We start from the raw sequence: 56,315 nt of genomic DNA on the forward strand, positions 1-56,315 counted from the left end.
CAGAGCGAGACCAAACCCGAACCCGTCGCTTCCCCGGCGCCGGTCGTGGCGCCCGCACCGGACGACGACGATCCGGGCGCGGGTCCGTCGGGCGGTCGCCCGGCGCTCAAGCGCATCAAGTGATCGTCCAGATGAGGGGATGAGCGAGCTGTTTTCGTTCATCGGCCCTCATCGCTGCGTCTAGAATGCAGCCCGCGTCGCAGTGCTGCGACGCACCAGTTTTCCGTGTGCCGGCTTAGCTCAGTTGGTAGAGCAACCGCCTTGTAAGCGGTAGGTCATCAGTTCGAATCCGATAGCCGGCACCATCAAACACGCAGAAGCCCCCGTTCGTCGCACGACGAGCGGGGGCTTCGGTCATTTCGCGACCGTCATCGGTCCGCCGCCGGGGCGGGCGCGGCCGGTCGACCGGAGGCCGGCGAGGTGTCTTCGGCAAGCCGCGCCAGGTCGGCGCCCACGCGCTGCGCCATGTCCGAACCCGGCTCCAGCAGCCCCTGCAGCCTCGTCCAATGCCGACGCGCCAGCGCCAAGTCGCCTTGGCGCACCGCGGCCGCGCCAGCCAGGGCCAGCGCCTTCGGCTGGTCGGGATCGAGCGCGAGCGCCGCCTCGATCGCCGCCAGCGCCGGGCCGCCGAGGTCGCCTTGCTGCTGCGAGCCCAAGGTGTCGGCCAGGTCGGCCTGCAGCTTTGCCCGCAACAGGGTCTGGTCGGGCGCCGTCGCCAGGGCGATCGCGCGGCGATAGGCTGTCGCCGCCTCGGCATAACGTTCCTGCACCTCGCGCGACCGGGCCAGGACCATCCAGCCTTGCAGATCCTCGGGCGAGGCCTGCAGGCGCGCCGCCAGCCCTTCGACCATCGCCTCGACATCCACCCCCTGCGTCGCATGCGTGGCGCCGCCCTCGGTGTTCGCTTCGGCCGCCGCGCGCGGATCGCCGACCTCCAGGTACACCGCCAGCGCCGCCACGGGCAAGGTGAGGCTCAAGACCGCCGCCGTCCCCTGCCGCCACACGGCGCCACGCGCGCGGCGGGTCGACCCTGCCGGCACGGCGACCTCGATCGCGAAGGCCTCGTCCGGCGCATCGGAGGACCGCTCGTCGCCCTGCAGCAGCGGCCGCAGCAGCACCGCGAGCACCGCCAACAGCAACAGCAGCGCGCTGGCCCAGAGCGGAAACATCGCGTTCATGCGGGCCGTCCTTCCTCGAATTCATCGTTGTCGGGATCGAAGGGCGCCTCGTCCGCGAGCGCATCGAGCGCCGCGCCCTGTGCGAAAGCGCCGCGCCGGTGCAGCGCCGCGGCCAGCGCGGCCAGGCCGGCGCCCAGCAGCAGGAAGGGGCCGGTCCACAGCAGCCAGGTCGACGGCCGCCACGGCGGCAAGTAACGGACGAAGGCGCCATAACGCGCCTCGAAGAAGGCGACGACCTCGGCGTCGCTGCGACCGTCGCGCAGTTGCTCGCGGATGGCCTGGCGCATGTCGGCGGCCAGCGGCGCGTTGGATTCGGCCAGTGTCTGGTTCTGGCAGACGACGCAGCGCAGCTGGTGGGCGAGGCGCGATTCGCGCGCCTCGAGCTCCGCGATCGCGGCGGCCGGCGCCGCAGCCGAGACCGTCGCCGTGCCGGCCTCCGGCGCACCTGAGGCCGACGACGCGGTCAAGGCGATCAGCGCGCTCAGCGCCACCGGCGCCAGACGTCTCGCGGCAAGACGCAGGCGCGCGCTCATCGCGCCGCCTTCAGCGCGGGCAGCAGCTTGTCGCGCCAGACCTCGGCGGTCACCGGTCCCTGGTGGCGATAGCGCACGCGCCCGCGGGCGTCGATGACGAAGGTCTCCGGCACGCCCTGCACGCCGAAGTCCAGGCCGACCCGGCCATCGGCGTCGATCGCCGACGCCCGGTACGGGTTGCCCACGGCGCCCAGCAGCGCGCGGGCCGCGTCGTCCCGGTCCTTGTAGTTGAGGCCGTACAGCGGCACGCCGTCGCGCGCCGACAGTTGGCGCAGCGCCGGCAGCTCCTGCCGGCAGGGCTTGCACCAGGACGCCCAGACGTTGAGCATCCACGGCTGCCCGCGCAGGGCGGCGCTTCCCAGTTGCTGGCCGGGGTCCTCGAGCACCGGACGCTCGAACACCGGAACCGGGCGATCCAGCAGCGCCGAGGGCAGCGCGCGTGGATCGCGTTCCAGCCCGAGGGCCAGCATCAGCGCCAGGCCCAGGAACAGCAGCAGCGGCAACAGGTAGCGCATCAGGCGGTTTCCTCCCGGGTGAGGGCCGGACCGCCGGGCAAGGCGACGCCGGCGGGCGCCGAGCCCGGCGAGCGCGCGCGGCCGGGCGCCGTGGCCCGTGCGGGCGCCGCCGGATGGGACGACACCGGATCGCGCTCATGCCGGGGCATGCGCAGCCGTCGGTCCGCCATCGCCAGCAGCCCGCCGATCGCCATCAAGGCCACGCCGGCCCAGATCCAGGCCATGAACGGCTTGACGTGCAGCCGCACATGCCAGCGGCCGTCCCCCACCGGATCGGCCAGCACGACGAACAGGTCGCGCCGCCAGCCGACGTCGATGGCGGGCTGGCTCAGGGCCGTGCCGTCGGCGCGGAACACGCGCTTCTCCGGATGCAGCGTCGCCGCGCCAGCGCGGAAGGTCGCCCGCACGCTGTCGTGGTTGGGACCGGCCACCGGATCCAGCGACTCGAACTGGAAGCGCACGCCATCGAGCACCACGGCCTCGCCGACCGCGAGCGCCGCCTCCTGGCGCTGCTCGAAACCGGTGGCCAGCGTCGCGCCGAGCACGAACACCCCCAGGCCCGCATGCGCGGCCAGCATGCCCCACCAGCCGGCCGGCTGGCGCCGCGCGCGGCGTCCGAGTCCGCCCTCGCCGGCGGTGCGCAGCCGGTCGTGGGCGTGGGACAGCGCCGAGCCGATGCACCAGGCCGCCAGCACCACGCCGAAGCCGGCCAGCGGCGTCCAGCCGGACAAGCGGCCGCCGGTGAGCGCGAGCAGCGCCAGCGCGCAGGCGCCGCTGGCGATGAGCGCGCCGCGCAGCTGGCGGCCCAGCTCCGGCACCGGCGCCCGCTTCCAGCGCGCCAGCGGGCCGACGCCCATCAGCACCAGCGCCGGCACCAGCATCGGCATGAAGACCGCCTCGAAATAGGGCGGGCCGACGGAGATCTTCTCGCCGCGCAGCAGGTCCAGCGCCAGCGGATAGAGCGTGCCCAGCAGCACGGCCAGCGCGGCCACGCCGAGCAGCACGTTGTTGAGCAGCAGCAAGGTCTCGCGCGACAGCGCCGCGAAGCGGCCGCCCAGCCCGACCTGCGGCGCGCGCCAGGCGAAGAGCAGCAGCGAGCCGCCGACCACCGCGATCATCATCGACAGGATGTAGAGGCCGCGGCCCGGGTCGACCGCGAAGGCATGCACCGAGGTGAGCACGCCCGAGCGCACGAGGAAGGTGCCCAGCAGGCTCAGCGAGAACGCCGCGATGGCGAGCAGCACGGTCCAGCTGCGGAAGGCGCCGCGGCGGTCGGTGACGACCAGCGAGTGGATCAGCGCCGTGCCGACCAGCCAGGGCATCAGCGACGCGTTCTCGACCGGGTCCCAGAACCACCAGCCGCCCCAGCCCAGCACGCCGTAGGCCCAGGCGCTGCCCAGCAGGATGCCCAGCGTGAGGAAGCTCCAGGCGGCCAGCGTCCAGGGCCGCGACCAGCGCGCCCAGGCGGCGTCCAGGCGCCCCGACAGCAGCGCGGCCAGTCCGAAGGCGAAGGCCACCGAGAAACCGACGTAGCCCATGTAGAGGAAGGGCGGATGCGCGACCATGCCGGGGTCCTGCAGCAGCGGGTTGAGGTCGCGGCCCTCGGGCGCGGCCGGCGACAGCCGCGCGAACGGGTTGGACAGCCACAGCAGGAACACCAGCATGCCGATGCTGAGGGCGCCCAGCACCGCAAGCACGCGCGCGACGTAATCGCGCGGCAGGCGGCCGCTGAGCAGCGCCACCGCCGCCCCCCAGACGCTCAGCAGCGTCTGCCAGAGCAGCATCGAGCCCTCGTGGCCGCCCCAGACCGCGGTGAAGCGGTAGATCGCGGGCAGCGTCGAATGCGAGTTCGCCGCGACGTACAGCACCGAGAAGTCGCCCCTCAGGAAGCAGGCGGCCAGCACGCCGAAGGCCAGCAGGCACAGCGCGCATTGCAGCAGCGCGGCGGGCCGGGCCACGCGCATCCATGGCGCCACGCCGCAGTGCGCGCCGACCAGCGGCAGCACCGCCTGCACGACGGCCACCAGCAGGGCGAGCACCAGCGCGAACAGGCCGATCTCCGGGATCATGGCGCGGCTCCCGGGACCAGCGCGGGCGCGTCCGCCGCGACACCGCCGGTGTGGCCGGCGCCGCCGTTGACGCCGGCCCGCCTGGCGTGGTCGAGCGCCGCGGCCGCTTCCGGCGGCATGTAGTTCTCGTCATGCTTGGCCAGGACCTGCGTGGCGACGAAGGCGCCGTCCTCGCGCAGGCGGCCGGCCACGACGACGCCCTTGCCCTCCTTGAACAGGTCGGGCAGCACGCCGCGATAGCGCACCGGCACGCGATGGACCTGGTCGGTGACGACGAAGCGGACGGTGAGGCTGTCGCCGGCGTCGCGATGCAGCGAGGCCGGCTCCACCAGCCCGCCGAGGCGGAAGGCGGCGTCGCGCGGCGCCTGCGCCGCGGCGATCTGGGTCGGGCTGAAGAAGAACATGACGTTGTCGCCCAGCGCGCGCAGCACCAGCGCGGTCGCGAGCCCGAGGGCACCGACACCGAGCAGCACGGCCAGCAGGCGGCGTTGACGGGCTTTCAAGCGGACTCCTCCTCGCCGGCCGGTTCAGGGAGCGGAGACGATCGGCGGGCACGGCGCCACAGCGCCAGCACTTCAACCAGCAGCAGCAGGCCCGCGGCCCAGCCGATGGCGAGGTAGAACGCGTGGCTCATGGCAGTGCCTCCAGGTGGCGTTCGCGCAGCAGGCAGCGGGCGCGCGCCAGCGAGACCGCGATCGCGTAGGCCCAGCAGGCCAGCGCCATCAGCAGCATGCCGGCGAGCATCGAGCTCGCCATGGACGGGGCGGCATCGAAGCGGATCGACGCGCCTTGATGCAGCGTGTTCCACCACTTCACCGAGAAGTAGATGACCGGCACGTTGACGACACCGACCAGCAGCAGCAAGGCCCCGGCGCGGTCGGCGCGGCGGACGTCGTCGATGGCCGAGACCAGGGCCAGGTAACCGAGGTAGAGGAACAGCAGCAGCAGCTCCGAGGTCAGGCGCGCGTCCCAGACCCACCAGGTGCCCCAGGTCGGCTTGCCCCAGGCGGCGCCGGTCCACAGCGCGATGGCGGTGAAGACGGCGCCGGTGGGCGCCAGCGCGCGCGTCATCACCGGCGACAGCCGCGTGCGGTAGATCAGCCCCAGCGCCGCATGCAGCGCCGCCACCAGGTACAGGAACATCGACATCCAGGCCGCCGGGACATGGAGGTAGATCAGGCGATAGACCTCGCCTTGCTGGTGGTCGGTGGGCGCGACGACGAAGCCGATCCACAGGCCCGCGGCGCCCAGCAGCGCGGCGGCGCCGGCGAACCACGGGACGACGCGGGCGGCCCAGCGGTCGAAGACGACGGGCGAGGCGAGCGCGCGCCAGCGGCGTGGGCGAGCGAGTGGCTGATCGAGTGGGGGATCGAGTGGCTGATCGAGCGGATGAGCAAGTGGGCGAGCACCCTGGCGTGCGTGGGACGCGGGTGCGTCGGCCAGATCGCCGGAACGAGCGTGAGGCGCGTCGGTGCGCGTCATGTCGCCGGCGGCGTCGGTCGACGTCGTGGCGAGCGGGGCGATGCCGGTCATCGACATGGCGGGGACCTCCTCATTCGACGGCCAGGCGCAGCGCGGCGGCCGTGGCCCAGGGCAGGGTGACCAGCGAGACCAGCAGCGCCGCGCCGAGCAGCGACAGCTGCGGGCCGGCGGCCAGGCCCTGCTGCGCGGCGGTGGTGGCGCCGCTGCCGAAGATCAGCGTCGGCACGCACAGCGGCAGCACGATGAGCGCGAGCAGCACATGCCCCCGCAGGCCCAGCGTCAGCGCCGCGCCGAAGGCGCCGAGCAGCGACAGGGCCGGCGTGCCGATCAGCAGCGCCAGCGCCAACACGCCGGTGGCCGTGGGCGCCAGGTCGTACTGCAGGGCCAGCAGCGGCGCGGCCACCACCAGCGGCGCGCCAGTCGACAGCCAGTGCGTCAGCGTCTTCGCGGCCACGACGGCCAGCGCGCCGCCGGGCGCCAGCACCGCCTGTTCCAGGCTGCCGTCGGCCAGGTCCGCTTCGAACAGCCGGTATTGGGAGAGCAGCATCGCCAGCAGCGCCGCCACCCAGATCACGCCCGGACCGAGCACCGTCAGCAAGGCCGGATCGGGGCCGATCGCCAGCGGGAACAGGCAGGTGACAAGCGCGAAGAACACCAGAGGCCCGAGCGCGTCGGCCGGCCGGCGCGCCGCCAGCAGCAGGTCGCGATGCAGCAGCGCCAGCATCACGGCGCGGACTCCATGGCGCTGACGGCCGTCGCCGAGGCGATGTCCGGATCGGGCCGGGAGGATGCGGGCCGAGAGGATGCGGGACCCAGTGTCAGCGCGATGCAGCGGGGCAGCGGCAAGGCGAGCGGCTGATGGGTGGCGACGACGGCGAGGCCACCGGCCTCCAGGTGAGCCGTCAGCAGCCGGGCGAAGACCTGCTCGCCGTCGCCATCGAGCGCGGCGGTCGGCTCGTCGAGCAACCACAGCGGGCGTGCGCTGGCTCGCACCCGCGCCAGCGCAAGCCGGCGGCGCTGGCCTTGCGACAGCCGCCGCGCCGGCGTCGCCGCCGCCTGCCGCAGGCCGACCTCCTCGAGCGCGGTCTCAAGCGCCGCCGGCGGCAGGGCGTGGCCCCCGATGCGCGTGGCCAGCGCGAGGTTCTCGCGCGCGCTCAGGTCCAGGCTCAAGCCGTTCTGATGCGCCAGGTAGGCCAGGCTCGCCGGGGCGGCGCCCTCGACCACGCCGTGCTCCCGCGGCAGCAGGCCGGCGAGCTGCCGCAGCAGGCTGCTCTTGCCGCTGCCATTGGGACCGCGCAGCGCCAGCGCCTGCCCGGTGTGAAGCTCGAAACTCAGGTCGCGGAAGAGCCAGCGGCCGCCGCGCGCGCAGCCCAGGCGTTCGACGCGCAGCGCGCGGCGCGGCGCATCAGGCGCATCGGGGGGCTCGGTGTCGGCGCGACCGTCGAGGTCGCCGCGCTCACGATGCGCCATCGCCCGGACGGCCCTGGGGGGCCGCGCCCGTTCTGGCCGCGTCGTCGCCCTTGGGCACATGCTGGCCCGGGCTGTCGGACGGGCCCTCGCCCGGCGGGATGTGCGGCAACCGGTGCGCGATGCCCTTGTGGCAGTCGATGCAGGTCTTCTCCTTGCTCGCGAGGTAGGTCGAGTGCATCGCCTGCGCCCGCGCGCTCTGCCGCGTGAAGTCCATCGACTCGTAGTTGTGGCAGTTGCGACACTCCAGCGAGTCGTTGGCCTTGAAGCGCGCCCACTCGTGCTTGGCCAGCTCGAGCCGCTTGTCGTGGAATTTCTCCGGCGTGCTGATGGTCCCGAAGATCTTGCCCCAGACCTCCTTGGACGCCTGCATCTTGCGGGCGATCTTGTCGGTCCAGTTGTGCGGCACGTGGCAGTTGGAGCAGATCGCCCGCACGCCCGAGCGGTTGGTGTAGTGGATGGTGCTCTTGAGCTCCGCGTAGACGTTCTCGCGCATCTCGTGGCAGCCGGTGCAGAAGGCCTCGGTGTTGGTCGCTTCCATCGCGGTGTTGAACGCGCCCCAGAAGACGACGCCGCCGATGAAACCGCCCAGCGTCAGGAAGCCGAGGCTGAAATGGACGCTGGGCCGTCGCAGGACGGTCCAGTAGCGCCCCAGGAGCCGGATCGTGGCTTGCAGCATGGTCCGCTCCCGGGGCTCACTTGCGGCCCGCGGGCGCCGGGGCGGCCTTGCGGGTCTGCGGGTTCAGGGTGTCGCGCCGGATCAGCGTATCGATGTCGACGAAAGTGTTGGGCACCACCAGCGGCGCGGCGTCCTGCGGTACGTGGCATTGCACGCAGAAGTAGCGCCGCGTCGAGACCTGCCCGAGCATGTGCCCCTCGCGGTCCATGTAGTGGGTGATGCTCACCGGCACCGCCTGCGACACCGAGGTGTTGGCGCGCGCATGGCAGTCCAGACACTTGTTGAAGTTCTTGTCCAGCTGGTAGCCGTCGATCCGGTGCGGGATCGTCGGCGGCTGCATCGCGTAGTTGCGGGTGCGGCGCAGGTCGTCGTTGATCTGGTTGCCCAGCAGCGGCGGCTTGGTGGTCTCGGTGATCGGCGTGGGGCCGCGCGCCGCGTCGATGAAGGGCTGGCCTGGCTTCGGGCCGGCGGGCTGCGCCGCGGCGAGGCCTGCGGCCAGCAGCGCGGCGCCCGCCATGCCGGCTGCGTGACCGACCACATGACGGACCACACGGGCGACGATCGCCAGGAGCCGGCGTGGGAGAGTGTGCATCGGGGTCATCGCGCGTTCTCCTTCAGGCGACCTTGGTGATCTTGACCGCGCACTTCTTGTAATCCGTCTGCAGCGAGATCGGATCGGTCGCGTCCAGGGTCACCTTGTTGATCAGCTCGCTCGCGTCGAACCAGGGCACGAACACCAGGCCCTGCGGCGGCCGATTGCGGCCGCGGGTCTCGACCCGGGTCTGCATCTTCCCGCGTCGCGACGAGATCTCCACCAGCGAGCCGCGCCGCACGCCCAGCGCCTTGGCGTCGTCCGGATGCATGTAGCAGTAGGCGTTGGGCACCGCGCGATGCAGTTCCGGCACGCGGCGCGTCATCGAGCCCGAATGCCAGTGCTCGAGCACCCGTCCGGTCGAGAGCCAGAACGGATAGTCCTTGTCCGGGGACTCGGGCGGCGGCTCGTAGGGCAGGGCGAAGATGTTGGCCTTGCCATCCGGGTTGCCGTAGAACTGCCAGCCGGTGCCGGCCTTGACGTAGGGATCCTCGCCCTCGCGGTAGCGCCAGCGCGTCTCCTTGCCGTTGACCACCGGCCAGCGGATGCCGCGCGCCTTGTGGTACTCGTCGAACGGGGCCAGGTCGTGCCCATGGCCGCGGCCGAAGCTGGCGTACTCCTCGAAGAGGCCCTTCTGCAGGTAGAAGCCGAAGGCCTGCGCCTCGTCGTTGGCGTAGGCCTTGTCGACGTCCGCCAGCGGGAACTTGTCGACATGGCCGTTGCGGTAGAGCACGTCATACAGCGTCTTGCCGCGCAGGCCGGGTTTCTGGTCGATCAGTTCCTGCGGCCAGACCTCCTCGACCTTGAAGCGCTTGGAGAACTCCACCAACTGCCACAGGTCGGAACGCGCGTCGCCCGGCGCCTTCACCAGCTGGTGCCAGAAATGGGTGCGGCGCTCGGCGTTGCCGTAGGCGCCTTCCTTCTCGACCCACATCGCGCTGGGCAGGATCAGGTCGGCGGCGACGGCGGTCACCGTCGGGTAGACGTCGGAGACGACGATGAAGTTCTCTGGATTGCGGTAGCCCGGGTAGGTCTCCTGCATCAGGTTGGCGCCGGCCTGCATGTTGTTGTTGACCATCACCCAGTAGGCGTTGAGCGCGCCGTCCTTGAGTTTGCGGTTCTGCTCGACCGCGTGATAGCCGGGCTTGGCCGGGATGGTGCCCTCGGGCAGGCGCCAGATCTCCTCGGCGTGCGCGCGGTGCTTGGGATTGGTCACCACCATGTCCGCCGGCAGCCGGTGGGCGAAGGTGCCGACCTCGCGCGCGGTGCCGCAGGCCGAGGGCTGTCCCGTCAGCGAGAACGGGCTGTTGCCCGGCGTCGAGATCTTGCCGGTCAGCAGGTGGATGTTGTAGATGAGGTTGTTGGCCCAGGTGCCGCGTGTGTGCTGGTTGAAGCCCATGGTCCAGAACGAGGTGACCTTGGTCTTGGGGTCCGCGTACAGCTCGGCCAGCGCCTTGAGCCGGTTCTTCGGCACGCCGGTCAGTTCGGCGGTGTAGTCGAGGTCGTACTTGCTGACGAACTTCGCGTACTCGTCGAAGGTGATGGGCTTGGCGCCATTGGGGTCGCCGGCATTCTTCGCGGCCTTCTGCAGCGGATGCTCCGGCCGCAGGCCGTAGCCGATGTCGGGATTGCCCAGCTTGAAGTTGGCGTGCTTCTCGACGAACTCCTTGTTGACGCGGTTGGTCGAGATGATGTGATGGGCGATGTAGTTGAGGATCGCCAGGTCGGTCTGCGGCTTGAAGATCAGCTCGATGTCGGCCAGCTCGCAGGAGCGGTGCTCGAAGGTCGACAGCACCGCGACCTTCACGTCCGGGCCGCTGAGCCGCCGGTCGGTGACGCGGGTCCACAGCACCGGATGCATCTCGGCCATGTTGGAGCCCCACAGCACGAAGACGGTGGCGTTCTCGATGTCGTCGTAGCAGCCCATGGGCTCGTCCATGCCGAAGGTCCGCATGAAGCCGGTCACCGCCGAGGCCATGCAGTGGCGCGCGTTGGGATCGAGGTTGTTGCTGCGGAAGCCCGCCTTCATCAGCTTGGACGCGGCGTAGCCCTCCCAGACCGTCCACTGGCCCGAGCCGAACATGCCCACCGCCGTCGGTCCCTTGGCCTTGAGCGTCTTCTTGAACTGCTCGGCCATCACATCGAAGGCGCGGTCCCAGCTCACCGGCTGGAACTCGCCGTCCTTGGCGTACTGGCCGTCCTTCATCCGCAGCAGCGGCGTGGTGAGCCGGTCCGCGCCGTACATGATCTTGGACAGGAAGTAGCCCTTGACGCAGTTCAGGCCGCGGTTGACCTCCGCCTCGGGGTCGCCCTGGGTCGCCACGACGCGGTTGTCCTTGACCGCCACCTGCACGTGGCAGCCGGTGCCGCAGAATCGGCACGGCGCCTTGGACCAGGTCAGCTTCGAGGCCTGCGCGTAGGCGTTGCCGTCCTGGGCCAGGACCTCGATGGGAACGCCCGCCACGGCGCCGGCGGCGACGGCGGCGGAATGTCGGACGAAGTCGCGGCGAGTGCTCATGGTCGGGGTTCCTCTTGAAGGCAAGGCTCGGGTTCGATGTGCTGGTAGACCAGCGCGACGTTGACCACGCCGGGCAGGCCCTGTAGCTCGCCGACCTGGTCCAGGATCTCGCCGGCGGTATTGCCGTCCAGCGTCACGACCAGCTTGCCGCTGGCCGAGCGACCGTGGAGTCGCGCCGACGGCATCCGGTCGACCGCGGCGGCGGCGGCGTCGAGCAGGCGTGGCAACACCTGCACCACCACGCTGGCGATGTGCATCTCTGCGGGCATGGCATGCCTCGGAAGGGGTTCAGGGCCGCGATCGGCGGCGTGTGGCCGGAGGGATCGCGTGGAGACGCCGCGGCGGCGGCGGTGGGGGGCGGTTGCTACCCGCCGGGCGGGCCGGCGAACATCTGATAGACCCAGACGGTGAATCCATAACCCGCGACGGTGACGACGGCCAGCACCGGCGCCATCACGACAGCGAGGAACAGGAAGCTGCGCAGCTCTTCGGTGCGCGTCGACGGCGAGGCGTCGGTCGGAGGGAACAATGGCATGACGGCTTCTCCCTGGCGGTCGGCCCCTTGAACCTGGCGGTTTCTGTTTTGTGCGCGGGGCGACCAACCGGTTATAGCGGCGGCCTCCTCGGACTGTCAACGAGAACCCGCGTGTAACCGGCCCAAGGCCCCGATCACAGGGACATCGCGCGCAGGTCGTCCCGACGGGGGCAGGTGTTGCGGGGAACATGGGCGGCGATTCTTCGCCGTGGCCTCATGCCGCGTGTTGACGACTGTCAACGCAGGGGCCGGACGCCGTCAAAGGCCCGGCGCGTCGCTTCAGGACTGGCGCACGCGGATGCGCAGTTCGCCCTCGAGCAGCAGGCCTTCCTCGCGCAGCAGCCGCAGCAGCGTCGGCTGCAGATGCCGCAACTTGGCGGCGATGGCGGCGTTGTCGGCGACCAGGGTCCAGCCCTGCTCGTCGAGCGTGCCGGCCTGGACGAAGCGCTTCATCGCGCCCGGCAGCGCCACGCTCACCGCGGCCAGGTGCCGCTGCGACAACGCCAACTGCTGCCCCAGCCGCGCCAGCACGCCGTGCTGCGACATCGCCCGGCCGAAGTCCAGCGGATCGGGCGCTTCGGGCTTGACGCGGGGTGGCAGGTAGCGGGGCGGCATGGGTTGGCAGTGTAGTCCCGGCACTGGAAAACCCGCATCCGGACCGGGACGGCGCGCGTGCCCGCCGGCCCGGGCGCGCGAGGGGCGGGTGCTAAACTCCGCCGGTTTTTTTCCGCGCTGGCGCTTGCAGGCCGGGGTTTGCGTCCCCAACTGCACCGGTCGCGCGGAACTGCCCTCGGAGGCCGCCCACGAGGCGGTCCGGCGGGCGTCCGAGCCCGGTCGACCGGGCCCCACAAAAGAACTTCACGAAGCCGCATGTTGCCCAAGCTTTTGACCCAGATTTTCGGCAGTCGGAACGAGCGCCTGCTCAAGACCTACCGCAAGGTCGTCCAGCAGATCAACGCGCTGGAACCGCAGTTCGAAGGCCTGAGCGACGACCAGTTGCGCGCCAAGACCGAGGAGTTCAAGCAGCGCATCGCCAAGGGCGAGACCGTCGACGACATCCTGCCCGAGGCTTTCGCCGTCTGCCGCGAGGGCAGCAAGCGCGTCCTCAAGATGCGCCACTTCGACGTGCAGCTGATCGGCGGCATGGTCCTGAACGCCGGCAAGATCGCTGAAATGCGCACCGGCGAAGGCAAGACCCTGATGGCCACGCTGCCGGTCTACCTGAATGCGCTGACCGGCAAGGGCGTGCACGTCGTGACGGTCAACGACTATCTCGCGCGGCGCGACGCCGAGTGGATGGGCCGCCTGTACCGCTTCCTCGGCCTGACCGTGGGCATCAACTACTCGGGCCTGCCGCGCGACGAGAAGCAGGCCGCGTACAACGCCGACGTCACCTACGGCACCAACAACGAGTACGGCTTCGACCACTTGCGCGACAACATGGTCTACGAGGTCCGCGACCGCGTGCAGCGCGGCCTGGCCTACGCGATCGTCGACGAGGTGGACTCGATCCTGATCGACGAGGCGCGCACCCCGCTGATCATCTCCGGCCAGGCGGAGGACCACACCCAGCTCTACGTCGCGATCAACGCGGTCGCGCCGCAGCTCAAGCGCCAGATCGGCGAGCTGGACCCGCGCACCGGCGAGGGCGTGATCGAGCCGGGCGACTTCACCGTCGACGAGAAGTCGCACCAGATCTACCTGACGGAAGACGGCCACGAGAACGCCGAGCGGCTGCTGTCTCAGGCCGGGCTGCTGACCGAAGGCGCGTCGCTGTACGACGCCGCCAACATCACGCTGATGCATCACCTGTACGCCTCGCTGCGGGCGCACCACGTGTATCACCGCGACACGCATTACGTCGTGCAGAACGGCGAGGTCGTGATCGTCGACGAGTTCACCGGCCGCCTGATGACGGGCCGCCGCTGGAGCGATGGCCTGCACCAGGCCGTCGAAGCCAAGGAAGGCGTGCAGATCCAGGCCGAGAACCAGACGCTGGCCTCGGTGACCTTCCAGAACTACTTCCGCATGTACGGCAAGCTGTCCGGCATGACCGGCACGGCCGACACCGAGGCCTACGAGTTCCAGGAGATCTACGGCCTGGAGACCGTGGTGATCCCGCCGAACCGCCCGACGGTGCGCCGCGACGAGCTGGACCTGGTCTACAAGACCACGAAGGAGAAGTACGACGCCGTCACGCAGGACATCCGCGACTGCCACGAGCGCGGCCAGCCGGTGCTGGTGGGCACGACCTCGATCGAGAACTCCGAGAAGGTCTCCGAGCTGCTGACCAAGGCAAAGCTCCCTCACCAGGTGCTGAACGCCAAGCAGCATGCCCGCGAGGCGGACATCATCACCCAGGCCGGCCGTCCGGGCGTGATCACGATCGCGACCAACATGGCCGGCCGCGGCACCGACATCGTGCTGGGCGGCAGCATCGAGAAGGACGTCGTCGCGATCGAGAACGACGAGGCGCTGTCCGAGTCCGAGAAGCAGGCCAAGATCGCCGCGCTCAAGGCCGAATGGCAGCAACTGCACGAGCAGGTCAAGGCCGCCGGCGGCCTGCGCGTGATCTCCACCGAGCGCCACGAGAGCCGCCGCATCGACAACCAGCTGCGCGGCCGCTCGGGCCGCCAGGGCGACCCGGGCTCGTCGCGCTTCTACCTGTCGCTGGACGACCAGCTGATGCGCATCTTCGCGGGCGACCGCGTGCGCGCCATCATGGACCGCCTGAAGATGCCCGAGGGCGAGGCGATCGAGGCCGGCATCGTGACGCGCTCGATCGAGAGCGCGCAGCGCAAGGTCGAGGCTCGCAACTTCGACATCCGCAAGCAGCTGCTCGAGTACGACGACGTGTCGAACGATCAGCGCAAGGTCATCTACCAGCAGCGCAACGAGATCCTCGAGGCCGAGGACCTGCTGGCGCAGATCTCGCATCTGCGCACCGGCACGTTGACCGACGTGGTGCGCGGCTTCGTGCCGGAGGAATCGCTCGAGGAGCAATGGGACCTGGTGGCGCTGGAGCGCGTGCTGCGCGACGAGTGGAAGCTCGAGGTGCCGCTGGGCGAGATGCTCAAGAAGAGCGAGACGCTGACCGACGAGGATGTGCTGAACGCCGTGCTCAAGGCCGGCGACGCCGCCTTCCAGGACAAGCTGGACCGCGTCGGCCTGGAGCAGTTCACGCCCTTCATGCGCATGGTGCTGCTGCAGAGCATCGACCAGCACTGGCGCGAGCACCTCGCGTCGCTGGACTACCTGCGCCAGGGCATCCACCTGCGCGGCTACGCGCAGAAGAACCCGAAGCAGGAATACAAGCGCGAGGCCTTCGAGCTGTTCTCGCAGCTGCTGGACGCGGTGAAGCTGGAAGTGACGCGCGTGCTGCTGAACGTGCGCATCCAGTCGCAGGAGGAGGCCACCGCCGCCGCCGACGCGATCGAGCAGCGCGCCGAGAACGTCAGCAACGTGACCTACACCCATCCGAACGAAGATGGCTCGGTGTCGCAGGACGCGGCGCCGGTGGCGGGCGGCACGCAGGCCGTGCCCAGCGAGTGGGGCCATGTCGGCCGCAACGATCCCTGCCCGTGCGGCAGCGGCAAGAAGTTCAAGAGCTGCCACGGCAAGCTGGCCTGATCCGGTCTTGCTCCCGCTGATGAACGGCGCCCCTCGCGGGCGCCGTTTTGTTTTGGTGCCCTCCTCGCGGTCCTGCAAAGAAACTCCCTCGCCCCGCTTGCGGGGAGAGGGCGGGGGTGAGGGGCCGAGCCTCCTACAATCCCGCGCGCGGGCGCCGACGCTCGCGCTCGCACCGGACCGCCGCGTCCGGACGCCGACCCTCAACGACCGTCCACCATGCCCGTCAACCTGACCGCTCCCGATCCGCAAACCCTGCTGCCCGTGCCCGGCGTGCGCCTGGGCGTCACGATGGCCGGCGTGCGCAAGGCCAACCGCCGCGACCTCACGGTGATCGCGCTCGACGAGGGCGCCAGCGTCGCCGGCGTCTTCACCGCCAACCGCTTCTGCGCCGCGCCGGTGCAGGTCTGCCGCGAGCACCTCGCGTCGGGCGCGGCGATCCGCGCGATCGTCATCAACACCGGCAATGCCAACGCCGGCACGGGCGCCGACGGCCTGGCGCGCGCGCGCCAGACCTGCGACGCGCTCGCCGCCGAATTGAAGCTCGACGCGAAGCAGGTGCTGCCGTTCTCGACCGGCGTGATCATGGAGACGCTGCCGGTGGACCGCATCGTCGCCGGCCTGCCGGCCGCGATCGCCGCGCTGAAGCCGGACCACTGGGGCGAGGCCGCCGCCGGCATCATGACCACGGACACGCTGCCCAAGGCCTGCTCGCGCCAGCTCACGATCGGCGGCCGGACGGTCACCATCTCCGGCGTGTCCAAGGGCGCCGGCATGATCCGCCCGAACATGGCGACGATGCTGGGCTTCGTCGCCACCGACGCGGTGCTCGCGCCGGAGCTGCTGCAGCCGCTGGTCAAGGAAGCGGCCGACCTGTCCTTCAACCGCATCACCATCGATGGCGACACCTCGACGAACGACTCGTTCGTGCTGATCGCCACGCACCAGGCCGGCCACGATCGCATCACCTCGCTGACCAGCGCCGAAGGCCGCGCGCTGCGCGACGCGGTGGTGGCGGTCTCGCAGCAGCTGGCGCAGGCCATCGTGCGCGACGGCGAGGGCGCGACCAAGTTCATCTCGGTGATGGTGCAGGGCGGCAAGACCGAAGAGGAATGCCGCAAGGCGGCCTACGCGATCGCGCACTCGCCGCTGGTGAAGACCGCGTTCTTCGCCAGCGATCCCAACCTGGGCCGCATCCTGGCGGCGGTCGGTTATGCCGGCATCGACGACCTCGACCAGGGCCTGATCGACCTGTTCCTCGACGACGTGCATGTCGTGACCAAGGGTGGCCGCCGGCCCGAGTACAAGGAAGAGGACGGCCAGCGCGTGATGAAGCAGAGCGAGATCACGGTGCGGGTGCACCTGAACCGCGGTCCGGCCGAGACGACGGTCTGGACCTGCGACTTCAGCCACGAGTACGTGACGATCAACGCGGACTACCGCTCCTGATCGAGACCGCCGACGGCGGTGCATGACGCGCGAACGGCGGCCCGAGGGCCGCCGTTGTCGTCTGCCGCGTCAGAAATCGACGGCGCGCGTGCCGCGCATGCCGCGCGCCAGCAGCGTCGCGTTGATGAGCTGCGCTTCCTCGCGGCTGCCGAAGGGCCAGACGGCCGCGCGCCAGCCGTCCTTGGTCTGGAAGACCTCGCCGTTGGGCACGGCGTTGCCGCCCAGCGTCTGGCCGATCATCTCGCGCATGCGCGCCAGCTGGGCCTCGGCATCGGCCTTGTTCTTCTGCGGCTGACCGACCAGCGCCACCAGCTTGCCGCCGGGCGCGGCGTCGCGCTTCATCAGGTTGCCCAGGCCGGCGTCGTCCACGCTCACCCGGCGCTCGGCCTCCGGCGACGAGGCGGCCGGCTTGCCGGTGTCCGGTGCCGGGCTCTCCTTCGCGGTGGCGGCGGCCGCCTGCTCGCGCTGGGCCCGCTCCACGCCGCTTTGCAGCGTCGGGCGGATGCTCGGGATCGCGGGTGCGCTCGGCGCCGTGGCGGTGGTCGCGGCGCTTGCGGGGGCCGAAGACGCCGCAGCGGCGGAAGTGGCTGAGGCGGCCGAAGCGTCGGCCGAGGGAGCGACTTGCGAGGCAGCGGCGCTCGCGGCCGTCGGTGCCTCGGACGCCGCGGCAGCCGGCGCCGATGCCGATGCCGATGCCGACGCGGCGGAAGCCGCCTGCGTCGCCAGGGCCGCGGACGCCGCCGACGCGGCCTCGGCCGCGGCCTGCGCGGCGCGCTCTTCCTCCGATGGCTTGGACGACGGCCACAGCGCCCAAACTGCGGCGATGAGCACGAGTGCGCCAACGCTGGCAGCCACGCCCAGCCGCGCCGGATCCAGCGCGCGTCGACCCAGCACCCGGTCGCGCCGGCCGACGAGCACCCGCCGTCGCGCCGGCCCCGCATCGAAGGCGGCGCTCAGCAGCACCAATTCCATCGGCCATGCACCAGCCTGGTTCGCGTCGGCGGCCAGCGCGCGTTCATCGATCTCGACGCGCCGCAGCGGCAGTTCCTCCGGCGCGGCGGTGAAGCCGTGGTCCAGCGCCATCGCGGCCACCGCCGAGGTCTTCAGCCCCGGGATGAATTCATCGACCCACGCCGGCCGAGGCCCGTTCGCGGCGGCCTTGCGCTGCCACGGCAGGCGTCGCTTCGCCGGCGCGGGGGCGGCGCCCTCGGGCGGCGCGGTGGCGGCCTCGAGGCTCGGTTCCTTGGGCAGCGCCTGCGCCATGAAGGGCAGGGCGACGGCACCGACGGTGTGCACGTCCGCGATGCCGATGCGACGCGCCAGCGGATGTTTGTTGTGCCAGTTCACCAGCAGCCAGGCGACGACGTCCGGCGACGGTCCTTCCCACGGCGCGGCCGGCGCGGCGGGGGCGGGCGTGGCGGCGGGCGCGACCGCGCCGCCGTCGGGCGGCGGGGCGGTCGGGTCGACGTCGGGCGAGGCGGGGGTATCGTCCATGGCGCCGGCCATTGTGCGTCAGCCCCTGCGGGCCGATCGCCGCGCGACCGGGGCGAAGGCCCTGGAATTCGAGGCTTCGGCCCGGTCCCGTCCCCTTGAGAAGCGGGCATGGGATTTGTATGGTGGAACGCATGCCGTCCTTGCCGCTCCCGCCACCTCGACCCCCCCAGCCGCGCGCCGACATGCCGCCCGCCCGCACCGAAGAGGCCGTCGATGCCAGCGCTTCCGGGACGGGAACCGGATCTCCTGGCTCCTCGGGCATGGGTGATGGCGCAGGCACTGGCACTGGCACTGGCACTGGCACTGGCACTGGCACTGGCGCCGACGCCCGCACCCGCCTGCTGGTCGTGCAGGCGCTGAGCGTGCAGCCGCTGGCCGCCGTGCTGGAGGAGAGCGGCTACGAGCTGCTCCGCGCCGCGGATGCGATCGCGGCGGTCGACGGCCTGGGCGCGCGGCCCTCGCTGGTGATCATGGACATGACCCTGCCCGACCTGCCGGGCGACGGCCCGCTGGAGCTGCTGCGGCGGCTGGCCGCGGGCCCGGCGCCGGTGCTGACGCTGAGCCGGCCGCAGGACCCGCCGCGCATCGGCGCGCTGCTGGCCGCCGGGGCGGCCGAGTGCCTGATCAAGCCAGTGCGCATGAGCGAGCTGCTGATGCGGATCGAGCGCCTGCTGCGCCCGGCGCGCGGCACGGGCACGGCGGCGCCGCGCCGGCCGACGGCCAGCATGACGGTGCGCGAGCGTGACGGCCACTGCGCCTGGCAGACGCCGCAGGCGCGGGCCTTGATGGGCGCCTACTTCCCGCCGCCGTGGTCGGACCATGCGCGCCTGCCGCCGGAGGTGCTGGCCTGGCTGCACCGCGAGGCGCTGCGTCGGCGCGCCGGCGCGCCGCCGTCCTCGCTCACTGTGGCGCCGCCCTCCGGCGCACCGCGCCAGCGCCTGAGCTTCGCGCTGATGGCCGCCGACCCCGAGGTCATCGGCGACGGCCACTGGCTGCTGGTCCTGCGCGAAGCCGACGAGGCCGCCAGCATCGCGACGCTGGCCAAGGCGCTGGACCTGCCGCAGGCCGACGCCGAACTGCTCTTCGGGCTGCTGGGCCGCCCGCGCCCGGAGCAGCAGGCCGAGGCCCTGGGCCTGAGCGAGGCGGCCTACGGGACGCGGGTCGACGCGCTGTGCCGCCGCCTGGCGGTGAGCGACCTGATGCAGGCGCTCGAGCGCGCCCGCCAGGTCCTGGACCGGCCGGCCTGAGCCGGACAGGGGACAATCCGGCCCCATGTCCGCCGGAAATCCCCTGTTCAGCTCCCCTGTTCCCGACACGCCTGTGCCCGACGAGCGCCAGCGCTTCCTGCGCCTGCTGCGCACCGCGCTGGCCGAGCGCCGCTTCCAGCGCCTGCTGCTGGGCCGCCATGAGGGCGAGGACGCCTCGATCGAGCGCCTGACGGTGCGCGACATCGAACTGCGCGGCGAGCGCGCGCTCAGCTTCCTGTGGCGGCACAAGACCAAGGACGTGACCAAGAACCATCCGCTGGAGGAAGGCCTGGCGCTGCTGGAGCAGCTGCTGGGCCGCGATTTCCAGCAGGCCCACCTGGACACGCTCGGCGAGGAGGTCCAGCTGCGCTTCAGCCGCAAGGGCAAGCCACTGCTCCAGGTGGGGAAGAAGGCCGCGCCGCAGGCGGGCGGCCCGGCCGGCCCCGACGGCCCGGCCGGCGAGGGCGCTTCGATCGCGCCCGGCGGCCATGACCGCGCCAAGCCGCGCGAGCTGTCGATGGCGCAGCCCTTCTGGCGCGACCTGGGCGTCACGCACGAGCTCAAGGGCCAGGCCGCGCTGGTGCCGGCGATGGCGCGCAAGTGGAAGCAGATCAACAAGTTCATCGAGATCTTCGGCGCCGCGGTCCGCAAGGCGGGCCTGGACGCGCCGGCCAGCGCGGACCGCCCGGTGCGGGTGGCCGACTTCGGTTCCGGCAAGGGCTACCTGACCTTCGCGATGCACGACTGGCTGCGCGCGCAGGGCCTGGTGCCGCAGGTGCAGGGCGTGGAGCTCAAGCAGGACATGGTGGCGCTGGGCAACGCGGCCGCGGCCCGGCACGGGCTGGCGGGACTGAGCTTCGAGCACGGCGACGTGCGCGAGCGCGGCGACCAGCCGCTGGACGTGATGGTCGCGCTGCATGCCTGCGACATCGCGACCGACCACGCGATGCACTTCGGCCTGCGCAGCGGCGCGCGGATCATCATGTGCGCGCCCTGCTGCCACAAGGAGATCCGGCCGCAGATGAACACGCCGGCCGCGCTGCGGCCGCTGCTGCAGCACGGCATCCACCTGGGCCAGGAGGCCGAGATGGTCACCGACTCGCTGCGCGCGCTGCTGCTGGAGCTGATGGGCTACGACACGCAGGTCATCGAGTTCATCGCGCTGGAGCACACCAGCAAGAACAAGATGGTGCTGGCGGTCAAGCGTCCGCAAGACCCGTCCCCGGCGCGGCGCGCGGAGCTGCTGTCGCAGCTCGACGAGATCAAGCGCTTCTACGGCCTGCGCAGCCAGGCGCTGGAGACGCTGCTGCGCGTCGAAGGGCGGCTCGAGGTCGACGGCGGCGTGAACCGCGCGTGAAGCTCCTCCGGGGGGCGCTGCGGCAAGGCGCTGCCTGAAATTGAGGCAGCGCAAGAAAGGTCCTGGCGGATCAAGGGCTTGAAGGCGCCGGCCTCAGCTTTTCCCACGACTTGTCCACAGCGGGCGTGGGCAATCGGCATGTCGATTGCCGTTCCGGCGACATGTCGAATGTCCTCGCCCCCATTCCCGCCCCGGTGCCCTGGCTCGCCCGCGTCCTCGGCGTGGTGCTGCTGATCCTCGGATTCGTCATGCTGGCCGCGGGCGGCCTGCTGGCTTCGCTCGGCGGCAGCTGGTTCTACGCGCTGTCGGGCCTGGCCTGGGCCCTCATCGGCGCGCTGATGTGGGGCCGGCTGCGCGAGGCGGTGCTCGGCTACGCGCTCTACTTCCTCGCCACGCTGGCATGGAGCCTGTGGGAGGCGGGCCTGGACTGGTGGCCGCTGGGCGCGCGGCTGGGCGTGCCCTTCGTCCTCGGCGCGGTGCTGCTGGCGCTGGTGCCGACGATGCGCCGCCACCTGCCGGTGGACGATCCGCGGCGCGTCGCGTGGCGCAGTCCGCCGGCGCTGGTGCTGGCCGCGGCGCTGGGCGCCTTCGTGGTCGTGGCCGTCGTGTCCTGGACGCGGGACCTGCACGCGCTGGAGGGCACGATGCCGGCCAACGGCGCGGCGCGTCCCCCGGGCGTGGCGGCGTCGGGCGCCGCGGCTGTGCCCGACGGCGAATGGCATGCCTACGGCCGCACCGGCTTCGGCCAGCGCTGGTCGCCGCTGGCGCAGATCACGCCGGCCAACGTCGGCGACCTCAAGCTCGCCTGGGAGTTCCGCACCGGCGATGTCCGCGGCCGGCCCGGCGACCCGAAGGAGACCACCTTCGAGGTCACGCCGCTCAAGGTCGGCGAGCGGCTGTTCCTCTGCACCCCGCACCAGACGGTGCTGGCGCTGGACGCGACGACGGGCCGCGAGCTCTGGCGCTTCGATCCGCAGGTGCGCGGTGAACTCGCGCTGCAGCACCTGACCTGCCGGGGCCTGTCCTACCAGCCGCCGCCCGATCCGATGGCCGCCGCCGGCGCGCAGGCACCGGCCTGCGCGGCCAAGCTCTTCATGCCGACGGCCGACGCGCGCCTGATCGCGCTCGATCCCGCCTCCGGCAAGCCCTGTCCCGCCTTCGGCCGGCAGGGCGCGGTCGACCTGTGGGCCGGCATGCCCAACGCCAAGCCGGGCGCGTACTACTCGACCTCGCCGGTGGTCGTCACGCGGCGGCTGGTGATCGTCGGCGGCACGGTGCTGGACAACGCGTCGGTCAAGGAACAGTCCGGCGTGATCCGCGCCTACGACATCGAGACCGGCGCGCTGGTCTGGAACTGGGACTCGGCCAACCCGGACGCGACCGCGCCGCTGCCGGCCGGACAGACCTACACGGCCAACTCGCCCAACAGCTGGTCGGTGGCCAGCGTGGACGAGGACCTCGGCCTGGTCTACCTGCCGATGGGCAACCAGCCGCCCGACCAGTGGGGCGGCAAGCGCTCGGCGGCGGTGGAGCGGCATTCGTCCTCGGTGGTGGCGCTCGACCTGGCGACCGGCAAACTGCGCTGGGTCTTCCAGACGGTCCACCACGACCTGTGGGATTACGACGTGCCCGCGCAGCCGGTGCTGGTGGACCTGACGGTGCGCGGCACCCGGGTGCCGGCGCTGGTGCAGCCGACCAAGCAGGGCGAGCTGTTCGTGCTCGACCGCCGCGATGGCCGGCCGGTGTTTCCGGTGACCGAGACGCCGGCGCCGCAGGGCGCCGCGGCGGGCGACTTCACCGCGCCGACGCAGCCGGTCTCGGCGATCTCCTTCAACCCGCCGGTGCTGCGCGAGCGCGACCTGTGGGGCGTGACGATGTTCGACCAGCTCTGGTGCCGCATCGCCTTCCACCGCCTGCGTTATGAGGGCCGCTTCACGCCGCCGTCGACGCAGGGCTCGCTGATCAACCCCGGCAACTTCGGCGTCTTCAACTGGGGCAGCATCGCCGTCGATCCGGTGCGCGGCATCGCCTTCACGACGCCGGCGGTGCTGGCCTTCACCTCGCAGCTGGTGCCGCGCCGCGACGACAGCTCCCAGCTGGTGCAGGACGAGGGACCGCCCAGCGGCTCGCTGCCGGCGCTGAACGAGAACTTCGGCGCGCCCTTCGCGTCGCGGATGAAGCCCTTCACCTCGCCGCTGGGCGTGCCGTGCCAGGCGCCGCCGTGGGGCACGGTGGCCGGTGTCGACCTGAACGAGGGCCGCATCGTCTGGCGCCACCGCAACGGCACGGTGCGCGACCTTTCGCCGCTGCCCCTGCCGCTGCGGCTGGGCGTGCCCAGCCTGGGCGGACCGCTGATGACCGCCGGCGGCCTGGCCTTCCTGTCGGGCAGCATGGACGACTACGTCCGCGCCTACGACGTCAACGACGGCCGCGTGGTGTGGGAAAGCCGGCTGCCGGCCGGCGGCCAGGCCACGCCGATGACCTATCTCGGCGCGGACGGGCGGCAGTACCTGCTGGTGGTCGCCGGTGGGCATGGGTCCACGGGCACCAAGCCTGGCGACCACGTGCGCGCCTACGCGCTGGACAAGCGCTGAGCGCCGCAAGAAAAGAAGCCCGGCCCCTCGTGAGAAGGGCCGGGCAAGAGCGCTGGGACGCCGCCTGGACACCCTGACTGCGAGGGCGTGGCGCTGCGGCGTGGCGATTCGGAAGCGCGTGCGCGCCGGCCATGAGGCGACCCGCGAGGGGCCGCGGCCTGGGCGCGTGGATCGGGGAGGACGTCAGTCGCGTCGCGACCGCGCCGGGGCGGGCCTGGCCGGGCAGGGATGCGAGCAGGGACGCGGGAGCGTGGTCTGCGGGCAGGCGGGCGTGCGGCGTGTCTTCATGCTTCGCATCATCGCCGCCGGGCGCGCCGGCGAGCCGCGAAGAACAGGCCTCAAATCCGGCCAAACAACTGGCCGGATTTCACCGCCATTTCCGCTGGCACGGCGCCGTGGCGCGCGCACCGGCGCCGATCGGGACGCGGAGGTCCTCAGCTCACTTGACGTCCATGCCGAAGGTGTTGGCGATGAAGGCCAGGATGTCCGCGCGCTCCTCGATGATCTTGGAGGTCGGCTTGCCGGCGCCATGGCCGGCCTGCGTCTCGATGCGGATCAGCTTGGGCGCGGGGCCGGTCTCGGCGGCCTGCAGCGTCGCGGTGTACTTGAAGCTGTGGGCCGGCACGACGCGGTCGTCATGGTCGCCGGTGGTGACCAGGATCGCGGGGTAGCGCACGCCGGGGCCGCTCTTGATCGTGTGCAGCGGCGAATAGGCCAGCAGCGCCTTGAACTCGTCCGCGTTCTCCGAGCTGCCGTAGTCCGAGGTCCATGCCCAGCCGATGGTGAACTTGTGGAAGCGCAGCATGTCCATCACGCCGACCTGCGGCACCGCCGCGCCGAACAGCTCCGGACGCTGGTTCACGACCGCGCCCACCAGCAGGCCGCCGTTGGAGCCGCCGTTGATGGCGAGCTTGGCCGGCTGGGTGTACTTGTTGGCGACCAGGTACTCGCCGGCGGCGATGAAGTCGTCGAAGACGTTCTGCTTCTTGAGCTTGGTGCCGGCCTCGTGCCAGCCGGCGCCGTACTCGCCGCCGCCGCGCAGCACGGCCAGCACGTAGACGCCGCCCATCTTCATCCAGGTCGCGGCGGTGACGCCGTAGCCGGGCGTCATCGGCACGTTGAAGCCGCCGTAGCCGTAGAGCAGCGTCGGGTTGCTGCCGTCCAGCTTCAGGCCCTTGCGGTGCGCGATGAAGATCGGCAGCTTCGTGCCGTCCTTGCTGGTGACGAAGACGCGCTTGCTCTCGAACTGGCTGGCGTCGAACGCGGTCTGGGTGCGCTTGAAGAGCTCGGCGCGGCCGGTCTTCGCGTCCAGGCGCCAGATCTCGCCCGGCGTGGTCAGGCTGGTGTAGCTGAAGAAGGTCTCGGGATCGTTCCACTTGCCGCCGAAGCCGGCGGCGGTGCCGACGCCCGGCAGCTGCAGGTCGCGGACATGCTTGCCGCTGGGCGCATGCACGCGCACCAGCGTCGAGGCATCCTGCAGGTAGCTCAGCACCAGGTGGCCGCCGACGCCGCTGGCGGCGGTCAGCGCGTCCTTGGTCTCGGGCACCAGCGTGGTCCAGGTCTTGGGATCCTTGGCGGTCCAGTCCTTGTCGAGGTCGATCGCGATCAGGCGGCCGCGCGGCGCGTCCTTGTCGGTCTTGACGATCAGGCGCTGGCCGTCGAGCACGACGGGGCTGTACTCCGCATCGAAGCTCAGCGTCAGCGGGACCGGCTTGGCGCCGGCGTAGCCGCCCTGGCCGTCCAGCGGCAGCAGCATCAGGCCGTTCTTGCGGGCCGAGCCCTTCCAGACATTGATGAGCGCGAGGCGGCCGTCGTCGGTGACCTCGACGTTGAAGCCCCATTCCTTCTCGGCCGGGTTCTCGGCGACCAGCACGTCGGCGGACTGGGCCGTGCCCAGGCGGTGGTAGTACACCTTCTGGAAGTAGTTGGCGCCGGTGAGGGCCGCGCCGGCCTTGGGCGCGTCGTAGCGCGAGTAGAAGAAGCCCTTGCCGTCGGGCGTCCAGGACGCGCTGGAGAACTTGACCCACTCGATGGTGTCGGGCAGGTCCTTGCCGGTGTCGAGGTCGCGGACCTTCCAGGTCTGCCAGTCGGAGCCGGCGCCGGCGGTGCCGTAGGCCATCAGCTTGCCGTCGCGCGACACGGCGCCGCCGGTCAGGGCGACGGTGCCGTCCTTGGACAGCGTGTTGGGATCGAGCGCGACCTGCGGCGTGTCCTTCAGGCTGCGCGCGGTGTAGAGCACCGCCTGCTGCTGCAGGCCGTCGTTGCGGGTCCAGAAGTAGCGGCCGCCTTCCTTGTAGGGGACGCCGAACTTCTCGAAGTTGTAGAGGTCGGTGTAGAGCTTGCGCGCGGGCAGGCGCTGCGGCATCGCGGCGAGGAACTTGTCGGTGACCGCGTTCTCGGCCTGGACCCAGGCCTTGGTGTCGGCGCTGTTGTCGTCCTCGAGCCAGCGGTACGGATCGGCCACGGTGGTGCCGTGGTAGTTGTCGGTCTGCTCGACCTTGCGGGTGACCGGGTAGCTCAGGCCCTGCGAGGCGGTGGCGGAGGCAGCGGCGGGCGCGGGGGGTTGCGCGGTGGCGGCCGCGCTGGCGCCGAGTCCGACCACCAGCGCGGCGGTCAGCGTGAGACGGGAATGCATGCGGTGTGCTCCTGAGAGTCGGGGAGCCGCCCCGCGGGGCTCGTGGCCGGGCGGGGCGGTGGGCCGGCATTGTGCCCGGCCCACCCGGGGGTGCCTTTGGTCAGGGCGGGGAAACACCGAGGGGCTCGGAGGGCGTCGGCGAGCGGCGACCGCGCCGGGCTGTGGCGTGAGGGACTGGCTCAAAGTGGTCGACTTTCGGCGAGCGCTGACTGGTCCCAGTCGTTTTGGGCGGCTGGCTGAATCCGGGCTGTCGCCAGCGCGCTCAGACTGCTCTTCTCCTCCTTGTTGGAAAGTGCAGGTGCAGAATGAATGCCCTCCTGGATCCCATCCATTTCAGTCCGCCGATGTCCGTGCGCGAGACCGTCACCTTGACCATCCGCATCGATGCGGCGTTGAAGCGCAAGCTGGAAGCAGGCGCTATGGAATCAAACCTCACGCTGGACGAACACGTGTCCTGGTTGATTGAGGAAGCCGTCTTCGTCAACGGCCCGGAGTTCTTTGACCCGGACAACTGGGAGGCCCACGAGTACCGGCTCGTTCAGGAAGCACGTCGGTCCAGTGCGCTCGGACATGATCTGCCTCTCGAGCAGGTTGAAAGGGAGATCGAGGAGCACTTCGGAGCGGAGAGGTCATCCGACCTTCCGAATGAAACTTGAGCGCCGCCATCACGCACGCGGCGCACCGGGATCTCGTCGAGATCCTCAGCCGCATCGGGAGCGACAACCCCTTTGCCGCCAGGAAGATGGCAAAGGAGTTCTTTCGCAAGTTCAGGTTGCTTGCCCTTCAGCCTGGTATCGGCTCGCGCACGCGCTTCAAGGACACGCGGGTATTGGCGGTCAGGCGCAATTACCGTGTGCTCTACGCGTCGCCGCCGCCGCGCCTGATCATTCAACGCGTGATCCATGCGGCGCGGAACTGGCCCGATGCCGAGCTGCCAGAGGGATTGACCTAGTAATCCCACCTCGCTTCCACCTGGAAGGTCCGTCCCGGATACGGATGGAAGTTCCAGTAGCGGTAGTTGTTGAGGTTGTCGACGCCGGCGGCCAGCGTCCACTGGCGGTCGATCTTCCACTGGGCCCGCGTATCGACGGTGAAGTACTTGCTCGCCGCCATGTAGGCGAAGCCGTTGACGTCGCTGTTGTCCAGGGTGCTGAACTGCTTGCCGCTGTAGCGCGCCCCCAGGCTCAGGCTCAGCTCATCCCGCGCCTGCCATTGCGCCAGCAGCGTCGCCCGCCAGCGCGGCACGCGCGGCTGCCATTTGCCGATCGTGTCGCCGGGCACCGCCGCGTAGCCGCTGTTGGCCAGGATGATCGAGTCCGCGAACGTGAGACTGCCTGTCAGCGTGACCCGCTGGGGCAGCGTCGCCGTGCCGCTGAATTCCACCCCGCGCGTGCGCACGTGAGCGATGTTCTGCACCGTGCTGGTCGAGGTGCTCACGCCCGGATTGATCTGCGAATAGAGCGCATCCCGGCTGTCCTCGTGGAACAGCGTGATCCTCAGGCTGTCGCGTCCTCGGCCCGTCCATTCGGCGCTGAGCTCGCTGGTCCAGCTGCGCTCGGGCTTCAGCAGCGGGTTGCTGTTGATGAAGTTGCCGGCCGGGTCGAAGCCGCCCTGGAACAACTCGCTCACCGTGGGAAAGCGCACCGCGCGTCCGGTGCTGGCCTTCAGCACCCAGCGCTCGGAGAGGCCGTAGGACAGCGCCGCCTTCGGCGACCACGCGGTGCGGGCGCGATCGTCGTGCCGATGCGGCGTGGCATCGGCAGCGGCCTGCGTGAGACCGTCGAAGGCCTGCCAGCGCTCGCCGCGCAGGCCCAGCACCGCGGTCCAGTCCGGCGCGAAGCTCCAGGCATCCTGCGCGAAGACGGCCCGCACGCGCGTGTCGCCTTCGAAGCGCGAGGTCTGCGCGCCCGCCGCCCCCCAGCGCCAGTCGCTGAGCGGGGACACCCGCGTGCGCAGCTGGTAGCGCTCCTGCGAGAGGCCAGCGTCGATCGCGTGATCGCTGCCCGCCGGCGTCCAGGTCAGCTTGGCGGACAGCGTGTTCCACCCGGTGCCGGCCTGGTCGGTGAGGCGGCCGCCGTCGCTGGCCTTCTGCGTCGGCGCATAGGCGCGCGAGCGATCGGCGAGGTAGTCGTAGACGCTGCCCGACAGCTCCCAGCCGAGCCCGTCGCTAACGCGCCGCTTCAGCGACAGCGCATGCATGCGGTGTTCGAGCTCATCCCGTGTCTGCGGGAAGTCGCTCGCGGCCAGCGTGTAGCTCTGGCCGTCGATGTTGACCGGCTGCGTGAGGCCGCCACCGTAGCGGTGGTCGACCGGCTGGCCGCTGGCGTCAATCAGGAAGCTTCGCGAGCGGCCATCCGACCGGTTGCTCCACAGCCCGAAGACATAGAGCGCCCGCAGGCCCGGCGCCAGCTCGTAGGCCAGCTTCACCTTCGCCTGATCCTGGACGGTGTCGTACTGCGTGCCGCTGCCGAGCAGCAGCCACGGCTGATTGGTGCGGTTCAGCCCTGGCACTGCGCCTGTCACCGTTGGGGCGGCCGGATTGGCGGCCGAGCTGCTCACAGACCGGGTCGCGAAGGTCTGCGGCTGGCCCTCGCTGTCGGTGCGACCGGCGTGCAGCCACCACGCAAACGCGCCGTCGGCGCTGCCGATCGAGGCGCTGGCCTGCTTCGCGTCGTAGCTCCGCCGCGCGCCGTACAGGCCATCGGGCTGATGGCTGTAGCCAACCCGCGCGTGCGCTTCGAAGCGCGTGGGCATGCGGGTCTGGTAGTCGACCACCGCGCCCACCGCGTTGCCCGGATACGCCGCCGAGAACGGCCCGTACATCACGTCGACGCGGCTGATTTCCTCGGGCGACACCAACCCCCAGCGCGGCGCGAAGGTGGCGCCATTGCCGAGCAGGTTGGACAGCAGGATGCCGTCCGCATAGACCAGCGATCGCGCGCTGTTGCCCGTGCCGGAGGCGCGCGTGGACAGCACCGCGTGGTTGTAGTCGCCGATGTAGCGCTTGCGCACCAGCAGGCTGGGCAGGTACTTGAGCGCATCCTCGGCATCGGTGGCGTTGATGTCGCGGGCGATGTCCTCGCCCGAAACGCCCTCCATCGTCGTGGGGATGCGGCTCGGGAGGGAAGTCGGCGCGGAGCCGTCGACCCGGACGACGCCGAGGGACGCGGCACGCACCCCAGTGTCGTCAACCAGGGTGACACCGAGAGACCTGGCCCTCGGTTCGGCGTCGTCAACACGGTCGGTGCTGGGGGACGCGGTGCGACGCGCAGTGTCGTCTGCCGCGGCGGTGGCGGCGCAGGCGCCCGCAAGCAGGGCAAGCACGCCGACTTGCAGGCGGCGCGCACGGAAATGTCTTTGCATGAAGGGACTCCAACGGAATGAAGGAGCACCGGAAAAGCCGTTGCCTGCAGGGCCCACCGTCGGGCCTCTCCCCCAGCTCCCCGTTTTTCACCCTCTCCCGCAGGGCGGGAGAGGGAGGGGTGAGGGTGGGAGCTCCCGCACGTCGCGGTGCCCCTTGCTGCAGAACCTCACCGATGCAGCGGCCTCAAACCACCGAAGGCGGCGCCCTCGCCGGCGCCCTCCGCCACACATGCGCAGTCACCGCCGCGCTGAAGAACCGCTCCGGCAAACCCTCACGCAACTCAACCCGCGGCGCCAACCCACCCGGCACCGGCGGCAGCGGCAACGCATCCTGATGCAAATGACAGAACGCACAGTGCTGGAACAGCACGTGATCCTGATCCTCCACACCACTTCCCGCCAAACCCTCACGCAACTCGGCAGCCCGCGGGCCCACCAGGCTGGATCGGCAAATCTGCGTCCATGGCGCCAACTCCCCGCTCAACGCCTGCGCCGCCATCGAGGCGGCAGGCAATACCGCCGCCAACCAGAAGACCAAAACGGCCATCCAGCGGACAGAAGCGGAGGGAAATCGCAGACGCATGACGCGGGGGATTCTAGGACCGGGCGCGCGTGCATGGCGGGGGCCGGCGGCGAAGCCGAGCGGACGCGCCAACTCGCTCTGCTCACCTTCGGCTCGCGTCGCTCACACAGACGGCGCTCCAGTCAGATGGAACGCTCGGCTTCGCCGCCGGCCCCCGCCATGCACGCTGCAACGACCGCGGTGCGCGACGAAGCACTTGGGGCGGCGGTCAGGGCTTCTGCAACAGGTCCAGCAAGGTGCGGGCAACCACCTTCGTCGCACGACGAAGATCCGACAACTCGACCCGCTCGTCCGCACGCTTGGCATGCGACTCCAGCACCGTGCGCGGACCCGCACCATAGATCGCCGCAGGAACGCCGTGCTCACCATACAGACGGACATCGGTGTACAGCGGCGTGCCAGAGGTGGGAATCGGCTCGCCGAAGATCAACTCGCCGTGACGCTGCAAGGCCTCGACCAGCGGACGGTTGGACGGCAACGGCTTCAGCGAGCGCGCCAGCAGCAGGCGCTTCACGTCCACCTCGATGCCGGGATACGACGCCGCCGCCGTCGCGATCGTCTCGCGGATCTCGGCCTCGACCACCACCGGGTCCTCCTCCGGAATCATCCGGCGGTCCAGCTTCAAGGTCACCTTGCCCGGCACGACATTCGTGTTGGTGCCGCCTTCGATGCGGCCCACATTCAGATACGGATGCTTGATGCCCTCGACCTGCGACGTGGTGCGCCGGTACTCGGCATTGCGCGCATACAGCGCATTGAGGATCACCACCGCGCCCTGCAACGCATCGATGCCGGTGTCCGGAATCGCGGCATGCGCCATCTTGCCGTGCACCGTCACTTCCATCTGCAGGCAGCCGTTGTGCGCGGTCACCACCTGGTAGCTGAAGCCAGCGGCCAGCAGGTAGTCCGGCTTCGTCAGCCCCTGCCGGAGCAACCAGCCCGGGCCCAGTTCGCCGCCGAATTCCTCGTCGTAGGTGAAGTGCAGTTCGACGCCGCCCTGCAGCGGCGCGCCCAGCGCCTCCAGCGCCCGCAGCGCGAAGGTGTAAGTCGCGAAGTCGCTCTTGCTGACCGCCGACGCGCGCCCGTACAGCCGGCCGTCAACGACCTCGGCGCCGTACGGGTCGTGTGTCCAGCCCTCTCCGGGCGGCACGACGTCCCCATGCGCGTTCAGCGCGATCACCGGCCCCCCGTCCGCGAAGCGGCGTCGCACGATGAGGTTGGTCAGCGATTCCAGGCCGTACTCACGAACCTGCGCCTGCGGCACGGGATGCTGCTCGGCGACATAGCCCATCTCGGCCAGCAGCTCAGCCGTGCGCTCCGCATGTGGCGCGTTGTTGCCCGGCGGCGTGTCGGTAGGCACGCGCACCAGCGCTTGCAGGAAGCGCACTTCGTCGTCGAAGTGGGCGTCGATCCACGCGTCGAGCGCGTCATGCAGGGAGGACGGGGTAGCGGTCATGGGGTGGCAATCCTGAAGCGCGGAGCGATGACGGAAGGTGATGCGGCCTGGAGGGTGTGGCGGCGGACGATCGGACGGGGCGAGCTGGCGCGGCGACCTGACGGGATTCAGAGGTCGTCGAGCAGCGCCTGGAAAGCGCGCACGCAGAGCTCGGTGTCGTCGTTGCTGATCGCCTCCAGCGGGTTGTGGCTGATACCCAGGTTCAGGCCGCGCTGGAACAGCATGGCCTGCGGCATCGCCTGGTGGAGCTTCATCGCGTCGTGGCCCGCGCCCGACGGCATCCGGTGGACCGGCAGGCCGAGGGCGTTCACGGCCCGCTCCCAGCGCGACTGCCAATGCGCGTCGCTCGGGGCGGCGGCGGCGGCTTCGGTGCGTTCGAGCGTGAAGCTCAGGCCGCGCCGCTCGCAGATCTGCGCCAGGCGCGCACGCACGTCGGCATCGAGCGCATCGCGCGCGGCGTCGGTGGTCGCGCGCAGGTCGAGGCTGAATCGGCAGCGGCCGGGGATGACGTTGATCGAGCCATTCGGCACCTGCAGCTGGCCGACGGTGCCAACGACCTCGGGCACCGCGCCGGCGCGTTCCTCGACGTACAGGATGAGCTCCGCGACCGCCGCGGCGGCATCGCGGCGCCGGTCCATCGGCGTGGTGCCCGCGTGCGAGGCCAGGCCGCGCACCTCGCCGACGTAGCGGATGCTGCCGTTGATCGAAGTGACGATGCCCAGCGGCAGGTCGAGCTCGTTGAGCACCGGCCCCTGCTCGATGTGGACCTCGACGAAACCGAGGTAGCGCGCCGGATCGCGCCGCAGCGCCTGGATGGCGTCCATCGTCGCGGGCAGGCCGGCGTCGCGCATGAGGTCGCGCAGCACGACGCCATCGGCGTCGGCCTGGTCCAGCCAGGTCGGATCGAAGCGGCCGACCAGCGCGCTGGAGCCGAGGAAGGTCGCCTTGTAGCGCTGCCCTTCCTCCTCCGAGAACCCGACCACCTCGATGCCGTGCCTGAGCCGGCGGCCCTGGCGATGCAGCTCGCGCACGCAGGCCATGGGGACGAGGATGCCAAGCCGGCCGTCGTACTTGCCGCCGTTGCGCACCGTGTCGTAATGGCTGCCGGTGAGCAGGCGCGGCACTTCGCCGGGCTGCCCGTGGTCCTCGCCGTGGTAGACGCCGACGACATTGCCGACGGCATCGATGCCGACCTCATCGAAGCCGCATTCGCGCATCCAGTCGGCGAGCTGCGCCGCGACCGCCCGGTGGGCCTGCGTCAGGTAGAGCACCGTGAGCTGGCCGTTCTCGGCGAAGCCCGGGTCGGAGAAACGCGCCAGCGATTCCGCCCAGTCCCAGACCTGGTTGCCGAGCTGGGGCTCGACGCCGAACTTGTCGTTGAGCCGGATCTCCGCGATGCGGTGGATGTTGCGCAGGCACTCGGCGCGCTCGATGTCCGGATGCGCGTTCAGGCGCCGCGCGAAGGTGTCGATGATCTGCTGGCGCGACAGGCCGTCGCCGCGCGGGCCGCGCACCGCCAGGATGAAGGGCCAGCCGAAGCGCGCGTTGTAGTCGGCGTTCAGCTGCTGCAGGCGCGCGAACTCCTCGGGCGTGCAGGCGGTGAGGCCGGCGGTGCGCTGCTCGTGGGTGGACTCGGCGGTCAGCGACTTCGCGACCATCGCCTTGCCGGCGAGTTCCGGGTGCGCGCGGATGAGGCCGAGCTGCTCGTCGAGCGCGGCCTCGCGAACCACGGTGGCCAGCGCATGCTTGAGCGCGGCGAGGCTCGCGAAGCCCCCGGCGGGCCGTGTAGCGAAGGCCCGTCGCGCGATCCAGGGCGAATGCTCGTAGACGCCGTCCAGCAGCGCGACGAAGGCGTCCTCGCCCGCCGCGTTCAGCGCGGGCAGGGACAGGACGGGAGAGGGCTGAACGGCGGTGGGGCTCATCGGCGGCTCGGAAGACTCGAAGGATCCGGGGCCTCAGCCCCAGACGAAGGCCTTGTCCGCATCGAATGGATGCGTCGCGCGCCAGTGGCGGGCGATGTCGACGCGGCGGGCGATCCAGACGCGGTCATGCTTCTCGACGTGATCGAGGAAGCGCTGCAGCGCGCGCATGCGGCCGGGCCGGCCGAGCAGCCGGCAATGCATGCCGATGCTCATCATCTTCGGCGCCTCGGCGCCCTCGGCGTAGAGCACGTCGAAGCTGTCGCGCAGGTACTCGAAGAACTCGTCGCCGTGGCTGAAGCCCTGCGGCAGCGCGAAGCGCATGTCGTTGCAGTCCAGCGTGTAGGGCACGACCAGCTGCGGCGCCAGCGTGCCATCGGTCTTGCGGACGTTGAGCCAGAAGGGCAGGTCGTCGCCGTAGTAGTCGCTGTCGTACTCGAAGCCGCCGAAGTCGGCGACCAGGCGCCGCGTGTGCGGGCTGTCGCGTCCGGTGTACCAGCCCGATGGCCGTTCGCCGGTCAGGCGCTGGATGATGTCCATGCCGATGTCCATGTGCTGGCGCTCGGTGGCCTCGTCGACCTGCTGGTAATGGATCCAGCGCCAGCCGTGGCAGGCGATCTCGTGATTCAACTCGACGAAGGCCCGTGTCAGCTCCGGATGCCGCTCCAGCGCCATCGACACGCCGAAGACGGTCAGCGGCATCGCGCGTTTCTCGAATTCGCGCAGCAGCCGCCAGACGCCGGCGCGCGAGCCGTATTCGTAGATGCCCTCCATGCTCAGGTGGCGCGCCGCGAAGGCGGGCGGATTGAACATCTCGGACAGGAACTGCTCGCTGCCGGCGTCGCCGTGCAGCACCGAGTTCTCGCCGCCTTCCTCGTAGTTGAGGACGAACTGCACCGCGATGCGCGCCTGGCCGGGCCATTGCGCGTGCGGCGGGTGTTCGCCGTAGCCGACGAGGTCGCGGGGATAACCAGGGGAGACGACGGGCTTCATGGGCGGGGCGGGGTCAGGGTTGGAGGACCGACTTCAGGTCCTGCACGCGCGGATCGAGCCGCAGGTTGGCCTCGACGTTGCCGAGATGCGCCTCGAGCAGCCTCAGCGCCGCGCGCTTGTCGCGGGCCTCGAGCGCGTCGACGATGGCCTCGTGCTCGGACTGCGATTCGGCGGCGGAATGGGAGCTCTGGTACATCAGCGCGATCAGCGAGCTGCGCGAGAGCAGGTCGGTCAGCAACTGCGCGAGCACCTCGTTGCCCTGCATGCGGGCCAGCACGACATGAAAGTCCGCCAGCAGCCGCGTGCGACCCGGCACGTCGGTGCGGCCGATGGCGTCGCGTTCCTGCTTCAGGTGGGCGCGCAGCTGCTTGATCTGCGCCGGGGTGATGCGCTGGCAGAGGTGGGTCAGCATCGCCGCCTCCAGCATCTTGCGCACCTCGAAGACCTGGCGCGCCTCCTCGACGCTGGGCTGCGCGACGAAGGCGCCGCGGGCCGGCTCCAGCTTCACCAGCCGGTCGCGGCTGAGTTGGTTCAGCGCCTGGCGCACCAGCGTGCGCGAGCAGTCGAAGATGTCCGCCAGCTGCTGCTCGACCAGCTTGGTGCCCGGCATCAGGCGGCGCTCGACGATGGCCTGCGTGATGGCGGCGGTGATGCGCTCGGTGACGGAAGCGCTGGCGTCGAGGTCGCGGGCGTTCATGATGGGGTGGGCGGTGTGTCCCAGAGTGTATACACTTTGCGCTTTCATTCCTCCCATTCATCGAAGGCGCCGATGGGCAAGCTCACCACACACGTCCTGGACACGATGCACGGCCGGCCGGCGGCCGGCATGGCGGTGCGGCTGTACCGGCTGGAGGCGGGCGGGCCGCAACTGCTGCAGGCGCTGACGCTCAATGCCGACGGCCGCGCGGACGCGCCGCTGCTGGCGGACGAGGCGCTGCGCGCGGGCCGCTACCGCCTGGTGTTCGAGGTTGCCGCCTATTTCCGCGGCCAGCGCGTCGAGTTGCCCGAGCCCGCATTCCTCGACGAGGTCCCGCTGGACTTCGGCATCGCCGATCCGGCGGCGCACTACCACGTGCCGTTGCTGACCACCCCTTGGTCGTACTCCACCTACCGGGGCAGTTGAGGCGACCGATGCGGCCCTGGCAGACCCTGGCCCTGAAGCTCGCGCGCGAGCCGGCGGTGCTGGTGCGCGTCGAGACGCTGCAGGGCAGCGGGCCGCGGGAGGTCGGGGCCTGGATGGCGGTGACCGCGTCGGAGGTGGTGAACACGATCGGCGGCGGTCAACTGGAATTCGATGCGATCGCCAAGGCGCGCGCCGCGCTTGCGGCGGGCCGGGTGATGGAGGCGCGCCAGCGCTTCGCGCTCGGGCCGTCGCTGGGCCAGTGCTGCGGCGGCGTCGTGTGGCTGGGCTTCGAGTGGCTGGACGCCCGGTCGATCGCGGGCCTTGCCGAGCGCCTGGGCGACCAGAGCGGCTGGCGGCCGATCGCGCTGTTCGGTGGCGGCCACGTGGGCCGCGCGATCGTGGACCTGCTGGCCCGGCTGCCGGTGCGGGTCCACTGGATCGACAGCCGCGAGGGCGTCTTCCCCGAGACGCTGCCCGACAACGTCCGCGCCGAGCAGTCCGAGCCGGTGCAGGGCGCGGTGCCGACGCTGGCGGCCGGCTCGCAGGTGTTGATCATGAGCTTCAGCCACGCGGAGGACCTGGACATCGTGGCCGCGTGCCTGAAGCGCCAGCGCGAGGCCCGCGACCTGCCCTCCATCGGTCTGATCGGCAGCAGGAGCAAGTGGGCGACCTTCCGGCACCGGCTGGAGGCACGGGGCTTCAGCCCGGCCGAACTCGCCCACGTGACCTGCCCGATCGGCATTCCGGGCATTGTGGGCAAGCAGCCGGAAATCGTGGCGCTCTCGGTCGTCGCCCAGGCGATGCAGACGCCCACCGAGCCCCGCTGAGCCGCGCTCAACTCTCGCTCCGCTCGACTCCCTCTCCCGCTTGCGGGAGAGGGCAGGGGTGAGGGCCAGCAGCCGCTCGCAGCGCACCAAACTGTATACACTCCCCTCCTCAACGTCGCCGCGGCGCCCAGTTTTTCTCAGCGCGACGCTTGCCGGTTCACAGCGCCCGCAGTGGTGGTCCGGAACTTGCTCAACGTTCGTTGATGGACAGCTACCTGCTTGACTGGGCCAATCTGCTGCTGCGCTGGCTGCACGTGATCGTGGCCATCGCCTGGATCGGCGCCTCGTTCTATTTCGTCTGGCTGGACAACCACCTGCTCAAGCCGCAGGCCGAGGACCTGAAGGCCAAGGGCGTGGATGGCGAGCTCTGGGCGGTGCACGGCGGTGGCTTCTACAACCCGCAGAAGTACATGGTGGCGCCCGCCAACCTGCCGCGGGAGCTGCACTGGTTCTACTGGGAAAGCTACTGGACCTGGATGAGCGGCTTCGCGCTGTTCGCGCTGCTCTACCTGTTCAACGCCGACACCTACCTGATCGACAAGCGCGTCCATGACTGGAGCGCCGGCGCGGCGGTGGCCGCGGCGCTGGGCTTCCTGGCCGGCGGCTGGATCGTCTACGACCAGATCTGCCGGCGCTTCGGTCGCAAGGCCGACGGTTCGATCGGCAACGACGGCGTGGTGCTCGGGCTGGTCGCCGTGGCCATCGTCGCTGCGGCCTGGGGCGCGAGCCAGCTCTTCGCCGGGCGTGCGGCGTTCCTGATCACCGGCGCGATGATCGCCACGATGATGAGCGCGAACGTCTTCTTCTGGATCATTCCCGGCCAGAAGCAGGTGATCGCCGACATGCGGGCCGGTCGGCCGGTGGACCCGGTCCACGGCCAGCGCGGCAAGCAGCGCAGCGTGCACAACACGTACTTCACGCTGCCGGTGCTGATCGCGATGCTGTCCAACCACTACGGCATGCTCTACAGCCATCCCCAGAACTGGCTGGTGCTGGTGCTGCTGATGCTGGTGGGCGCGCTGGTGCGGACCTGGTTCGTGAAGCGCCACAAGGGCGTCGATGCCTGGCCGCTGCTGGTGGCCGTGGTCATGCTGCTGGCGGGACTGATCGCGTGGCTCGCACCGCAACCGGCGATGGTGCCCGTGACCGCGGCCCCCGCGCTGAGCGCCCCGGCCACGTCCGGCGCTGCGTCGACTGAGGCGACCACCGACGGCAAGGTGTCCTTCGAGACGGTGAAGGCCATCGTCGCCGCCCGCTGCCTGGCCTGCCACAACGCGGCGCTGGCGCCCAAGCGCATCCAGTTCCACGAGCCGCAGCTGATCGAGCAGCACGCGGCCGAGATCTACCAGCAGGTGGTCGTGCAGAAGAGCATGCCGCTCAACAACGCGACCGGCATCACCGACGAGGAGCGGGCGACGCTCGGACGCTGGTTCAAGGAGCGTTGACGCCGCCGCAGGCTCCTGGCCGGAGCCACTCGCTCAGACCAGATCGCCCATGACCTCGATCGGAATGATTGCGCCCGGATGCTGGATCACCCGCGCCGCGACGCGATTGCCGAAGACCGCCGCGCTCACCGCATCCGCGCCGGCCAGGCGCCGCGCCAGGTAGCCGCCCGCGAAGGCATCGCCCGCGGCGGTCGTGTCGACGACGCGCGCCACTGCCTCCGTCGGCGCCTCGGCCCAGTGCCCGGGCGCCTGCGCGCTGTGCACCAGCGTGGGCGATGCACCGCGTTTGATCAGCACCTCCGGCGTCGGCAGCGACTGTGCCTGCGCGATAGCAGCCTCCACGGAATCGAGGCCCGTCAGCGCCTGATGGTCGTCCGCGGTCACCAGCGCGATCGTGGCCAGCGAGAACGCGCGCTCGAAGGCGACGCGTGCCGCGGCGCGGTCGGGCCATAGGCGCGGGCGGAAGTTGTTGTCGAACACCACCTGCGCGCCGCGTGCGCGCAGGCGCTCCATCAGCGCGAAGAGCCGCTCCCGCCCCGCGGGCGGCAGCACGGCCAGCGTGATGCCGCTGAGGTAGAGCGCGTCGAAGTTCTCGGCATGGTGCTCGAGCGGGCTGACGGCCTCATCGAAATAGGCCTTCGCCGCGGCGGTGTCGCGCCAGTAGTGGAAGCTGCGCTCGCCGGCAGGATCGACCTCGATCAGGTACAGCCCGGGCATGCGTCCGGGGATCCGCCGCACCAGCCGAGTGTCGATGCCCTGGTCGCGCCAGCGCTCCAGCAGGCCGGTGCTCAGGCCGTCGTCGCCGAGGGCGGTCGCATAGGCCACCTGCACGCCGGCCGCATCGCCGCAGCGCTTGAGGTACACGGCGGTGTTGAAGGTGTCGCCGCCATAGCCCTGGGTCATGGGCCCGAAGGCCTGGCCCTTGAGTTCCAGCATGCATTCGCCGATCACGGCGACGCGTCGAGTCATCGGAGATCTCCCATCCTTGGCTGATTCGCTCAGCGCAGCCAACGCTGAAGTTCCGGCATCGCGACGGGCAACTGCCCGGCGACCATCGCCGAGAACACCTGCGCGCCCTTGGCGCCCAGGTGGGTGCGATCGAACACCGGATTGGCCGCGCCGGCGCGTTCGGGCGAGGAGGCGCCCTGCGCGGGCGCATCGATCGGCTTGGGCGCCATCGCGAGCGTGTCGGCCTCCGCTTCACCCATCGCCTGCACCGCGGCATGGCTGATCGCGTTCAGGTCGATCACCGGCACGCGGTGCTCGGTGGCGACGCGGATCATCGCCTCGGCCCAGGGACGCAGCGCGTTGTCGAGCCGCCCCTGTGCGTCGAAGCTGCGTCGCGTGAGCGGCGTCAGCATCACCAGGCGCGCGCCGGTCGGCGCCACGTCGTCGATGTAGCGGGCGAGATTGGCGGGGAACTCGGTCTGGAGGTCGGTCGAGCGGCCCGGCTTGCCGGGCTGGTCGTTGTGGCCGAACTGCATCAGCACCACGTCGGTCTGCCCTGCCGGCCGGGCGCGCAGCAGCGCCATCACCTGGTCCCACAGACCTTCGGCACGGAAGCTCTTCGTGCTGCGCCCGCCCTTGGCGAGGTTGAGGCAGCTCACCTCGGGCTGGAAGCGCGCGCACAGCGCATCGCCGTAGCCGCTCTTCGTGGCCATCGTCGAATCGCCGACAAGGATCACGCGCAGAGACGATGGCGGCGATGGCAATGGCGCCGGTGCTTGCGCTTGCGCCTGTACGACGCCAGCCACGACGCTGAGCGCAGCGAGCCATGCCTTCTTCATGAGTCCTCCAAGGGTGTGCGACCGGAATGGGGCTTGGGGGTCCAGGAGGGAGCCCCCATGCCCCGTGGAGAGTCGGCGCTTGGCCGGCGCCGGTGGGCGGTCGTTGTTGTACCCCGAAACGTCCCTCGACTGCGCGACTTCAGGGCGCGGGCCCGGCCAGGGCAGGGGGCGTCCCGTCCGGGAACCCCCAGCCCTTCCCGGACCCCATGACCAGCGTGCACGTCGAAGAAGGGCTCGCTGGCCGCGGGGAGGGCGGAGGTTCCTCAGAACTTGTAGCTGGCGCCCAGCAGGAACTCGCGGCCGGTGACGTGATAGACCACCGGGCTGTTGCGGGCCCGCGAGATGAACTGGTCGTTCGCCTCGTTGGTCAGGTTGACGCCCTCCAGCGTGACCGTGAGCCGGTCGTTGATCTTGTAGGAGATCGACGCGTCCACGTTGAGCGTGGCGTTCTTCCCTTCGACGTCGTTGTTGTTCTGCCCCGGCACCCGCGTCAGGAAGGACGAGCGCTTGGAGGCCGAAACCCGGGCGCTGAAGGTGTCGTCGTCGTAGTACAGCGTGGCGTTCCACGACTTCGGCGACATGTTGAGCAGGTCGTCGGTGATGGTGGCGTTGCTGGTCGGCGAGACCAGGTAGGTGATCTTCGACTTGACGTAGGTGTAGTTGAGGACCGTGCCGAAATTGCGCCCCCACGACGGCAGGAAGGTGAACGGCTGCTGGTAGTTCAACTCGATGCCGCGCAGCTTGCCCCCCGGGGTGTTGATCGGCGTGGTGAGCTGGAAGACCTCCTCGCCGGTGAAGTTGGACGGCAGCAGCGAGAGCGGCAGGCCGGTCTGGTTGTACGGCGCGTTGGTGCGCAGGCTCTGGATGTAGGTGTCGATGTTCTTCTGGAACACGCCCACGCCGATGAAGGCGTTGCGGCCGAAGTACCACTCCAGGCTGCCGTCGAAGGTCTTGGCGCGGAACGGCTTCAGGTACGGATTGCCGGTGGTGATCGACAAGGTGCCCGTGGTGCTGATGGTGCCGCCCGGGTTGAGGTTGCCCAGCTGCGGACGCGCCATGACCTTGGCCGCGGCGAAGCGCGCGATGAGGTCCTTGGTGAGGTTGGCCGAGACGTTCAGCGCCGGCAGCCAGTCCTTGTACTTCTGGCCGATGACGACCTCGGTGCCGCCGCCGGTGGCCAGGTAGCCAGTGGCCTCCTGCTCGGTGACGACGTAGCGCACGCCGACGTTGCCCTGCATCCGCAGGCCCAGCACGCGGCCCTCGAAGTCCGCCTGCACGAAGCCGCCGCGGTCGCGCTCGACCACCGCGCGGTTGTTGCCGCGCGCATTGCCGTTGGTGATCGAGGACAGGGTGAAGTCGCCCGGTCCGCCCGCCGGCCCGCTCTTGAGGCAGTTGCAGTAGATGTCGTAGGCGGCGGCGATGGCGTTGAGGTCGGGAATGACCCAGGACGTGGGCGTGCCCGCCGGCAGGCTCAGTCCGCGACCGAAGTTGGTCAGCATCGTCGTCAGCACGCCCGATCCGGCCGCCGGCGAGAAGATGGTGTCGTTCTGGTTGATGCGGCGGAATTCGTAGGTGTCGAAGCTGTACTTCTTGTAGTCGTAGCCCGCCTTGAGGGTCAGCGTGTCGGGCAGCACCTCCCAGGCCAGGTCCAGGTGGGCGATGTCGTTGCGGTTGTTGGCGCCCTGCGGCCGGATGCGGACCTCGCTGGTGGTCGTGTTGGCGACCGTGGTGGGCTGCGTGCCGGAGCTGACCTGCGGCACGCCGACGATCTGCAGCGCGCCGTTCGATACCGTCGGGTCGAACGGGTACTTGATGACCGGCAGGCGGTCGTCGTTGCGGAAGTCCAGCGTGTAGCCGTTGACGTTGAGCGCATCCAGCGTGACCGTGGTCTGCACCGGGTTGCGGAACTTGGAGTCCGCGCGGCCCACCTTGGCATTGAGCTTGAGGTGGTCGGTGAGCTCCTGCTCCAGCGTCAGGCTGGGCTGGCGGAAGGTGGTGGTGAGCTCGTCGTAGCGCGACTCGGCGCGGATGTCGACGCCGTTGAAGACGCCGTACTGGAGCGCGCCGTTGGGCGCGTACTGCGCCTCCACGACGCTGGTCTGCGGCTTGCCGCCCTGGCTCGCGGTGCGGCTGAAGGAGATCGCCTCGAGGAAGTCCTCGCGCCGCGTCGCATCCAGCTTCGAATACAGCATGTCGAAGGTGAGCAGCGTGCGGTCGGTGGGCTTGAACTGCACCGAGCCGGTCAGGCCCAGCCGGTCCTGGTCGTGGGTGAGTCGGCCGTAGCGCGGCAGGCGCGGGTGGAAGTTGTCGGCGCTGCTGGCCAGGCTGTAGGCCGAGCTCGCGCCGGCGGACGCCGGCAGGCGCGGCACGCCCTGCGCGGCGGGGCCGCAGTTGGCCGCGGTGGTGGCGGGATTCGCGGGCGTCGTGCCCTGCGGCGAGCACCAGCCGCCCGAGGACGGGCCGTTGTCCCAGCGCACCGTGGAGAAACCTTCCTCGAACAGGCGGCGCTTCGAGTACGCGCCGGACACCAGCACGCCCAGCCGCTTGTCGAGGAAGACGTCGCTGATCAGGAAGGCGGCGCGCGGATCGGTCTCGCGCGCCAGGTCGTTGTAGCGCGCCTTCACCGAGGCGGTGATCACGCGCTTGTTGAAGTCGAAGGGCCGCGCCGCCTGCAGGTCCACCGTCGCGCCGAGCGAGCCTTCGTCCACTTCCGCCGAGCTGCTCTTGCGCACGGTGATGGTGTTGAAGAGCTCGGAGGCGAAGACGTTGAAGTCGAAGCCGCGCGAGCGGTTGGCGCCGCCGGAGCTGTCGGTGCCGCCCGTGGTGGCGAGCGCCTCGATGCCGTTGATGCGCACCCGGGTGAAGTCGGCGCCCAGGCCGCGCACCGTGATGTTGCGGCCCTCGCCGGCGTCACGGTCGATCACGACGCCGGGAACGCGCTGCAGCGATTCGGCCAGGTTGGTGTCGGGGAACTTGGCGATGTCCTCGGCCTTGATGACGTCGACGATGCCGCGGTCCTGGCGCTTGGCGTTCAGCGCGCTTTCCAGCGACGCCCGGATGCCGGTGACGACCACCGTCTCGAGCGCCTTGTCGCTGGCGGCGGCGGAGGCCGCCGGCGCGGCCGGTGCCGGGGCGGCCTGGTCCTGGCTCCAGGCGGGCAGCGTGAGCGTCGCCGTGCCCAGCAGGCAGGCGGCGAGGCGGGTCAGGCGGGGCGTGGGCGACGCGGCGCGATGCGCGCGGCGCTGACGATCGGACGAGGTCGTCCCGAGGCGAGTCCCATGACGGTGGGGCATGACGTTGTCTCCAAGGTGCTTCTGCGGCCGCGGGCTCGGGATCGTGGCCCTCGCTCTCGCGGCATCGGTCGGTCGCGGGCGCACGCAGGGCGCCGGCAGGTCGGGAGCGGCCGTCGCTGCAGTGCGATCGCCGCCTCGGTACTGCGGATGTCTGCGATCCGCGCCGCGCGCGGACCCTGGGGTCAGGTCGGGGTCAGAGGTAGTCCTCGCGCCGTGGCGAGAACTGGTCCAGCAGCGTGCTGCCGGGCTCCAGCGCGACGACGCCATGCATCGTCAGCCGCGGCGCGACGAAGGCATCGCCCGGCTTGAGCGTGCGTTTCACGCCGCCGACCTCGCAGGCGAAGGAGCCGCTCAGGACGAACGCGATCTGGTCATGCGCGTCGTGCGCATGCGGCGTCCCGATCGCGCCTTCGTCGAACTGCACCAGCACCGACATCAGCTCCGGCGTGTGGCCGACGACCTTGCGGCGGATGCCGTCGCCGAGCTCGGTCCAGGGCGCGTCGTCGTTCAGGAAATACGGATTCATCGGGGCGGTCTCCTCGCGATCCCGGCAAGCGCCGGTGCGGCTGGCGCCGGGAGGGCCCCGGCCGTCGTTGCGAGCAACTATAGCGACGTCGCGAAAAATTGAAACAGCGGTTCACTACATAGAAACCATAGTTCCGGGAAAGTCCGCAGGCCCGTACGCTTCGCTCCCATCAGTCGCCGGAAGCACCCCGATGCCGGGTGTTTCCTTCCGCCGCCGCGCGAAGGCGCGCGGCACGGACACCCCCACCGCACCGAGGAAGACATGGACATCCGCCAACCCATCCACAGCGAGCATGCCCGCACGCTGGACACCGAAGGCCTGCGCCGCCAGTTCCTGGTCGAGGACCTGTTCCAGCCCGACCGCGCGACGCTGACCTACAGCCAGATCGACCGGATCATCGTCGGCGGCATCATGCCGGTGACCCAGCCGGTGACCTTCTCGGCGGACCTGGGCAAGCACACCGGCACCGACTACTTCCTGCAGCGCCGCGAGCTGGGGCTGATCAACATCGGCGGCGCGGCCCGCGTCTTCGTGGACGACACGCAGTACGAAGTCGGCCCGCGGGAGGCGCTCTACATCGGCCAGGGCGCGAAGATCGTCGAGTTCAAGAGCGTCGACGGCGCCAACCCGGCGAAGCTCTACTTCAACTGCGCGCCGGCCCACACGTCCTATCCGACGCGCAAGGTCACGCTGGCCGAGGCCTCGCCCGAGACGCTGGGCGCACCCGAGACGAGCAACCGCCGCACCATCTACAAGTTCCTCGTGCCCGACGTGCTGCCGACCTGCCAGCTGCTGATGGGCATGACGCAGCTGGAGCCGGGCAGCCTCTGGAACACCATGCCCTGCCACCAGCACGACCGCCGCATGGAGGTCTATTTCTACTTCGACATGAAGGCCGACGCGGTGGTCTTCCACATGCTGGGCGAGCCGACGCAGACCCGCCACCTGGTCGTGCGCAACGAGCAGGCGGTGATCAGCCCGAGCTGGTCCATCCATTCCGGCGTCGGCACCCAGGCCTACACCTTCATCTGGGGCATGGTCGGCGAGAACCAGGTCTTCAAGGACATGGACCACGTGCCGATGACGACGCTGCGCTGAAGCGCCGCGCCTGGCGACCCCACCCGACCAAGGGAATGAACGAGATGATCCTGGACAACTTCCAACTCGATGGCCGCGTGGCCATCGTCTCCGGCTGCAACACCGGGCTGGGGCAGGGCATGGCGGTGGCGCTGGCGCAGGCCGGCGCGCACATCGTCGGCGTCAACGTGTCCGACCCGGTCGAGACCCGGACCGAGGTCGAGCGCCTGGGCCGGCGCTTCCTGGACCTGCGCGCCAACCTCGGCGACATCAGCTGCATCGAGGGCCTGGTGGCCGAGGCCAAGTCGCTGACCGGCCGCGTCGACATCCTGGTCAACAACGCCGGCATCATCCGGCGCGAGGATGCGATCCGCTTCAGCGAGAAGGACTGGGACGACGTCGTCGACCTCAACCTCAAGACGGTGTTCTTCTTCTCGCAGGCCGTGGCCAGGCAGTACCTCGCGCAGGGCGGCGGCGGCAAGATCATCAACGTGGCGTCGATGCTGTCCTTCCAGGGCGGCGTGCGGGTGCCCTCGTACACCGCCAGCAAGAGCGGCGTGATGGGCATCACCCGGCTGATGGCCAATGAATGGGCGGCGCACGGCATCAACGTCAACGCGATCGCGCCCGGCTACATGGCCACCAACAACACCGCCGCGCTGCGCCAGGACGAGAGCCGCAACGCCGCGATCCTGGACCGCATCCCGGCGGGCCGCTGGGGCGTGCCGGACGACCTGGCCGGACCGGTGGTGTTCCTCGCCTCCAAGGCCTCGGACTACGTGAACGGGTATACCGTCGCGGTCGACGGCGGGTGGCTCGCCCGCTGACGCCATGTTCGGCGCGACGGGGTCCGCAGAGGCCCCGCGCGCCCGCCGACGGAGACACGGCTCATGTATGAGAACAAGCGACTGGGCTTCCTGTTCGTCCTGCCTTTCGTGCTGGGCGTGCTGCTGTTCAAGCTCTTCCCCTTCGTGATGAGCTTCGCGCTCAGCTTCACGCAGTACGACCTGATCGACCCGCCGCAGTTCGTCGGGCTGCGCAACTACGAGGAGCTCGCCACCGCGGACCCGCTGTTCCGCAAGTCGCTGGGCGTGACGCTGCTCTTCGCGCTGCTCGCCGTGCCGTTGCGGGTGGGCTTCGCGCTGTTCATCGCGCACGTGCTCAATTTCAAGCTGCGCGGCATCAACTTCTTCCGGGCGGCGTTCTACATCCCGTCCATCCTCGGCGGCTCGATCGCGGTGGCGGTGCTGTGGCGCTTCGTCTTCGCGCGCAACGGGCTGGTGAATCTGGTGCTGGTGAAGCTGGGCCTCGAGCCGATCCCGTGGCTTGCCGACGAGCATTACTCGATGTGGACCATCGTGCTGCTGTTCACGTGGCAGTTCGGCTCGGCGATGGTGATCTTCCTGGCGGCGCTGCAGAACGTGTCGATCTCGCTGTACGAGGCGGCCGAGTGCGACGGGGCCAGCAAGGCCCAGCAGTTCTGGAAGATCACCGTGCCGCTGATCACGCCGGTGATCTTCTTCAACGTGATCATGCAGATGGTCCACGCGTTCCAGGAATTCAACGGCCCGTACATGATCACCGAGGGTGGCCCGCTGCACTCGACCTACGTGCTGGCGCTCTACATCTACGACCAGAGCTTCCGCTTCTTCAACCTGGGCTACGGCGCGGCGCTGTCGTGGGTGCTGTTCGCGCTGGTCGGCGGACTGGCGGCGCTGTCCTTCTGGAGCTCGAAGTACTGGGTCTTCTATTCGGGCGAGAAGGAGTCGAAGCGATGAGCCGCCTTCCCACCCCTCGGCGCCGCAGTACGCCCCTCCAACCCCCTCTCCCGCTTGCGGGAGAGGGCGGGGGTGAGGGCAGCGGTCATGGCACCGCGCCCACCCTGACCCTGGGACGCGATCGCGGCAACCGCCCGCTGCGCTACCTGGCGCTGGCCGCGGTCGCCATCGTGATGCTCTATCCCCTGCTGTGGCTGATCGGCGCCTCCTTCAAGAGCAACGCCGAGATCTTCAGCTCCGCCGGCTTCTGGCCCGACCGCTTCGACTTCGGCGCCTACGCCAAGGGCTGGAAGACCAGCACCGAGTACACCTTCGCGACCTACTTCCTGAACAGCTTCCTGATCACGATCCCGCGCATCGTCGTGACGGTGATCTCCTGCGTGCTGGTGGCCTACGCCTTCGCGCGCTTCGAGTTCTGGGGCCGCAAGCTGCTGTTCAGCATCATGATCGCCACGATGATGCTGCCGCTGATCGTGCTGCGCCTGCCGCAGTACCTGGTGTTCCGCGAGATCGGCTGGCTGGACTCCTACCTGCCGCTGATCGTGCCCTCGGCCTTCGCCACGGACACCTTCTTCGTCTTCATGCTGGTGCAGTTCCTGCGCGGCATCCCGCGCGACATGGAGGAGGCCGCCCAGATCGACGGCTGCAATGCGCTGCAGCTGCTGTGGCACATCATCGTGCCGCTGCTCAAGCCGGCCATCATCTCGGTGATCGTCTTCCAGTTCATCTGGACGATGAACGACTTCATGGGCCCGCTGATCTACCTGGCCTCGGTGGAGAAGTACCCGGTCTCGCTGGCGCTGAAGATGAGCATCGGCGCGACCGAGGAGGTCGAGTGGGCCAACGTGATCGCGATCTCGGTGGTGGCGCTGATCCCGTCGATCGCCGTGTTCTTCGCGGCGCAGAAGCATTTCATCGAGGGCGCGACGTCCTCGGGCGTCAAGGGCTGACAAGGACATCGGCATGGCAAGACTGAGCCTCAACAAGGTCGAGAAGGTGTACCCCAACGGATTCAAGGCCGTGCACGGCGTGGACCTGGAGGTGCGCGACGGCGAATTCATGGTCTTCGTCGGCCCCTCGGGCTGCGCGAAGTCGACGCTGCTGCGGATGATCGCGGGGCTGGAGAGCATCACCGGCGGCGAGCTGCGCATCGGCGACCGCGCCGTCAACGCGCTGGCGCCCAAGCAGCGCGGCATCGCGATGGTGTTCCAGAACTACGCGCTGTATCCCCACATGAAGGTCTACGACAACCTGGCCTTCGGCCTGAAGCTGGCGGGCACGCCCAAGGCCGAGCTCGACCAGCGCGTGCGCCATGCCGCGAAGCTGCTGGAGATGGAGCACCTGCTGGACCGCTATCCGAAGCAGCTGTCCGGCGGCCAGGCGCAGCGCGTCGCGGTGGGCCGGGCGATCGTGAAGAAGCCGGACGTCTTCCTCTTCGACGAGCCGCTGTCCAACCTCGACGCCAAGCTGCGCGCCGCGATGCGGGTGCGGCTGACCGAGCTGCACCGCACGCTGCGCGACAGCCAGCAGCCCGCCACCACGATCTACGTCACCCACGACCAGGTCGAGGCGATGACGATGGGCGAGCGCATCTGCGTCCTCAAGGAGGGCGTGATCCAGCAGGTCGACACGCCGACGGCGCTCTACGACCGGCCGGCCAACGCCTTTGTCGCCGGCTTCATCGGCTCGCCGGAGATGAACCTGCTCGAGGCGCGCCTGCAAGCCACCGACACCGGGCTGGCCGTCGAGGTCGGCGGCGCGCGGCTGCCGCTGCCCGCGGACAAGGCAGCGGGCATCGCGGCGCTGCCGCGCCTGGCGGATGCGGCGGTGACCTTCGGCCTGCGGCCGGAGCACATCGGCCTGGCGCCGCGCGTGCAGGGCGACAGCGTCGGCGTCACGGCGCGGCTGCGCTTCACCGAGCACATGGGCTCGGAGGTCTACCTGCATGCAGAGCTGGGCGCGCTGCCGATCACGGCGCGCATCCCGGCCGAGCAGGCGATCGCGTTGCAGGGCCTGGCGCGCGGCGACGCGATGACGCTGCATCTGCAGCTGTCGGCCTGCCACCTCTTCGACGCGGGCAGTGGCGTGAACCTGATGTCCGCCGCGCTGGGGACGCGCGCATGAGCCTGCCGAGACGACAGGTGCTGGGCCTGGCGGCAGGCGGCGCCGCGGTCGCCGCCGCGGGGCTGGGCGCCGCGCTGACGACGCCGGCGGTGCTGCGCGCGCAGGACAAGGCCACCGTGCTGCGCTTCGCCTGGTGGGGCGGCGCGGGCCGGCACGAAGCGACGCTCAAGGCGCTGGCGCTTTTCGAGCGCCGCCACGGCGTGCGGGTGAAGGCCGAGTACATGGGCTTCAACGGCTACCTGGAGCGCCTGACGACGCAGATCGCCGGCGGCTCCGAGCCCGAAGTCATGCAGATCAACTGGGCCTGGCTGGCGATGTTCAGCAAGCGCGGCAACGGCTTCGCCGACCTGCACCGGCATGCGGCGCTGCTGGACCTGGCCCAGTTCGACCGGGAAGACCTCGCGTATGGCGAGGTCGCGGGCAAGCTCAACGCACTGCCGGTGTCCTTCAGCGCGCGGGTGATGCTGTGGAACCAGGCGGCCTTCGATCGTGCGGGCCTCGCGCTGCCGCGCAGCTGGGACGAGCTCTTCGCCACCGGACCGGCCTTCCGCCGCCTCCTGGGCCAGGACGCCTACCCGCTGGACGGCGAGCTGTACGACATGATGCTGCTCTCCCAGGCCTGGGTGCAGCAGCGCCACGGCACGCCCTATGTCGATCCCGCGTCGCCGCGCGTGGCGATGAACGAGGCGGCCGCGCTGGACTGGGTCCGCATCTACAAGCGGCTCGTCACCGAGCACGTCGCCACGCCGCTGCCGCTGCGCGCGAGCCTGGGCGGCGCGGAGAAGCCGACCGAGCAGCAACCCGACTGGGTGGTCGGCCGCTGGGCGGGGAACTACACCTGGGACTCGGTGATCGGGCTGCGCGCGTCGACGCTGGACAAGCAGCAGAAGCTGGTGCTGGGCGACTTCCCGACGCTGCCCGGCGCGCTGGACAGCGGCATGTTCGGCCGACCCACGGTGATGTACGCGGTGAGCCGCCATGCCGAGAAGAACGGCCGGGCCGAGCTGGCCGCGCGGCTCGTCAACTTCCTGCTGACCGACCCCGAGGCCGCGACGGTGCTCGGCCGCACGCGCGGCCTGCCGTCGGCACGCGGCCCCTTCGAGCAGCTGAAGGCGGCCGGCACCCTGCCGCCGCTGGAGGTCGCGGCGCATGAGCAGATCAAGGCCCAGCGCGAGTCGGGCCGGCTCAAGCGCCCGGCGCCGCTGTTCGAGCATGCGCGGCTGCACAAGTTCATGCGCGAGGTCTTCGAGACCGTCGCCTATGGCAAGACCACCGAGGTCGACGCCGCGCGCCGTCTGGTCGCCGAAGGCCAGGCCCTGCTGCAACGGATCAAGTGAACCTGTCTTCCCGAGGATCAAAGCGACCATGAAAGCCACCGAACGCCAGCTGCGCTTCGTCACCCGCGAGGACCCCGATACCGGTGCGCGCGTCACCCGGCTCACGCCCACCGACGTGACCTGCCACCGCAACTACTTCTATCAGAAGTGCTTCACCAACGATGGGCAGCGGCTGATCTTCGGCGCCGAGTTCGGGCCCGGCTCGAGCTGGAACTACCACCTGCTGGACCTCGGCTCGCAGGTCGCGACGCAGCTCACCGACCAGGCGGGCGAGAACACCTTCGGCGGCTTCCTGAGCCCCGACGACCAGCACCTGTACTTCGTCCGCGCGGAGCGGCGCCTGATCCGCCTGGCGCTGCGCGACCTGAGCGAGGAGGTCGTCTACACCGTGCCCGAGGGCTGGGTGGGTTACGGCACCTGGGTCTCGAACAGCGCCTGCACGAAGATGGTCGGCATCGAGATCGCCGCGAGCGACTGGTTCCCGCTCAGCGACTGGCAGAAGTTCCACCAGATGTTCCATGCGAAGCCGCGCTGCCGGCTGATCCGCATCGACCTGGCCACCGGTGCGCGCGAGGTGATCCTCGAGCAGCAGGGCTGGCTGGGCCATCCGCAGTACCGACCCGGCGACGACCACACGGTCGCGTACTGCCACGAAGGGCCGCACGACCTGGTGGATGCGCGCATGTGGTTCGTCGACGAGGACGGCGGCAACGTCCGGTGCGGGCGGCGTCAAGACAAGGGCGAAAGCTGCACCCATGAGTTCTGGGTGCCCGACGGTTCCGCGATGATCTACGTCTCCTACCTGAAGGGGCAGCGCGATCGATGGATCTGCGCGCTCGATCCCATGACGCTTCAATCCCGGCGCCTCACGAAGATGCCACCGTGCTCGCACCTGATGAGCAACCACGACGGCACGCTGCTGATCGGCGATGGCTGCGACTCGCCGGCGGATGTCGCCGACACCGGCAGCCACCAGATCGCGACCGATCCCTTCCTGCACCTGTTCGACCTGAAGGCCGGCACCGAACGGCGCGTGGCGCGGCATGACAGCTCGTGGCGCGTCTACAAGGGCAACCGGCAGGTCACGCATCCGCATCCGTCGTTCACGCCCGACGAGCGGCAGGTGCTGTTCAGCGCCGATGCCGAGGGCGAGCCGGCGCTGTACCTGGCGGACCTGTGATGCGGGGCTGGCGCGGCGCGGTGATGGCGGGGCTGTGCGTGGCGGCGCTGCAGGCCGCGTGGGCGCAGGACCGGCCGCAACTCGGTGACGACGCGGCCGCCCAGGCCACGGCCGCGCGCTACCTCGGCGATTGGCGGCCGCAGACGCTCGATCCCGCGCGCTGGACGCCGACCTTCGTCGTCGCCGCCGACGGGAGCGGCACGCACCGCACGCTGCAGGCCGCGATCGACGCCTTGCCGGCCAAGGGGCAGGGCGGATCGGCGGCCCCGGTGCGCGCCTACGTGCTCGTCAAGCCGGGCACTTATCGCGAGCCGCTCTGCATCCAGGACAAGGCGCCGTTCACGCTGTACGGGGGTGGTGATCCCGCCGAGGTCGTGATCGTCGAGGGCCGCTACAACGCGCTGCCGAAGGCGCGTGGCGCCGTCGCGCACCGCTGCATGCCGCTGCTCGACGCGGAGACTTTCGGGACACCGGGCAGCGCCAGCGTGATGCTGTTCAGCGATGACGTGCAGCTCGCGCGGCTGACCATCGCCAACGATGCGATGGACCACGTGCGCGCCGGGCAGGGCTACCCGCCCGGCGTCGGTGAGAGCGGCGGCGCGCAGGCCGTCGCGCTGATGACGCGCGGCGACCGGATCCAGCTGGAGCAGGTGCGGCTGCTCGGGCACCAGGACACCTTCTATGCCGAGCGCGCCAGTGAGGACCTCGCGAGCGAGTCGCGCGTGTTCGTGCATGCCGGCGAGATCCGCGGCGACGTCGATTTCATCTTCGGCGGCGCGACGCTGGTGATCGACGACAGCGTCATCGTGAGCCGGGCGGGGCGGCGCTCGCCGGGGCAGGGCGGCGTCGTGCTCGCGCCCAGCACGCCCGATGGCGTGCCGCGCGGCTTCCTCGTGCAGGGCACACGCTGGGTGGCGGAGCCCGGCGTCGCGCCGGGCAGCGTGCGCCTGGGCCGGGCCTGGGACCGCGGCGTGAAGGCTGGAGAATGGCGCCGGTCGCCGTCGACGCCCAACGGCCAGGCGGTGATCCGGGACAGCCAGCTCGGTCCTCATCTGACGGCCTGGGCGGCCTCGACCTCGCGCCGCCCTTTCGCCGCGACCGGCGAAGCGGCCAACCGCATGGCCGAGTACCGCAATGTCGCGTCGACCGCCGCGTCGCCAGCCGCGTCCCCCGACGCGGTGCCCGCCGCGGCCTTCGACGCGATCGCGCCCGGCGATGGCTGGGCCTCGATGAACGGCGGCACGGCAGGCGGCGCGAAGGCGAAGGCCGAGGCCATCCGCGTCGTGCGCACGCGGGCCGAGCTCGATGCCGCGCTGGCGCTCGGCGACACGCCCAAGCTGATCGCGCTGGCGGCGCGCATCGACCTGGCGGCGGACGCGTCCGGCCGCCCGCTGGGCATCGAGGATTTCCGCGATCCGGCTTTCGATCTCGACGCCTTCGCGCGCCAGTACGACCCGGCGACCTGGGGTCGTCGCCCGCCCGAAGGGCCACTCGAGGAGGCGCGCAAGCGGTCCGCGCGGCGCCAGGCGGCGCAGGTCGTCGTCAAGGTGCCGTCCAACACGACGATCGTCGGCCTCACGCCCGATGCCGGCTTCGACAACGGCTCGCTGATGCTGGAGAAGGTCTCGCAGGTGATCCTGCGCAACCTGCGTTTCTCCGATGCCTACGATTTCTTCCCCGCCTGGGACCCGAACGACAACGGGCATGGCGAATGGAACTCCGAGTACGACACCGTCTCGCTGCGCGAGGCGACGCAGGTGTGGATCGACCACTGCGTCTTCGACGACGGCGCCCGGCCCGATCCGCGCGAGCCGGTGGTGCTCGGCCAGCGGATGCAGCGGCATGACGGCTTGCTGGACATCACGCGGCGCTCCGACTTCGTGACCGTGTCCTGGAACGTCTTCCGCCGCCACGACAAGACCATGCTGATCGGCGGCGGCGACGGCCATCGCGACGACCGCGGGCACCTGCGCGTCACGCTGCATCACAACCTGTGGGAGCAGGTGAAGGAGCGCGCGCCGCGGGTGCGCTACGGCCAGGTGCATGTCGCCAACAACCTCTACCTGCCGGCGCCGGCGGGGGACTATCCCTACGCCTACTCGATCGGCGCGGGCCTCGAGTCGCAGGTGCTGAGCGAGGCCAACGCCTGGGAGGCGGCGGCCGGCATCGCGCCGGGGCGGGTGGCGCGGCTGCTCAAGGGCGACCGGATCGAGGACCGCGGTTCGCGCTTCAACGGCGATCCGGTCGACCTGGTGGGCATGCTTCGTGCCGCGAATCCGGACCGGTCGGTCGCCGGCGAGGCCGGCTGGACGCCGCCGTACCGTCTGCCCATCGAGGCCGCGACCGAGGTGCCGGCCCGGGTTCGCGCGGGCGCGGGCACCGGCCGGCTGTGGTGAAATCTTCCCTTTCCAGGAACACGTTGCGCATGGATGACGATCTGAACGATGGCAAGCAGCAGCCCGAGTCGGTGGCCGCGGTGCTCAAGGTCTTTGCCATCCTGCAGGCCCTGTCGGAACGCAGCGACACCGGCATCTCGGAGCTCTCGGTGCGCCTGGCCATGCCCAAGGCGACGGTCTACCGCTTCCTGCAGACGATGAAGACCCTGGGCTACGTGCACCAGGAGTCCGACAGCGAGCGCTACGGCCTGGCGATGAAGGTCTTCGAGATCGGCGCCAAGGCGCTGCAGTATCCGGACCTGGTCGACCTGTCCAAGCACCACATGCAGATGCTGGCCGACGCCACCGGCGAGACGGTCCACCTGGGCACGCTGATCGACAGCGAGATCATCTACGTCCACAAGGTCGACTCCCGGCACATGCTGGGCATGTACTCGCGCATCGGTCGCCGCGCGCCGCTGCACTGCACCGCGATCGGCAAGGTGCTGATGGCCTGGGAGCATCCGGAGCGCCGCGCGCGCGTGCTGGCCGGCGCGGAGTTCCAGCGCTTCCGCGACAAGACGATCACCGAGCCGGCCGCCTTCCAGGCCGAGCTGGAGCGGGTGAAGGCGCAGGGCTTCGGCGAGGACCGCGAGGAATTCGACGACCACATCCGCTGCCTGGGCGTGCCGATCTTCGACCGGCTGGGCCAGCCCATCGCCGGCATGAGCGTGAGCTTCCCCACCTTCCGCTACGACGAGGCCAAGGCGCCCGAGGTGGTGGCGATGCTGCAGGCGGCCAGCCGCGACATCTCGGCGCGGCTGGGCTGCGCGAAGTTCCCGCTCGACCCCTGAACCCGGGCGGCTCAGGCACGGGACAATCGCGGCCTTCTTCGTTCCCGTCCCATTCCCTTTTCGCGCTGCATCGGCGCGACACCGCGATAACGCGGTTGTCGCGTGGACCGATGTTGTCGTACAACTGAGCCCCTGATGACTGTGCCGCTGACCCGTACCCGCCCGAAATCGCTGGCCCTCGGACTTGTCCGGGCGCTGGAGGACCGCATCCGCGCGGGCGCGCTGGCCAGCGGTGACAAGCTGCCGACCGAAGCGGCGATCATGGCCGAGTTCGAGGTCAGCCGGACGGTGGTCCGGGAAGCGATCTCCAAGCTGCAGGCGGCCGGGCTGGTCGAGACGCGGCATGGCATCGGGACCTTCGTGCTGGGGCTGGGGGAGGGCGGGCCCTTCCGCATCGGTGCCGAGCAGATGGCGACGCTGCACGATGTCGTCGCGGTGCTGGAACTGCGCATCGGTGTCGAGACCGAAGCCGCGGCGCTGGCGGCCCAGCGGCGCGGAGACGCGCACCTGGACGCGATGCGCGCGGCGGTGGGCGCCTTCGCGGAGGCGGCGATGGCGGGCCGCGACGCGGTGGCGGCGGACTTCCAGTTCCACCTGGAGATCGCCCGCGCGACGGGCAATCCGCATTTCGAGCAGTTGATGGCGACGCTGGGCGCGCCGAGCATCCCGCGGGCGCGCCTGGCCAGCCTGCAGGCCGCCGGCGACGAGGACCCGATCGCGCAGCGCGACTATCTGCTGCGCGTGAACGCGGAGCATGAAAGCATCCTCGACGCGATCGCCGCGCGCGACGCCGAGGCCGCGCGCGCGGCCATGCGCACCCACTTGGCCAACAGCCGCGAACGCCGCCGCCGCGCGGCGCTGGCGTTGCAGGAACAGCGCTGACCGGACCTTGCCGGCGGCTCAGGCGCTGGCTTTCGCCACGTCGTCGTCCTTCTTCGCCTCTTCCACCTTGAACCTCCAGCCCTTCCGGCCGGAAGTGGCGACGATCTTTTGATTGACCAGGCGCTCGAGTTCTGCGTGTTTTCCCCGATCTCCGGGTGCAGCGCGGTGCCTTGTCACCGCCGGAGCTCAACTTGTATGATGACTGACAACAAGGCCGCCACCCCCGCTTCGGACTGAGCACCGGGGCGCATCAAGAGCGGCTTCCACGGTTCCTTCCCGGAGACAAACCATGACCGTCCTGACCCGCCGCCTGGCCGTCAAGGCCGGCGCCGCCCTCGGCGCCGCCGTCCTGTCCCTGTGCACCGCCACCCTGGCCCACGCCAACGGCTTCCCCGACCACCCCGTCACCCTCGTCGTGCCTTTCCCGGCCGGCGGCTCGACCGACATGCTCGCCCGCGCCCTGGGCGCCGAGCTGCAGAAGAAGTGGGGCCAGACCGTCATCGTCGACAACCGCCCCGGCGCCACCGGCACGCTCGGCACCTCGCAGGTCAAACGCGCGCCGGCCGACGGCTACACGCTGCTGGTGTCCTCGCTCGGTCCGTTCGTGATCGCGCCCCACCTGCTCAAGGCGGTCCAGTACGACGCGCTCAAGGACATCGACCTGCTCACCGTCGCCATGCAGGCGCCCAACGTGCTGGTCGTGCCGGCGGCCTCGCCGCTCAAGAGCGTCAAGGACGTCATCGACGCGCTGAAGAAGGACCCGGGCAAGATGACCTTCGCCTCCTCGGGCAACGGCTCCTCCGACCACCTCACCGCCGAGCTCTTCTGGCTGCAGACCGGCACCAACGGCCTGCACGTGCCCTACAAGGGCGGCTCGCCGGCCATCACCGACCTGCTCGGCGCGCAGGTCGACGCCTCCTTCCAGAACGTCAACGCGGTGCTGCCGCACATCGTCGGCGGCAAGCTGCGCGCGCTGGCCGTCACCGGCGACAAGCGCTCGGCCGTGCTGCCCAACGTGCCGACGCTGGCCGAGTCCGGCATCAAGGGCGCCGACGTCTACTCCTGGCAGGGCGTGGCCGCCCCGCGCGGCCTGCCGCCGGCGGTGCGCGCGCAGCTGCAGAAGGACCTGGTCGCGGCGCTGCACGAGCCCGCGGTGAAGCAGAAGTTCACCGACATCGGCATCGAGATCGTCGCCAACACGCCGGACCAGGCGCAGAGCTTCCAGAAGGCCGAATTCGCCCGCTGGAAGCAGGTCATCGAGACCCGCAAGATCACCGCCGATTGATGCCCGTTCCCTCGATCCCGACCAGGAGCCCCCTGTGAGCGCAAGCAGTCCCCTCGTCACGTCCGCCCGCGCGATCCCCGTCGCGGGCCACGACGGCATGCTCATGAACCTGAGCGGCGCGCACGCGCCGTTCTTCA

Annotated in this window: 50 protein-coding genes and 1 tRNA gene (2 of these 51 running past the window's edge); 24 read left to right on the forward strand and 27 right to left on the reverse strand. The window is 70.3% G+C overall.

The window, feature by feature from the left end:
* Positions 1–123 carry the final stretch of a ClpXP protease specificity-enhancing factor gene (locus FHT38_RS03290; protein WP_091721763.1) on the forward strand. Its footprint begins 426 nt before the window's first position, so 123 of the gene's 549 nt are visible here — the last part of the coding sequence; the start codon falls outside the window, past its left edge; it ends in the stop codon at positions 121–123.
* Positions 124–229: 106 nt separating this feature from the next.
* Positions 230–305, forward strand: a tRNA-Thr gene (locus FHT38_RS03295).
* A 63-nt stretch (positions 306–368) separates the two neighbouring features.
* Here FHT38_RS03295 and FHT38_RS03300 read toward each other — a convergent pair.
* The 15 genes from FHT38_RS03300 to FHT38_RS03365 form a co-directional block, all read right to left on the reverse strand.
* Positions 369–1,178 (reverse strand): hypothetical protein, encoded by an 810-nt coding sequence (locus FHT38_RS03300; protein WP_183489858.1) that lies wholly within the window; start codon positions 1,176–1,178, stop codon positions 369–371.
* The gene (locus FHT38_RS03305) at positions 1,175–1,711 is read right to left on the reverse strand and encodes a cytochrome c-type biogenesis protein (protein WP_091721770.1); all 537 of its coding nucleotides are present in this window, start codon (positions 1,709–1,711) and stop codon (positions 1,175–1,177) included. Before FHT38_RS03305 ends, FHT38_RS03300 begins: the two co-directional genes overlap by 4 nt.
* On the reverse strand, positions 1,708–2,226 hold the full coding sequence (locus FHT38_RS03310) for a DsbE family thiol:disulfide interchange protein (RefSeq protein ID WP_183489860.1): 519 nt from the start codon (positions 2,224–2,226) through the stop codon (positions 1,708–1,710). Before FHT38_RS03310 ends, FHT38_RS03305 begins: the two co-directional genes overlap by 4 nt.
* Positions 2,226–4,295 carry a heme lyase CcmF/NrfE family subunit gene (locus FHT38_RS03315; RefSeq protein WP_183489863.1) on the reverse strand — a complete coding sequence of 690 codons (2,070 nt, stop codon included), beginning with the start codon at positions 4,293–4,295 and terminating at the stop codon, positions 2,226–2,228. The genes FHT38_RS03310 and FHT38_RS03315 overlap by 1 nt, the downstream gene beginning before the upstream one ends.
* Positions 4,292–4,798, reverse strand: coding sequence for a cytochrome c maturation protein CcmE (gene ccmE, locus FHT38_RS03320; RefSeq protein ID WP_183489866.1), 507 nt, complete (start codon positions 4,796–4,798; stop codon positions 4,292–4,294). The genes FHT38_RS03315 and ccmE overlap by 4 nt, the downstream gene beginning before the upstream one ends.
* Positions 4,795–4,929: a hypothetical protein gene (locus tag FHT38_RS25200; protein ID WP_255488590.1), complete on the reverse strand. Its 135-nt coding sequence runs from the start codon at positions 4,927–4,929 to the stop codon at positions 4,795–4,797. Before FHT38_RS25200 ends, ccmE begins: the two co-directional genes overlap by 4 nt.
* Positions 4,926–5,738, reverse strand: coding sequence for a heme ABC transporter permease CcmC (gene ccmC / locus FHT38_RS03325; protein WP_404935721.1), 813 nt, complete (start codon positions 5,736–5,738; stop codon positions 4,926–4,928). Before ccmC ends, FHT38_RS25200 begins: the two co-directional genes overlap by 4 nt.
* Positions 5,739–5,847: 109 nt before the next feature.
* On the reverse strand, positions 5,848–6,501 hold the full coding sequence (gene ccmB / locus FHT38_RS03330; RefSeq protein ID WP_183492379.1) for a heme exporter protein CcmB: 654 nt from the start codon (positions 6,499–6,501) through the stop codon (positions 5,848–5,850).
* Complete coding sequence (ccmA, locus tag FHT38_RS03335; RefSeq protein ID WP_183489869.1) at positions 6,501–7,247, reverse strand: heme ABC exporter ATP-binding protein CcmA; 747 nt, start codon at positions 7,245–7,247, stop codon at positions 6,501–6,503. Before ccmA ends, ccmB begins: the two co-directional genes overlap by 1 nt.
* Positions 7,234–7,923: a cytochrome c3 family protein gene (locus FHT38_RS03340; protein WP_221211208.1), complete on the reverse strand. Its 690-nt coding sequence runs from the start codon at positions 7,921–7,923 to the stop codon at positions 7,234–7,236. The genes ccmA and FHT38_RS03340 overlap by 14 nt, the downstream gene beginning before the upstream one ends.
* 16 nt (positions 7,924–7,939) lie before the next feature.
* On the reverse strand, positions 7,940–8,440 hold the full coding sequence (locus FHT38_RS03345) for a nitrate reductase cytochrome c-type subunit (RefSeq protein WP_183485797.1): 501 nt from the start codon (positions 8,438–8,440) through the stop codon (positions 7,940–7,942).
* Between the two features lie 97 nt (positions 8,441–8,537).
* Positions 8,538–11,033, reverse strand: coding sequence for a periplasmic nitrate reductase subunit alpha (gene napA, locus FHT38_RS03350; RefSeq protein ID WP_183489872.1), 2,496 nt, complete (start codon positions 11,031–11,033; stop codon positions 8,538–8,540).
* Entirely contained in the window at positions 11,030–11,302 is a 273-nt protein-coding gene (locus FHT38_RS03355; protein ID WP_255488592.1) for a chaperone NapD, read from the reverse strand. The genes napA and FHT38_RS03355 overlap by 4 nt, the downstream gene beginning before the upstream one ends.
* Before the next feature lie 95 nt (positions 11,303–11,397).
* On the reverse strand, positions 11,398–11,568 hold the full coding sequence (napE, locus tag FHT38_RS03360; protein ID WP_091721808.1) for a periplasmic nitrate reductase, NapE protein: 171 nt from the start codon (positions 11,566–11,568) through the stop codon (positions 11,398–11,400).
* Between the two features lie 279 nt (positions 11,569–11,847).
* Complete coding sequence (locus tag FHT38_RS03365; RefSeq protein ID WP_091721812.1) at positions 11,848–12,183, reverse strand: hypothetical protein; 336 nt, start codon at positions 12,181–12,183, stop codon at positions 11,848–11,850.
* 255 nt (positions 12,184–12,438) lie between these two features.
* Between FHT38_RS03365 and secA the strand changes: the two genes are divergently transcribed.
* Positions 12,439–15,198 carry a preprotein translocase subunit SecA gene (gene secA, locus FHT38_RS03370; RefSeq protein ID WP_091721816.1) on the forward strand — a complete coding sequence of 920 codons (2,760 nt, stop codon included), beginning with the start codon at positions 12,439–12,441 and terminating at the stop codon, positions 15,196–15,198.
* Positions 15,199–15,414: 216 nt separating this feature from the next.
* Positions 15,415–16,644, forward strand: a complete 1,230-nt coding sequence (gene argJ, locus FHT38_RS03375) for a bifunctional glutamate N-acetyltransferase/amino-acid acetyltransferase ArgJ (protein WP_183489876.1) — start codon at positions 15,415–15,417, stop codon at positions 16,642–16,644.
* A 69-nt stretch (positions 16,645–16,713) separates the two neighbouring features.
* On the opposite strand, the gene FHT38_RS03380 is transcribed toward argJ, so the two are convergent.
* Positions 16,714–18,138 (reverse strand): hypothetical protein, encoded by a 1,425-nt coding sequence (locus tag FHT38_RS03380; RefSeq protein WP_183489879.1) that lies wholly within the window; start codon positions 18,136–18,138, stop codon positions 16,714–16,716.
* Positions 18,139–18,398: 260 nt separating this feature from the next.
* Here FHT38_RS03380 and FHT38_RS03385 point away from each other — a divergent pair, with 260 nt between their 5' ends.
* From FHT38_RS03385 to FHT38_RS03395, 3 genes are all read left to right on the forward strand, one after another.
* Positions 18,399–19,385 carry a response regulator gene (locus tag FHT38_RS03385; RefSeq protein WP_183489881.1) on the forward strand — a complete coding sequence of 329 codons (987 nt, stop codon included), beginning with the start codon at positions 18,399–18,401 and terminating at the stop codon, positions 19,383–19,385.
* Between the two features lie 25 nt (positions 19,386–19,410).
* Entirely contained in the window at positions 19,411–20,742 is a 1,332-nt protein-coding gene (locus FHT38_RS03390) for an SAM-dependent methyltransferase (protein WP_183489883.1), read from the forward strand.
* A 161-nt stretch (positions 20,743–20,903) separates the two neighbouring features.
* Positions 20,904–23,336, forward strand: a complete 2,433-nt coding sequence (locus FHT38_RS03395) for a membrane-bound PQQ-dependent dehydrogenase, glucose/quinate/shikimate family (protein ID WP_183489886.1) — start codon at positions 20,904–20,906, stop codon at positions 23,334–23,336.
* Between the two features lie 439 nt (positions 23,337–23,775).
* On the opposite strand, the gene FHT38_RS03400 is transcribed toward FHT38_RS03395, so the two are convergent.
* Positions 23,776–25,971, reverse strand: coding sequence for a prolyl oligopeptidase family protein (locus tag FHT38_RS03400; RefSeq protein WP_183489889.1), 2,196 nt, complete (start codon positions 25,969–25,971; stop codon positions 23,776–23,778).
* Between the two features lie 305 nt (positions 25,972–26,276).
* On the opposite strand from FHT38_RS03400, the gene FHT38_RS03405 reads away from it, so the two are divergent.
* Positions 26,277–26,627, forward strand: a complete 351-nt coding sequence (locus FHT38_RS03405) for a hypothetical protein (protein ID WP_183489892.1) — start codon at positions 26,277–26,279, stop codon at positions 26,625–26,627.
* Positions 26,624–26,923: a type II toxin-antitoxin system RelE/ParE family toxin gene (locus tag FHT38_RS03410; RefSeq protein WP_147239923.1), complete on the forward strand. Its 300-nt coding sequence runs from the start codon at positions 26,624–26,626 to the stop codon at positions 26,921–26,923. Before FHT38_RS03405 ends, FHT38_RS03410 begins: the two co-directional genes overlap by 4 nt.
* Here FHT38_RS03410 and FHT38_RS03415 read toward each other — a convergent pair.
* The 6 genes from FHT38_RS03415 to FHT38_RS03440 form a co-directional block, all read right to left on the reverse strand.
* A complete protein-coding gene (locus tag FHT38_RS03415) occupies positions 26,920–29,148 on the reverse strand; it encodes a TonB-dependent receptor (RefSeq protein ID WP_183489895.1) in 2,229 nt (742 codons plus the stop codon). The two genes, FHT38_RS03410 and FHT38_RS03415, sit on opposite strands and share 4 nt — an antisense overlap.
* A 370-nt stretch (positions 29,149–29,518) precedes the next feature.
* On the reverse strand, positions 29,519–29,917 hold the full coding sequence (locus FHT38_RS03420) for a DUF2946 domain-containing protein (RefSeq protein WP_183489898.1): 399 nt from the start codon (positions 29,915–29,917) through the stop codon (positions 29,519–29,521).
* A gap of 208 nt (positions 29,918–30,125) precedes the next feature.
* Positions 30,126–31,373: a M20/M25/M40 family metallo-hydrolase gene (locus tag FHT38_RS03425; protein ID WP_183489901.1), complete on the reverse strand. Its 1,248-nt coding sequence runs from the start codon at positions 31,371–31,373 to the stop codon at positions 30,126–30,128.
* A gap of 107 nt (positions 31,374–31,480) precedes the next feature.
* Entirely contained in the window at positions 31,481–33,295 is a 1,815-nt protein-coding gene (gene uraD / locus FHT38_RS03430) for a 2-oxo-4-hydroxy-4-carboxy-5-ureidoimidazoline decarboxylase (protein ID WP_183489906.1), read from the reverse strand.
* Between the two features lie 33 nt (positions 33,296–33,328).
* Complete coding sequence (puuE, locus tag FHT38_RS03435) at positions 33,329–34,285, reverse strand: allantoinase PuuE (RefSeq protein WP_183489909.1); 957 nt, start codon at positions 34,283–34,285, stop codon at positions 33,329–33,331.
* A gap of 13 nt (positions 34,286–34,298) precedes the next feature.
* Complete coding sequence (locus tag FHT38_RS03440; protein ID WP_183489913.1) at positions 34,299–34,982, reverse strand: GntR family transcriptional regulator; 684 nt, start codon at positions 34,980–34,982, stop codon at positions 34,299–34,301.
* Between the two features lie 72 nt (positions 34,983–35,054).
* Here FHT38_RS03440 and uraH point away from each other — a divergent pair, with 72 nt between their 5' ends.
* The 3 genes from uraH (at position 35,055) to FHT38_RS03455 (ending at position 37,680) form a co-directional block, all read left to right on the forward strand.
* Positions 35,055–35,408: a hydroxyisourate hydrolase gene (gene uraH, locus FHT38_RS03445; RefSeq protein ID WP_091721870.1), complete on the forward strand. Its 354-nt coding sequence runs from the start codon at positions 35,055–35,057 to the stop codon at positions 35,406–35,408.
* An 8-nt stretch (positions 35,409–35,416) separates the two neighbouring features.
* Positions 35,417–36,235 (forward strand): xanthine dehydrogenase accessory protein XdhC, encoded by an 819-nt coding sequence (gene xdhC / locus FHT38_RS03450; RefSeq protein WP_183485512.1) that lies wholly within the window; start codon positions 35,417–35,419, stop codon positions 36,233–36,235.
* A gap of 203 nt (positions 36,236–36,438) precedes the next feature.
* The gene (locus FHT38_RS03455) at positions 36,439–37,680 is read left to right on the forward strand and encodes a urate hydroxylase PuuD (RefSeq protein WP_183489916.1); all 1,242 of its coding nucleotides are present in this window, start codon (positions 36,439–36,441) and stop codon (positions 37,678–37,680) included.
* Between the two features lie 33 nt (positions 37,681–37,713).
* Here FHT38_RS03455 and FHT38_RS03460 read toward each other — a convergent pair whose 3' ends face one another.
* The 4 genes from FHT38_RS03460 to FHT38_RS03475 all read right to left on the reverse strand — a co-directional run bounded on the left by FHT38_RS03460 (position 37,714) and on the right by FHT38_RS03475 (position 43,286).
* On the reverse strand, positions 37,714–38,649 hold the full coding sequence (locus FHT38_RS03460) for a sugar kinase (RefSeq protein WP_183489918.1): 936 nt from the start codon (positions 38,647–38,649) through the stop codon (positions 37,714–37,716).
* Positions 38,650–38,678: 29 nt separating this feature from the next.
* A complete protein-coding gene (locus FHT38_RS03465; protein WP_183489921.1) occupies positions 38,679–39,467 on the reverse strand; it encodes a rhamnogalacturonan acetylesterase in 789 nt (262 codons plus the stop codon).
* A gap of 263 nt (positions 39,468–39,730) precedes the next feature.
* Entirely contained in the window at positions 39,731–42,760 is a 3,030-nt protein-coding gene (locus FHT38_RS03470) for a TonB-dependent receptor (RefSeq protein ID WP_183489924.1), read from the reverse strand.
* 193 nt (positions 42,761–42,953) lie between these two features.
* Complete coding sequence (locus FHT38_RS03475; RefSeq protein WP_183489927.1) at positions 42,954–43,286, reverse strand: cupin domain-containing protein; 333 nt, start codon at positions 43,284–43,286, stop codon at positions 42,954–42,956.
* A 261-nt stretch (positions 43,287–43,547) separates the two neighbouring features.
* Between FHT38_RS03475 and kduI the strand changes: the two genes are divergently transcribed.
* The 12 genes from kduI to FHT38_RS03535 form a co-directional block, all read left to right on the forward strand.
* Positions 43,548–44,384: a 5-dehydro-4-deoxy-D-glucuronate isomerase gene (gene kduI / locus FHT38_RS03480; RefSeq protein ID WP_091721898.1), complete on the forward strand. Its 837-nt coding sequence runs from the start codon at positions 43,548–43,550 to the stop codon at positions 44,382–44,384.
* A 35-nt stretch (positions 44,385–44,419) separates the two neighbouring features.
* Positions 44,420–45,190 carry a 2-dehydro-3-deoxy-D-gluconate 5-dehydrogenase KduD gene (kduD, locus tag FHT38_RS03485; protein WP_254783191.1) on the forward strand — a complete coding sequence of 257 codons (771 nt, stop codon included), beginning with the start codon at positions 44,420–44,422 and terminating at the stop codon, positions 45,188–45,190.
* Positions 45,191–45,253: 63 nt separating this feature from the next.
* The gene (locus tag FHT38_RS03490; protein WP_091721903.1) at positions 45,254–46,141 is read left to right on the forward strand and encodes a carbohydrate ABC transporter permease; all 888 of its coding nucleotides are present in this window, start codon (positions 45,254–45,256) and stop codon (positions 46,139–46,141) included.
* Positions 46,138–47,091 carry a carbohydrate ABC transporter permease gene (locus FHT38_RS03495; protein ID WP_183489931.1) on the forward strand — a complete coding sequence of 318 codons (954 nt, stop codon included), beginning with the start codon at positions 46,138–46,140 and terminating at the stop codon, positions 47,089–47,091. The genes FHT38_RS03490 and FHT38_RS03495 overlap by 4 nt, the downstream gene beginning before the upstream one ends.
* Before the next feature lie 13 nt (positions 47,092–47,104).
* Positions 47,105–48,265 carry an ABC transporter ATP-binding protein gene (locus FHT38_RS03500; protein ID WP_183489934.1) on the forward strand — a complete coding sequence of 387 codons (1,161 nt, stop codon included), beginning with the start codon at positions 47,105–47,107 and terminating at the stop codon, positions 48,263–48,265.
* Positions 48,262–49,602, forward strand: a complete 1,341-nt coding sequence (locus tag FHT38_RS03505) for an ABC transporter substrate-binding protein (RefSeq protein WP_183489937.1) — start codon at positions 48,262–48,264, stop codon at positions 49,600–49,602. The genes FHT38_RS03500 and FHT38_RS03505 overlap by 4 nt, the downstream gene beginning before the upstream one ends.
* Positions 49,603–49,630: 28 nt before the next feature.
* Positions 49,631–50,782 (forward strand): oligogalacturonate lyase family protein, encoded by a 1,152-nt coding sequence (locus FHT38_RS03510; protein ID WP_091721916.1) that lies wholly within the window; start codon positions 49,631–49,633, stop codon positions 50,780–50,782.
* A complete protein-coding gene (locus FHT38_RS03515; RefSeq protein ID WP_183489940.1) occupies positions 50,782–53,178 on the forward strand; it encodes a pectinesterase family protein in 2,397 nt (798 codons plus the stop codon). Before FHT38_RS03510 ends, FHT38_RS03515 begins: the two co-directional genes overlap by 1 nt.
* Before the next feature lie 29 nt (positions 53,179–53,207).
* Entirely contained in the window at positions 53,208–54,011 is an 804-nt protein-coding gene (gene kdgR, locus FHT38_RS03520) for a DNA-binding transcriptional regulator KdgR (RefSeq protein ID WP_183489943.1), read from the forward strand.
* A 135-nt stretch (positions 54,012–54,146) separates the two neighbouring features.
* Complete coding sequence (locus FHT38_RS03525) at positions 54,147–54,893, forward strand: FadR/GntR family transcriptional regulator (protein ID WP_183489945.1); 747 nt, start codon at positions 54,147–54,149, stop codon at positions 54,891–54,893.
* A gap of 289 nt (positions 54,894–55,182) precedes the next feature.
* Positions 55,183–56,178 carry a tripartite tricarboxylate transporter substrate binding protein gene (locus FHT38_RS03530; RefSeq protein WP_091721929.1) on the forward strand — a complete coding sequence of 332 codons (996 nt, stop codon included), beginning with the start codon at positions 55,183–55,185 and terminating at the stop codon, positions 56,176–56,178.
* Between the two features lie 34 nt (positions 56,179–56,212).
* Positions 56,213–56,315: the start of an enolase C-terminal domain-like protein gene (locus FHT38_RS03535; protein ID WP_310737342.1), read on the forward strand. It continues 1,247 nt past the right edge of the window; the window shows 103 of its 1,350 coding nt (coding positions 1–103); the start codon lies at positions 56,213–56,215; its stop codon lies beyond the right edge, outside the window.

This window comes from Mitsuaria sp. BK041 (assembly GCF_014193085.1).
In the GTDB taxonomy this organism is placed as follows: Bacteria; Pseudomonadota; Gammaproteobacteria; order Burkholderiales; family Burkholderiaceae_C; genus Roseateles.

Excerpts from the sequence above, each read along its gene's own strand:
- kdgR (WP_183489943.1), top strand. The coding sequence starts at position 53,208 with ATGGATGACGATCTGAACGATGGCAAGCAGCAGCCCGAGTCGGTGGCC.
- FHT38_RS03395 (WP_183489886.1), top strand. The coding sequence starts at position 20,904 with ATGTCGAATGTCCTCGCCCCCATTCCCGCCCCGGTGCCCTGGCTCGCC.
- FHT38_RS25200 (WP_255488590.1), bottom strand. The coding sequence starts at position 4,929 with ATGAGCCACGCGTTCTACCTCGCCATCGGCTGGGCCGCGGGCCTGCTG.
- ccmB (WP_183492379.1), bottom strand. The coding sequence starts at position 6,501 with ATGCTGGCGCTGCTGCATCGCGACCTGCTGCTGGCGGCGCGCCGGCCG.
- FHT38_RS03525 (WP_183489945.1), top strand. The coding sequence starts at position 54,147 with ATGACTGTGCCGCTGACCCGTACCCGCCCGAAATCGCTGGCCCTCGGA.
- FHT38_RS03470 (WP_183489924.1), bottom strand. The coding sequence starts at position 42,760 with ATGCCCCACCGTCATGGGACTCGCCTCGGGACGACCTCGTCCGATCGT.
- FHT38_RS03460 (WP_183489918.1), bottom strand. The coding sequence starts at position 38,649 with ATGACTCGACGCGTCGCCGTGATCGGCGAATGCATGCTGGAACTCAAG.
- kduI (WP_091721898.1), top strand. The coding sequence starts at position 43,548 with ATGGACATCCGCCAACCCATCCACAGCGAGCATGCCCGCACGCTGGAC.
- napA (WP_183489872.1), bottom strand. The coding sequence starts at position 11,033 with ATGAGCACTCGCCGCGACTTCGTCCGACATTCCGCCGCCGTCGCCGCC.
- FHT38_RS03400 (WP_183489889.1), bottom strand. The coding sequence starts at position 25,971 with ATGCATTCCCGTCTCACGCTGACCGCCGCGCTGGTGGTCGGACTCGGC.
- FHT38_RS03440 (WP_183489913.1), bottom strand. The coding sequence starts at position 34,982 with ATGAACGCCCGCGACCTCGACGCCAGCGCTTCCGTCACCGAGCGCATC.
- uraD (WP_183489906.1), bottom strand. The coding sequence starts at position 33,295 with ATGAGCCCCACCGCCGTTCAGCCCTCTCCCGTCCTGTCCCTGCCCGCG.
- ccmA (WP_183489869.1), bottom strand. The coding sequence starts at position 7,247 with ATGGCGCATCGTGAGCGCGGCGACCTCGACGGTCGCGCCGACACCGAG.
- FHT38_RS03355 (WP_255488592.1), bottom strand. The coding sequence starts at position 11,302 with ATGCCCGCAGAGATGCACATCGCCAGCGTGGTGGTGCAGGTGTTGCCA.
- puuE (WP_183489909.1), bottom strand. The coding sequence starts at position 34,285 with ATGAAGCCCGTCGTCTCCCCTGGTTATCCCCGCGACCTCGTCGGCTAC.
- FHT38_RS03385 (WP_183489881.1), top strand. The coding sequence starts at position 18,399 with ATGGGTGATGGCGCAGGCACTGGCACTGGCACTGGCACTGGCACTGGC.
- xdhC (WP_183485512.1), top strand. The coding sequence starts at position 35,417 with ATGCGGCCCTGGCAGACCCTGGCCCTGAAGCTCGCGCGCGAGCCGGCG.
- FHT38_RS03305 (WP_091721770.1), bottom strand. The coding sequence starts at position 1,711 with ATGAGCGCGCGCCTGCGTCTTGCCGCGAGACGTCTGGCGCCGGTGGCG.
- FHT38_RS03475 (WP_183489927.1), bottom strand. The coding sequence starts at position 43,286 with ATGAATCCGTATTTCCTGAACGACGACGCGCCCTGGACCGAGCTCGGC.
- FHT38_RS03380 (WP_183489879.1), bottom strand. The coding sequence starts at position 18,138 with ATGGACGATACCCCCGCCTCGCCCGACGTCGACCCGACCGCCCCGCCG.
- FHT38_RS03505 (WP_183489937.1), top strand. The coding sequence starts at position 48,262 with ATGAGCCTGCCGAGACGACAGGTGCTGGGCCTGGCGGCAGGCGGCGCC.
- FHT38_RS03455 (WP_183489916.1), top strand. The coding sequence starts at position 36,439 with ATGGACAGCTACCTGCTTGACTGGGCCAATCTGCTGCTGCGCTGGCTG.
- argJ (WP_183489876.1), top strand. The coding sequence starts at position 15,415 with ATGCCCGTCAACCTGACCGCTCCCGATCCGCAAACCCTGCTGCCCGTG.
- napE (WP_091721808.1), bottom strand. The coding sequence starts at position 11,568 with ATGCCATTGTTCCCTCCGACCGACGCCTCGCCGTCGACGCGCACCGAA.
- FHT38_RS03315 (WP_183489863.1), bottom strand. The coding sequence starts at position 4,295 with ATGATCCCGGAGATCGGCCTGTTCGCGCTGGTGCTCGCCCTGCTGGTG.
- FHT38_RS03510 (WP_091721916.1), top strand. The coding sequence starts at position 49,631 with ATGAAAGCCACCGAACGCCAGCTGCGCTTCGTCACCCGCGAGGACCCC.
- FHT38_RS03345 (WP_183485797.1), bottom strand. The coding sequence starts at position 8,440 with ATGGCGGGCGCCGCGCTGCTGGCCGCAGGCCTCGCCGCGGCGCAGCCC.
- FHT38_RS03490 (WP_091721903.1), top strand. The coding sequence starts at position 45,254 with ATGTATGAGAACAAGCGACTGGGCTTCCTGTTCGTCCTGCCTTTCGTG.
- uraH (WP_091721870.1), top strand. The coding sequence starts at position 35,055 with ATGGGCAAGCTCACCACACACGTCCTGGACACGATGCACGGCCGGCCG.
- FHT38_RS03340 (WP_221211208.1), bottom strand. The coding sequence starts at position 7,923 with ATGCTGCAAGCCACGATCCGGCTCCTGGGGCGCTACTGGACCGTCCTG.
- FHT38_RS03515 (WP_183489940.1), top strand. The coding sequence starts at position 50,782 with ATGCGGGGCTGGCGCGGCGCGGTGATGGCGGGGCTGTGCGTGGCGGCG.
- FHT38_RS03530 (WP_091721929.1), top strand. The coding sequence starts at position 55,183 with ATGACCGTCCTGACCCGCCGCCTGGCCGTCAAGGCCGGCGCCGCCCTC.
- FHT38_RS03420 (WP_183489898.1), bottom strand. The coding sequence starts at position 29,917 with ATGCGTCTGCGATTTCCCTCCGCTTCTGTCCGCTGGATGGCCGTTTTG.
- secA (WP_091721816.1), top strand. The coding sequence starts at position 12,439 with ATGTTGCCCAAGCTTTTGACCCAGATTTTCGGCAGTCGGAACGAGCGC.
- FHT38_RS03405 (WP_183489892.1), top strand. The coding sequence starts at position 26,277 with ATGAATGCCCTCCTGGATCCCATCCATTTCAGTCCGCCGATGTCCGTG.
- FHT38_RS03425 (WP_183489901.1), bottom strand. The coding sequence starts at position 31,373 with ATGACCGCTACCCCGTCCTCCCTGCATGACGCGCTCGACGCGTGGATC.
- FHT38_RS03465 (WP_183489921.1), bottom strand. The coding sequence starts at position 39,467 with ATGAAGAAGGCATGGCTCGCTGCGCTCAGCGTCGTGGCTGGCGTCGTA.
- kduD (WP_254783191.1), top strand. The coding sequence starts at position 44,420 with ATGAACGAGATGATCCTGGACAACTTCCAACTCGATGGCCGCGTGGCC.
- FHT38_RS03300 (WP_183489858.1), bottom strand. The coding sequence starts at position 1,178 with ATGAACGCGATGTTTCCGCTCTGGGCCAGCGCGCTGCTGTTGCTGTTG.
- FHT38_RS03500 (WP_183489934.1), top strand. The coding sequence starts at position 47,105 with ATGGCAAGACTGAGCCTCAACAAGGTCGAGAAGGTGTACCCCAACGGA.
- FHT38_RS03310 (WP_183489860.1), bottom strand. The coding sequence starts at position 2,226 with ATGCGCTACCTGTTGCCGCTGCTGCTGTTCCTGGGCCTGGCGCTGATG.
- FHT38_RS03495 (WP_183489931.1), top strand. The coding sequence starts at position 46,138 with ATGAGCCGCCTTCCCACCCCTCGGCGCCGCAGTACGCCCCTCCAACCC.
- FHT38_RS03390 (WP_183489883.1), top strand. The coding sequence starts at position 19,411 with ATGTCCGCCGGAAATCCCCTGTTCAGCTCCCCTGTTCCCGACACGCCT.
- FHT38_RS03365 (WP_091721812.1), bottom strand. The coding sequence starts at position 12,183 with ATGCCGCCCCGCTACCTGCCACCCCGCGTCAAGCCCGAAGCGCCCGAT.